Genomic DNA, 50277 nt, shown 5'->3' on the forward strand with positions numbered 1-50277 from the left:
TTCGATCATCGCCGCCGACGGCAACGCGGTACAAAAAGGCGGCAAAACCGGCCCCAATCTGTTCGGTGTCATCGGTCGCCCGATTGGCAGCTACCCGGATTTCAAATACGGCACAGGCCTGCTGGCATTGAACGCCAAGGGAGATGTCTGGGACGAAGCCAAACTCGCCGCCTATATCACCAACCCGACCGCATGGGTGAAAGAGGAATCCGGCGATCCGGCGCTCACCGCTAAAATGGCCTTCAAAATGGCTAGCGGAGCCGATGATATGGCGGCGTATCTGGCGACGATGAAGTAACAGGGGCCGCTCCACCTCAAATCCAGCGGATTTCAAGCGGCAACTGTCCCAACATCCCCTATAACGCTTGCAGAATCCCGCCATTCGCCCTAAAAACGCCAATGATTGCAGGGTCGGGCACACACCACGGCCCTGTCGTTATTGCAGCCAAGACCGGCGGAGCCAACCGCATGGCCAGTGACATATCGAAAAAAGGACCCAAACTACATGAATTCCAAAGCTATGGACGAATTTGAAGCACTTTTGAAAGAAAGCTTCGAAATTGACACCCCCGAAGAGGGAACGGTTGTCAAAGGCAAGGTTATCGCAATCGAAGCGGGCCAGGCCATTATTGATGTCGGCTACAAGATGGAAGGCCGCATCGACCTGAAAGAATTCGCAAATCCGGGTGAGCTGCCGAATATCAACGTCGGCGACACCGTGGAAGTCTACCTCGACCGCGTGGAAAATGCCCGCGGCGAAGCCCAAATCTCGCGCGAGAAAGCCCGTCGCGAAGAAGCTTGGGACCGTCTTGAGAAAGCCTATGCGACCGAAACCCGCGTTGATGGCGCGATCTTTGGCCGTGTCAAAGGCGGCTTCACGGTGGATCTGGGCGGCGCTGTCGCCTTCCTGCCGGGTTCGCAAGTGGACGTTCGTCCGGTTCGTGATGCTGGCCCGCTGATGGGCATGAAGCAGCCGTTCCAGATCCTGAAAATGGATCGCCGCCGTGGCAATATCGTGGTGTCGCGTCGCGCCATCCTTGAAGAGTCGCGTGCAGAACAGCGTGCCGAAGTCATCGGCAACCTCACTGAGGGGCAAACCATCGACGGCGTTGTGAAAAACATCACCGAATACGGTGCGTTCGTCGATCTGGGCGGCGTTGACGGCCTGCTGCACGTCACCGATATGGCTTGGCGTCGTGTCAACCACCCGTCGGAAATCCTCGCGATTGGTGAGACGATCAAGGTGCAGGTCATCAAGATCAACAAAGAAACCCACCGCATTTCGCTGGGCATGAAGCAGCTGCAATCCGATCCGTGGGATGCTGTTGAGAAACTCTATGCCATCGGCACCGTGCACAAAGGCCGCGTCACCAACATCACCGATTACGGCGCCTTTGTGGAGCTGGAAGCCGGTGTTGAAGGCCTCGTCCACGTCTCGGAAATGTCTTGGACCAAGAAAAACGTCCACCCCGGCAAGATCGTTTCGACCTCGCAGGAAGTGGAAGTTATGGTTCTGGAAATCGACAGCACCAAACGCCGCGTGTCCTTGGGCCTCAAACAGACCCAGCGCAACCCGTGGGAAGTGTTTGCCGAAACCCATCCGATCGGCACCAACATCGAAGGCGAAGTCAAGAACATCACCGAATTCGGTCTGTTCGTGGGTCTCGACAACGACATCGACGGCATGGTTCACCTCTCTGACCTGTCATGGGATCAGCGCGGCGAAGACGCCATTGCGAATTACCGCAAGGGCGACACCGTCACCGCGTCTGTTACCGAAGTTGACGTCGAGAAAGAGCGTATCTCGCTGTCGATCAAAGCCTTGGGCGAAGACACCTTCACCGATGCGGTTGATGGCGTGAAACGTGGCGGTATCATCACCGTCGTGGTGACCGCGATTGAAGAAGGCGGCGTTGAGGTTGAATACAACGGCGCGAAAAGCTTCATCCGTCGTTCCGACCTGTCGCGGGAACGCGCCGATCAACGCCCCGAGCGTTTCAGCGTTGGCGACAAGATCGACGTGCGCGTCACCAACATCGACCCGAAGACCCGCCGCATGGGTCTGTCGATCAAAGCGCGTGAGATCGCTGAAGAGAAAGAAGCTGTCGAGCAGTATGGTTCGTCCGATTCGGGCGCCAGCTTGGGCGACATCCTCGGTGCCGCTCTGAAGGGCGACAAGAACTGATCTGACCTCACGGTTGGTGAAAAGGGGCCCCGCAGCAATGCGGGGCCCTTTGCTTTGGCACCTTTAGCTTGCAATTTTGTTTGTGCCTTTGGAAATTATGCCTATAGTCCAATGCGTAACAGGTTGGCACGGCCGAGAATCCCAAAACCGGGGCGCGGCACCACTAGGGGGATATCGCGGATGATACGGTCTGAACTGATCCAAAAAATCGCGGATGAAAATCCGCACCTGACGCAGCGCCATGTTGAACGCATCGTCAACACGGTGTTTGAAGAAATCATCGAAGCCCTCGCCAAAGGCGACCGGGTCGAATTGCGCGGCTTTGGCGCGTTTTCGGTGAAAGCCCGCGATGCCCGCGTGGGGCGCAATCCGCGCACCGGTGAGGCTGTCAGCGTCGAGGATAAGAAGGTTCCGTTCTTCAAAACCGGCAAACTGCTGCGCGATCGTCTCAACGCCAAATAAGCCGCATTGCGCATCGGCGCGATCGCCCCAATAGTGGGTCAGCACCTGCAAAAAGGCGGTCCGATGTTTCGTTACCTGCGTTATCTGATTTTGGCAGCCGTGGGCCTTGCCCTGCTGATAGTGGCCTTGGCCAACCGCACCCCTGTTTTGCTGAAAGCCGTGCCCGATGACTTTGCCGCCTTTCTGGGCGTGACCTGGCAGATGCAGCTTCCGGTTTTCGTCGTGCTGTTCGGTGGCATCGTGATTGGCGTGCTGGTGGGCTTTTTGTGGGAATGGGCGCGCGAGCATAAGCATCGTGCGACCGCTTCGACCAAAACCCGCGAAGTCACCAAGCTGGAACGCGAACTCGCCAATATGCGCGACGCCACCTCGGTTCCGCAACAAGATGAGATCATCGCCCTGCTCAACCGCCCGAAAGCCAAGTAATGCCAAAGTTTGACCATGCCTGATATTCGCGTCAAAATCTGCGGCCTGCGCAGCTTAGGCGACGTGGCCGCCGTGGCCGCGACCAAAGCCGCCTATGCGGGCTTCGTGTTCTTCCCAAAATCCCCGCGCCATCTGACCATCCCGCAAGCCCGCGCCCTCACCCTTGCCGCCCCCGTGGGTCTGGCGAAAGTCGCCCTTTTGGTTGATGCCGACGACGCCCTGCTTGATGCGATCACGGAGGCGATGCCGCTCGACATGCTGCAACTCCACGGCCACGAAACTCCCGAGCGTGTCGCCGAAATCCGCGCCCGTTACGGCCTGCCGGTGATGAAAGCCGTCGGCGTCACCGATGAAGGCGATCTTGCGGCAGTCTTCGAATACTCCCTCGCCGCCGATCAAATTCTGGTCGATGCCAAACCGCCGAAGACCTCCGCCCTCCCCGGCGGCAATGGCCTGTCGTTTGATTGGAGGCTGGTCGCCCAACGCCGCTGGCTGAAACCCTGGATGCTCGCAGGCGGCCTCTCCCCGCAGAACGTCGCCGAAGCAATCCGGCTGACCAACGCCCGCCAAGTCGATGTCTCCTCTGGCGTGGAATCCAGCCATGGCGTCAAAGACCCGAGCAAAATCAGCGCCTTCGTCCAAGCCGCCACCCAAGACGGCCCGCCCATCCTGCGCTAGTGCCGCCTCAAAAACGCACAACCAAAAGCATTTTCTCTTTTCTAAATACTCCCGCCGGAGGCTTCCGACAGATCCACCACGGCCAAAGCCAGTAATTTCACATTGGCCCAAATACTCCCGCCGGAGGCTCCCCCGCCTCCACAGCCCAAAGCCCAGCAATTTCATCTGTTCTAAAATATCCCCGCCGGAGGCTCCCGCCATGCCCGCCTACATCACGCTCGGCGCGAATGACCCCGCGCAATCGCACGCCTTCTACGATGCCGTGCTAAAGACCATCGGCTGGTCCGCCCATGCCGATTTCCCCGGTGGCTGGAAATGTTACTCAGATGGCGGGCTTGGAGAAGGGTTCAAATTCTGGGTCTGCCCGCCCTTCAACAATGAGCCCGCCACCCCCGGCAATGGTCAAATGCTCTGCCTCCCCGCGCGCAGCCGCGCCGAGGTCGATGGCTTCCACGCCGCAGCCATGGCCCATGGTGCGAAAGACGAAGGCGCCCCCGGCATCCGCGAGATTTACAGCCCAACATGGTATGCAGCCTATCTGCGCGACCCCTCTGGCAACAAACTCGCGGTGATGTTCGAGGGTTAAACAAACCCGAACGCGCAGGGTTAAGCCCGTGATCCAGCGAAGGCGATTAGCGGTCCCGAGTCGGCACCGGCCTCAAAATGCCTTGAAGGTCATCGTCGTCAAAGTCCGCACGATCCCCGCAATATCAAATAACTTCTCTGACAAATAATGCCCGACATCGGCATCCTCGGGGATATATATCTTCGCGATCAAATCATATTCACCGCTGGTCGAATATAACTCTGAAACCACCTCGCGATCATAAATCGCAGTGGCGACCTCATAGGTTTTGCCGGGGGTGCAGCGAAATTGAACGAACACGCAGATCATCGAAACCTCATCCTTTTCCCCCACCCTAGCGCAGCCAAAGCCAGAGTCTAGTCATCGCCCTGCGTGGTCAACGTCAGCGGCACCGTCGCGGGTCGCAGATCCTCGACCGTCAGCGCCTGCAACGGTCGCGCAAGCCTGGGTCGCACCACCCACATCAAGCGATGCTGCGCCCGCGTGATCGCGACGTAAGCCAGCCGTTTCCACAGCGGCACCCCCGCCTCGGATCGCCCCGCCGCCGCCGCCGCATACAAATCCGGCGCGAACACCTGCACGGTTTCCCATTGCGAGCCCTGCGCCTTATGGATCGTCACTGCCGCGCCATGCAGGAAAGCTGCCCCCATCGTGGCCGCAGAGGCAATGAACGGCTCATCCTCATCCGGGCGCTCAATCTTGATGATCGACGCGGCGGAAACCTGCGGGTCTTCCGCCCCCACCACGTGAATCTTCGCAAACCCGGCGCGGTTGCCCGGGCCAAGATAGATCACCTGCGCGCCCTTGATCAGCCCGCGCGCTTCCAGATCAATCCGCTTCTTGCGGTGCTTGAGCGGCAGTTCAATGCCATCACAAATCAGCGGCTCTCCGGGCAACAACTGATCATCCGGCGCGCCATGTGCGGCGCGAAACGCAGTGATCAGACGGATACGGGTGGCATTGCGCCAAACCAGAACCGGGCTGCGCGCCATGAGGTCAGCATCGACCCGCTCGGCCCAGACCACGCGGCTATCCTTTTTCGAGGCGGCTTCCACCATCCGCTCAAATTCGTCAAACCCAAGGTTCGGATCGCCCAACGCATGCGCCAGATCCAAGATCGGATTGTCCTGCGCCTGTCGGTGGATGCGGCTGAGCACCAGCTTGCGGCCCTCGCCCAGACGGTCAAACACCATCTCGCCCGACAGGCCGACCGGAGCCAACTGGGCGGGATCGCCGAACAGCACGAGGGTCGAGAAAATCTCGCGCAGATCGCTTAGCGCGCGTTCATCCAGCATCGAGGATTCATCGACAAAGCCAATATCCAGCGGTTCTTCGCGCCGCTTCCAGCCCTTGATGAAATCGCTGCCCCGCAAGCCAGCCGCAGCCAGCGCGCCGGGGATCGAGGCGACATTTTGGTAGAATGCATGGGCGCGGTCGAGCGCGAGTTCAGTCAGCCCTTCAACCACCGGGCGCGGGCCTTGGCCTGTCAGCCATTCGGCGATTTTCTCATACTGTGGGTCATAGACAGGGGTGTAAAGTATGCGGTGCATCGTGGTCGCGGGAACCCCGCGCATCCGCAGCACCGAGGCCGCTTTGTTGGTCGGGGCCAAAATTGCCAAACTGCGGCGTTCTTTGCGCTTTTTCGGCTCGTAATCGCCGGACACCAGATCAACGCCCGCCGCGACCAAGGCTTTATATAGGCTGGCGAGCAGCATGGTTTTGCCCGAGCCCGCCTTGCCGACCACCGCCAGAACCGATGATTTATCCTCGGGCCGGGGTTCCAGCCCGCCCTTGTCCAGATCAACGCCCATGCTGAACAATTCCGCCGAAACGCGGTCATAGGCTTCGGCCTGATCATCGGAAAAGGTCAGCTTCACGGGAGCGAGTTCGGTCATGCTGCGACCATATCCAAGGTTGCCGCCAAGGGCCAGACCCGAAGCCCAAACCTGAAACCAAGTGCCGTTTCTCGGGGCATCGAGCCCCTTGAAACGGCGCTGCCGGGGATGCGGTCTGGGATGTGGTTTCGGCTGAAGCTTTGGGAGGGGGGCCAGCCCCCCGCTGACGCTGCCCCCAGGATATTTATGCCAATGTGAAATCGCTATTGCGCAGCATCGCTTGCCAATGCGCCCAGAAATTTGGCGCGGCGATGCTTCCCCGCTGGGAATGACTTGTGGAAAACAGCAAAGTAATTGCCATTTTCCACCATATGTAGTGTCTATACCTCGGCCTTGAGCAAACCTGCCGTGCCCCTTAACGGTTCAGGCTGGCGTCGAGTGTGTCTTCAAAAGTGCGCAGACCCGTGCGCGTGGCTTGCACCAGCACCGACATATTGCCCGGTTTGTGCTTGTTATTGCGCATCAGCATATGCGCCGCCGGGATTTCCGCCCATGGGAAGACTTCCGACATGCAGGGGTCAAGCCGCCGCTCAATCATCAATTTGTTCGCCGCAGCCGCCTGTTTCAGATGCGCGAAATGGCTGCCTTGCAGGCGCTTTTGGTGCATCCACATGTAGCGCACATCGAAAGTGCAGTTGAAGCCCGAAGTGCCGGCGCAGATCACCACCATGCCGCCCTTTTTGCACACCAGCGAACTGACCGGGAAGGTCGCCTCGCCCGGATGTTCAAACACCATATCAACGCTGACGCCTTTGCCGGTGATGTCCCAGATCGCCTTGCCAAAACGCCGGGCTTCCTTCAGCCAATCGTTATATTCCGGCGTGTTGACCGTCGGCAGTTGGCCCCAGCATTTGAAATCCTTGCGGTTGATCACACCTTTCGCGCCCAAACCCATGACAAATTCGCGCTTGTCTTCTTCCGAGATCACGCCAATCGCATTGGCCCCTGCGGTGTTGATCAACTGGATCGCATACGATCCAAGCCCGCCGGATGCCCCCCAGACCAGCACATTCTGCCCCGGTTTCAGATCATGCGGCTCGTGTCCGAACAGCATCCGGTAAGCGGTGGCAAGGGTCAGGGTGTAGCAGGCGGATTCCTCCCAAGTCAGATGCTTGGGGCGTGGCATCAACTGCTGGGCTTGCACGCGGGTGAATTGCGCGAAGCTGCCGTCGGGCGTCTCGTAGCCCCAGATCCGCTGGCTGGGCGAGAACATTGGATCGCCACCATTACATTCCTCGTCATCGCCGTCATCCTGGTTGCAATGCACCACAACCTCGTCGCCAACCTTCCAGCGTTTCACCTTTTCACCCACCGCCCAGACGATGCCCGAGGCATCCGAGCCCGCAACATGGAACGGTTGTTTGTGGCCATCAAACGGGCTGATCGGCTGGCCGAGGGAAGCCCAAACGCCGTTGTAATTGACGCCTGCTGCCATGACCAGAACCAGCACCTCGTTGCTGTCCAGCTTCCAGGTATCGACCACCTCAACCTGCATGGCGGTGTCTGCCTCGCCATGGCGTTCGCGCCGGATCGACCACGCATACATTTTCGCCGGAACATGGCCGAGGGGGGGCATTTCGCCAATCTCATAAAGGTCCTTCACCGGAGCCTCATAGGGGGTGATTGCCGTGCTGATATCCAACGCCATGCTTGCCTCCAACAAATGCCGCGCCGCAGAATCGGGGCGGGTTGCGGCATTGATAGCGGGCCATTGCGCAACTTTGCAATAGTCTTGATGGATATTTTGTAATTTTATGTCTGCCGCATTGCGGCAATTCTACGGCGCAGTCTCCAACCTCTGCACCACCGGAGCGGCATAAAATCCGATCAAGGCGGCAGAGCCTTGGGTGATTTGCAGGTTTGCGTCGATCAAACCCCGGTTGATCAGCGGCGTCAGGCCCTCGGTCAAGATGGCCTCCAGCCCCTGCGGCGGCAGTTTTTGCACAGCGCCTTGCACGGAAAGCCGCGCCTGCAACGCGGTCACCGCCGCCGTCAGCGCCGCACGATCCAGCGGTTTTTCCAGCAACGCCGCCGCAACCAAAGGCACTGGCAGCACCGGCACCACCTTGGTGATTTCGGCCATCAAGTAAGCCCCCAACTCCTCGGTCGGCCGATGCGGAGCCTCGGCCAGAAAGGCGCGCAAAGACACCGGCGGGCCGAACCCTGCTGCTGTGGTGCCGAAGCCCTTGAAGCGGCCACGGAATTTGCGCCACAGATTGCGCAGCAGAAATCCGATGATCGCCAACGGCTTGCCGCGAAACCTGCGCGTGCCCGCCTGCGCCGCTTGGGTCAAAATCCGGTCTTCCAGCACCCGGTCATAGGCCAGACCAACGGGCACGAACACCACATCGCGCCCGCCGGGCTCGTAGGCCGAGACGATGTAGGACAGCAGCCCCATCTTTGCTGGCCCCACCCGACCGTCCAACGAAAGCCCGCCCTCGGGGAAAATCGCCTGCGTTGTGCCCTCGGCGGTCGCCATCTGCACATAGCGCGCCAAAACCCGGCGATAGAGCGTGTTGCGGCTGCCGCGCCTTATGAAATACGCCCCCATCGAGCGGATCAGCGCGCTGAGCGGCCAAATCCGCGCCCATTCCCCCACCGCATAGGAAATCGCCGAGCGGTTTGCCACCAGCCAGGTGATCAGCACGTAATCCATGTTAGAGCGATGATTCATCACGAAAATCACCGTGGCTTTCGGGTCGATATGCGCCAAAGCCGCGTCGACCTTGCCAATCCGCACCCGATATGCCAGCCGAGACAATCGGCGCGCCAAGCGGGTAGCGACGCCGAAATACAGCGTCGCCGAAAACCCCGGCACGATCTCACGGGCATAGCGGCGGGCTTCTTCAAACGCCACCGATCCGGGCACGCCGGTTTCGGCGGCATGATCGGCCACCGCCTCTAACACACGGGGATCATAAGACAATCGCACGATCATATCCTGCCTGCGCGCCAGTTTGAAAAACTCAATCGGGCGATCCAGACGACGGTTCAGCCGTGAAAGCGCCTTCTCGGCGCGTTTGCGGAAAAACCAGCGCACCGAGGGGAACAGAAAATGCGAGGCAAAAGTGATCGCCGCAAAAGCAAGGATCAGCAGCAGCAGCCAAAAAGGCACGGCGACGGGGTCTGTCATGCCACAATACTGGCAGCCCGCCGCCGTCTTGAAAAGCGCCGTCTTTCAAAGTCAAATTTGCCTCAAATGCCGTCAGACCGCATAAATTCACTCGGTGTAATAGTAATCCCCGGTCTCGCAGACATTAACGCGGGCCTTTTGCAGCACAGTGCCATCGGCAAACACCGCTTTGAAATCAAACTCGCAATAGCCCTGCGCATTGTCGAAATGCAGCTTCATCGCGGCCCCATTCGCCAGTGTCGATGATCCCATCACATCGCTGCCCCAGCGCGAGGCCCCCGAATTGGTCGATTGAAACCGCACCAAAGTCAGCCCGGTGTCGTTGTGAATCCGCACCGTCCGGTCATAGGCGGCGGCTTCTAGGGTGGTGGCAGCCAAAGCGAGGGCAGCAAGGCTCAGGCGCAGGGTGATGTTCATGGTATCCTCAGGGTTTGGGTTGGCCGGGATGGCATGGGCTTAGGTGTGCCGGAACTGCGCTGCGTTTTCCAATGACAAGGGCTGTCATGTTTGAACGCGTGCAGATTTCCCGGCCCTTCGCCGCAACGCAGCGAATTGACACTTGCGTGAAATTGCGCTTAGTGCTGCACTGGCGCAAGAATATTTCCGATGCGATTCAGGAGGCCGAGATGGCGCGCAAAGAAACCCCGTGGTTGTTCCGCACCTATGCTGGCCATTCCACCGCCGCCGCCTCGAACGCGCTCTATCGCAGCAATCTGGCGAAAGGCCAGACCGGGCTTTCGGTGGCTTTCGATCTGCCGACCCAAACCGGCTATGATTCCGATCACGAACTGGCGCGCGGCGAGGTCGGCAAGGTCGGCGTTCCGGTCAACCATCTGGGCGACATGCGCGCGTTGTTCAAAGATATCCCCCTAGAACAGATGAATACGTCGATGACGATCAACGCCACAGCGCCTTGGCTGCTGGCGCTGTATATCGCAGTCGCCGAAGAACAAGGCGCCGATGTTGCCGCCCTGCAAGGCACCGTGCAGAACGACATTATCAAGGAATACCTGTCGCGCGGCACCTATATTGCGCCGCCGAAACCCAGCCTGCGGATGATCACCGATGTGGCCGCCTACACCCAAAAGCACCTGCCAAAGTGGAACCCGATGAACATCTGTTCCTATCATTTGCAGGAAGCGGGGGCGACGCCGGAACAGGAACTTGCCTTTGCGCTCGCCACCGCCTGCGCCGTGCTGGATGATCTGAAAGGTAAAGTATCAGCCGCTGATTTCCCCAATATGGTCGGCAGAATATCGTTTTTTGTCAACGCCGGCATCCGCTTCGTCACCGAGCTGTGCAAAATGCGCGCCTTCGTTGATCTCTGGGATGAGATTTGCCTGACCCGCTACGGCATCCTTGAGCCCAAATACCGCCGCTTCCGCTACGGCGTGCAGGTCAACTCTTTGGGCCTGACCGAGCAGCAGCCGGAAAACAATGTCTACCGCATCCTGATCGAAATGCTCGCCGTCACTCTGTCAAAAAACGCCCGCGCCCGTGCCGTGCAACTACCCGCCTGGAACGAGGCTTTGGGCCTGCCGCGCCCGTGGGATCAGCAATGGTCTTTGCGGATGCAGCAAATCCTCGCTTACGAGACGGACCTTTTGGAATACGATGATCTGTTTGACGGCAATCCGGCGATTGACCGCAAGGTTACCGCGCTGAAAGACGGCGCGCGGGCGGAATTGGCGCAGATTGACGCGATGGGCGGGGCTGTCGCCGCCATTGACTATATGAAGGGCCGTCTGGTCGAAGCGAACGCCGAGCGCATCGCCAAGATTGAATCGAAAGAAACCACGGTGGTCGGCGTCAACGCTTGGGTAGAAACCACCCCCAGCCCGCTGACGGCGGGTGATGGCTCGATCATGCTGTCTGATCCGAAAGCCGAGGCTGATCAGATCGCCCGCCTGGCCGCATGGCGCGCAAACCGTGACGAAGCCGCCGTGCAAGCCGCTCTCACCGCACTCCGAGCCGCCGCAGCTTCCGGCGCAAATATCATGCCCGCCTCGATCGCCGCCGCAAAAGCCGGGGCCACCACCGGCGAATGGGGCCTGATGGTGCGCGTAGCTTTCGGCGAATACCGCGCGCCGACCGGCGTATCCCGCAACCCGTCGAACCGCACCGAAGGGCTGGAGCCGATCCGTGAGGCTGTGCAAATCCTGTCTGCCAAACTTGGCCGTCCACTGAAGTTTCTGGTGGGAAAACCGGGGCTTGACGGCCATTCCAACGGTGCTGAACAAATCGCCGCCCGCGCCCGCGATTGCGGCATGGATATCCATTACCAAGGCATCCGTCTGACCCCCGCCGAAATCGTCGCCTCTGCGGTCGATCAAAACGCCCATGTCATCGGCCTGTCGATCCTGTCGGGCAGCCACCTGCCGCTGATCCGCGACACGTTGCAAAAAATGCGCGAGGCGGGGTTGTCGGGCGTCCCGCTTGTTGTCGGTGGCATCATCCCGGAAGATGATGCACGCGCCCTGCGCGCGATGGGTGTTGCCGCCGTTTACACCCCGAAAGACTTCGAGTTGAACCGCATCATGCTCGATATCGTCGGTCTGGTCGACAAAACCACGCTGGCGGCTGAATGACGAAGCGTCGTCAATCCGCGCTGAAATTGCGCTAGATCAAATCTGCCCCCGTCCATCCATGCCATGTCTCTGACGACACAGGAGATGCCCATGTTTGACCGGATCAAGGCACTGAAGCACCGCTGGCAAGATCTGAAAGAGATCGCACAGCTTAACCAACGCGCGTTGGACGATCTGGGCATGACCCGCGATCAGATTGAGGCCTTCGCGCGGATGCCGCAGGATGTCCCCGACCGCGTTGTGGCGATGGCGCAGATTTTCGGGCTGACCGAAGCGCAGGTCCGCGCCGATCACGACCGCTACCACGAATTGCTTTACACCTGCGGCCAGTGCAAAGACCGCAAAAATTGCAGCAAGGTGCTGGAACGTGGTGCGCTGGCGAAACCCGCGGATGCCGCGTTTTGCCTGAACAAAGCCAGCTTCGCGGCCGGGCTCGGCTAAGGCTTCTCTGGCTTAAGACTTCTGTGGCCCAAGGCTTCCCCTGCCCCGCAAAACGTCATAGCTTCGCCGAAAACGGAGAATGCGATGACCTTCCATATCGGTGCCAAACCTGGGCAGATTGCCGAAACCGTTCTGCTGCCGGGCGATCCCTACCGCGCCCGCTGGGCAGCACAGAACTACCTTGAAAACCCTGTTTTGGTGAACGAGGTGCGTGGCATGTTGGGTTATACCGGCACATGGCGCGGCCACCGCGTTACCATCCATGGCTCGGGGATGGGGATGCCGTCGCTGTCGATCTATGCCAATGAATTGATGAAAGATTATGGCGCACAAACCCTGATCCGCATCGGCTCGGCAGGGGCTTTGCAAACCCATGTCAAGCTCCGCGACGTGGTTCTGGCGCAGACCGCCAGCACCTGCGGCAGCCCGTCGCAAAGCCTGTTCCGCGAGTTGAATTTCGCCCCCTGTGCCGATTTTACCCTGCTGACGGCAGCGCATAAAGCCGCGCTGAATATCGGCGTGCCGGTGCATGTCGGCGGGATTTTCTCGTCGGACACCTTCTATGATGAGCGCCCCGATCTGTCGGATCAGTTGCAGCGCCACGGCACGCTTTGCGTCGAGATGGAGGCCGCCGAACTCTATATGCTCGCCGCCCGCTACACCCGTCGCGCCCTCGCCGTGCTGACGATTTCCGACCATATCCTGACCCATGAAGCCCTACCCGCCGACCAGCGCGAAACCAGTTTCGGCGCGATGGTCGAAGTGGCGTTGGAGGCGGCTTTCAGCTAAACCCGCGCCCCTGCCACCTGCAAAAACCGCGCGGCGCGCTGCACCGCAGAACCGGGTCGCATTGGCCGCGCCGACCACAACCGCAAGCCCCCCGGCAGAGTAACGCGCTGCTGAAACGGCGCCACCAATGCCCCCGCCGCCAGATGCGAGGCGACCAAAGCCTGATGCGCCATCAGCACACCCGCCCCGCCCGCAGCCTCCTCCACCGCCAGCGCATAGAGCGAAAACACCGGTACACGCGGGGTGAAATTCTGCCCCGGCATTGCGGCATCTGCCCAGATTTTCCAGTCTTGCGCCCAACTTGCATCGGTCAAACACGTCACCCCGGCCAGATCTTCGGGGCGCTGCAACTTTGCCGCAAGTGACGGAGAACACACCGGAAATATCACATCCGGTGCGATGATCTGATCGCCCTCACCGTAAAACAGGCTGAGATCATAGGGCAATCGCTTCAGGTTCGGCGGGGCCTCCATCGCGGTGATCGAGATTTCAATCTCGGGAGCCGCAGTGCGCAAAGCAGGCAGGCGCGGTGACAGCCAAAGCTGCGCAATCGACGGCAAAGTCGCGATATGCACCACGCGGGGTGCTGCTTCGGCGCGCAAAACCTGCACCGCCGCCCCCAGCGCATCGAAGGCCAAAGTAAATTCGGGCAACGCCCGCGCCCCAGCCGCCGTCAACGCCACCCCGCGCCCAGCACGCTGAAACAACCGCGATCCCAACGCCGCCTCCAGCGCCTTCACATGCGCCGTCACTGCCCCCGCCGTCACGCCCAACTCGGTCGCAGCCAGCGCAAAACTGCCCAGCCGCGCCGCCGCCTCAAAAGCACGCAACGCCGACAGGGCCAAATCTTTCGGGCGGGGTGGTGCAACAGCCATGTTACCTCAATTTTTTCTAAGCTTAGTTTTTTATACCATAGTTTTTCTAACCCTAGTTTTCCGCAATTCTGATTTGCCCGCAAGCCCCCGCTCTGGTCTGCTGCCATAAAAGGAGATCACCATGCCCCATCTTGCCCGCCGCTCTTGGGTTCCCGCCGCCTGCGAAGCCCTGATCCAACGCCTTGCCAGTGACGCCACCGCGCCCTCGGCGCAGGTCGCGAACCGGATTGAAACGCTGATCCAAACCAATGCGCAAATCCATAATCAGGATTGCTTCAACCTCAATCCCGCCACCAACATCATGAATCCCCGCGCCGAAGCCGCCCTGTCGCGCGGCCTCGGCAGCCGCCCGTCCCTGGGCTATCCGGGCGATAAATATGAAATGGGGCTGGAGGCGATTGAGGAGATCGAGGTCATCGCCGCAGAACTCGCCGCCGAGATTTTTCAAGCCAAATACGCCGAAATCCGCGTTGGCTCTGGCGCTTTGGCCAATCTTTACGGCTTCATGGCGCTGACCAAACCCGGCGATGTGATCATCGCACCCCCCGCCACCATTGGCGGCCATGTCACCCATCACGCCGCCGGCTGTGCTGGGCTTTACGGGCTGATCACCCATCCCGCCCCGATCAATGCCGATGGCTATACCATTGATCTTGAACAGCTTCGCAGCCTCGCCCACCGCGTGAAACCCAAGCTGATCACCGTCGGAGGCAGCCTTAATCTGTTCCCGCATCCGGTCGCGGAAATTCGCGCCATTGCCGATGAGGTTGGCGCGAAACTGCTGTTTGACGCCGCCCATCAATGCGGCATCATCGCGGGCGGGCTTTGGGCCAACCCGCTGCACCAAGGCGCGCATCTGATGACGATGAGCACCTGTAAATCACTTGGCGGCCCGGCAGGCGGGCTGATCGTAACCAATGACGCCGCGATTGCCGAGCGCCTCGATCACATCGCCTACCCCGGCATGACGGCGAATTTTGACGCCGCGAAATCCGCCGCCCTCGCGTTGTCGCTGCTGGATTGGCGCGACTATGGCCACGCTTACGCGCAAGCAATGGTCGATCTGGCGCAGGCGCTCGCCAAAGAACTCACAGCGGTCGGCCTGCCGATCTTTGCCGCAGATAAAGGCAGCACCCAAAGCCATCAATTCGCCATTGAGGCGGCGGGCTTTGGCGGTGGCCAAACCGCCTCGAAAACCCTGCGCAAAGCCGGTTTCCTCGCCTGCGGCATTGGCTTGCCGATTGCTGATGTTGCAAACGATCTCAACGGCTTGCGCATCGGTACGCCAGAGCTTGTCCGTCGCGGCGTCACCCCGCAACATGCCCAGGCGCTTGCCGCCCTGATTGCCGAAGCCCTGCGCTCCAACGCACCCGAAACGCTCGCCCCCCGCACCGCTGCGCTGCGGCAAAACTTCCAAGGCCTGCACTACATGCACCCTTGACCTAACCGATTCGTGGGCGTCTATTGCGATCCCCTCAGCAGGAGACGCCCATGAAAACCCGCAAACTCGGCCAAAACGGCCCGACTATATCCGCCATTGGCCTGGGTGCTATGTCCTTCGGCGGCATCTTTGGCGACACGAATGAGGCCGAAAGCCTGCACTGCCTTGATGCGATGCTGGACCAAGGCATTGATTTTATTGACACCGCTAATATCTACGGCATGGGGATTTCGGAAACCATCATTGGCAAGTGGCTGACAACCCGCCGCCCGAATGTCACCATCGCCACCAAAGCCAGCTTCGTTTCGGGCCCGCCGCGCCGCATCGACAATTCGGAACGCCATCTGCGCGCCGAGCTGGAGGCCTCGCTGAAGCGGCTGAACCGCGACCATGTCGAGCTGTTCTACATCCACCGCCGCGAGCACGCCCGCCCTTTGGCCGAGGTGGTAGGCACCCTGTCGCGGCTGATCGAGGAAGGTAAAATCGGCGGCTACGGCATGTCAGAAATCGCCCCCGACACATTGCGCGCTGCCCATAAAATCCATCCCTGCAGGGCGGTGCAAAATGAATATTCTCTGTGGAGCCGCCAGCCCGAACTGGGCATGATTCAAGCCTGCAAGGCGCTTGGCGTCGCCTTTATCCCGTTCTCACCGCTGGCGCGCGGTATGTTGGGCGACATTCCCCTCGCCAAACCCACCGACGGCTTTCGCAGCCAGAACCCGCGCTTCATCGAACCGAACTTCAGCGAAAATACCAAGACGATCAATGCTTTCCGCAGCTTCTGTGCGGCGCGCGGCTGGACCACCGCTGCCGCGGCTTTGGCATGGATCTTGGCGAAAGGCGAGCATCTGATCCCGATCCCCGGCACCCGCAAGGCGGAAAACCTTGGCCAATGGGCGCAGGCCACCGAGATCACCTTTACGCCCGAAGATCACGCCGAAATCGACCGCCTCCTGCCCCCCGGTTTCGCTGCGGGCGACCGTTATGGTGATCATCAACTGCTGGCGATTGAGCGCTATTGCTAAAACTAAGCTAAAATCGTCACCGTCAAGGATCATCCTCTGCGCAGAACTAGCCGCAGGGGGTTTGGGGGGCGGAAGCCCCCCGACTTACACCGTCACAGCCGCACCATGGCTGCGATCATAGCCATTCGACACCGCCGTGTGCCAGCCTTCGGGCAAAGCCAAAGGCCTAAACACCTCCACCAGCAACGGAAAACATGCTGCCTGATCCGAGGAATGTTCAGACGAGCAATCGCCTCCGGGGCACGCCGACAAGCCACCAATCAAATCCATCGCGGCGAAAAATTCAATGAAATCCCCCGGTCGCACCGGGCTGGCTTTCATGAAATACTGCCCGGTGTCGCGGGTGAAGCCGGTACACATGAACACGTTCAGCACGTCATGCACATGCGCCTCGGCTTGCCCCAGCGGCAATCCGGTGCGTTCGGCCAAAGCCCGCGTCAGATTGGAATGGCAGCAATGATGATACTGCCCGCCCGACAGCAAATTGCTGGTGTAAGGGTCGCAGCGGGTGCCGATCACGTCATGTACGCTGCCGCCAAACGCATCGAAGCCGTACCAGTCCAACGTATCCTCGGTGATCAAAGCCATCTCGCGCAGATAAGGCAGCGCCGACCACATCCGATCGCCCGCCGACAGATGCGTACCGTGCAAGGCGCGGGTTTTGCCCGAGAAAAACCGCTCGGTCAGATCATCGGCGTTCCACAGATTGAGATCACCGACCTGCGGGCCTTCAACGCTGGTGATGCGAAAGAAATGCCCGGCGGGCACGTCAAAACACCGCGCCTCACGTGCGGGCACCAGCACTTCGGCCACCCGTTTCCACCCGACCCTTGCAGCAAGATAGGGTGCCAGATCCGGGCGCGGCAGGCTTGAGACAGGGTAGCAAATCACCGGCTTCACCGCTTTGCGCGCCTCTGCATCGGTGGGGGCGGCATGGTCTGGCTGGTCTGGTTTCATCGCTTTCTCCCAAATTGTGTCGGCACGCCAAATCCCCCGGCTTACGCCGCGCGCAAACATTGCCTTGGCGCGCAACCCACCCCGGGATCACAGACCGCACCACAGGCCGCGCAGTGATAGCTGCTGTGGCCTGCCCGCCGATCCAACCGCCAGCGGCAGTCGCGCGTTAGCGTCGAGTTGCGGCGTGCTGCCCAAGCGTAGACAAACACCGACACCAGCAGAACCAGCAATAACAACGGCATAGGGCTTCCTTTTCATCACTCCCAGCATGGCCTAAGCCGTCGCACCCTGCAAGAAGCTCGGCTCTGCCCGCAAACGGTGGCTTGGGAAGGGGACGGCGCCACCCGCAACTGCCGCGCCCGCGAAAACTCGGCCGGCATCCGCAGCACCGCATATTGCCGTCCATCTTCATCATTGCGGTACGTATCGCCCAAGCGCGACACCTCATAGCCGATCTGGCGCAAAGCCCGCATCAGCGTCAGTGACGACAGGCAAATCAGCTCCTCACCACCTTGCGCGCGGGTGATTTCCACCAAACCATCCACAATCAAGGTCAGACATTCAGTGCGCTCTGCCGCCGTCGTCAGCGCATCCGAGATCACCAACCGGGTACATTCCCAGACATTTGGCGTCGCAATTTCCACCGACATGACATGCGACGGGATGTGCGGCAGCTTGCCGGAATAGGCGTCGCGCAGCATATAAGTATGCGCGCCCCAAGTGGCCGTGGTGGCCATAGCGCGCGCGCCGCCCACAACCTGGCCGTGTCTTAAAACCAGCGAATAATGCGCGACCGGGGTGTCATATTGATCCATTTCCACCTTGGCATTATGCGGCACATCCCAGCCGAGTTGGTCGACAAACACCTGCTTACGCAATGCAAGAAAATCGTAAAACGCCGAGCCATAACGATGGAAATCGGAAAAATCGAAGCGGATATTGTCCATAGGGTACTCCTAAACATGCTGAATCGTTTCTGATACAGCGACAATACCCCGGAAGTTGTATTTGCCGACAGTCCGCAAATTTAGCGCGACTGTCGGAATGGTTAAAATTTGCTGGATTATCAGTGGCGCTTAAAGAATCCGCCGCGCGGCGGCGATCGAAGCCGCTTGGGATTGTGTCCGCGCGCCCAACTTACGCTTGACGTTATTCAGCCGGGCTTTAACAGCGCTTTCCGAAATTCCCAGACGCGCGGCGATTTGTTTCAGCCGCAAGCCCTCGGATTGCAGTTTCAGCGCCTCAACCTCGGCATTTGTCAGGCTTTTCTCATCCTCCGGGCCCGCGTGCAGCTGCTGCATGATTCGCAGCAGCCCCTCCATCTCGGAATCTTCAAAGTCGCGGTCATCGCGGAAAAACAGCCCATAGCTGCGTCTGCCCTTGTCGCGTGGCGTCATCACCGACACCGCAGCACCGTGGCCCAAGCCGAACACTGCGGCATGGGCGCGCACCTGATGCGGGTCGGTCGCGGCCATTTCCGAGAATCGGATGCCACCTACATTGCCATAGACCCAGCGCATCGCCGGGTCCTGCACAACTAGCCCATGGGTTGTGTAAAACTCCACCCATATGTCAGGCAGATTGTTCATCTCCTCCTCAGGAAATGAGAACCCAACCCGCAAAGCGACATAAGAACCCGCCGGGGCTATATGTTCGATCTGATTTTTCATTGCCTGCAGAAGTGTCATATGCTCAAAACAGTTGTCGAGGACTCTACCACGTCATAGCCTCGCCGCGTGGATATTGCCCGGATAAAGTGTAATTCGCAACCTCTAGCATCCAAAGGGTGAGTGATCGTGAACGATATGACTAAGGTAGACTCCGTTTCAGATCGGTTGACCCGGCTGCGGGCGCTCTGTGACAGTGGTTTTGCTCTGGCGGCCCATATTCGGTACACGCGCCCGACGATCTTGTACAGAACCTATGATCAGGCGTGGATTGACCATTACAGCGAGCGCGGCTTCATGCTCAGTGACCCGGTCGTGCATTGGGGGCTGACCCGTACAGGTGCTGTCAACTGGGCGGACCTCACCGATCAAGACCCGCAATGCGTCATTCGTGATGCGCTGGCGCATGGGCTGCACAATGGCTGGACCTATGCGGTCGGGCCGCAAACCTCGCGCACCATCGCCGGCATGACCAAAACCGGGCCGGATTTCACCGCACCCGAGCGCGCCGAGATTTCCCAGATCGTCGATGATCTGCATGATCTGACCGAGGGCTTTGAAAGCTTTTCCACGGAAACCCAAGCTGCTTTGCTGGCGATTGCCGACAGGTAAACCCGCCTAATCGCCAAAGCGAATCCGCGCCGCCAACCCCACCCCTGCTTCGGGCGGCAGGTAAAGATTGACCTGCCGATACGGTGCCCGCCCCGAGATCAGCATCTGCCGGTTCGCCAGCGCCTCGGCCAACTGCTTTTGCAGCGTGACGGGCCAGTTGCCACCACAGACCGCCAGCAAGCTGCGCAGGTCTTCATTCTCTTTCTCGGTTAACACCGTCACCGCCCGCCAACCATTGCCCCAATCCATATCCGGCGTGCCGGTCTGCAGCGTCCGGGCGGAATGACAGGCGCGCGCTGATCCAACGCCACGATGGCATAGGTGCAATCAAAGCCGTTCAGATTGCTCTGCACCACGCCTTCCGAGAATCGCCTGCTGGCTACAGGTTCGGCAATCGGGGTCAGCCCAGAAAAGAAATCCTGCGCCTAGGCATCGGTTGAACGGCACTGCCCCGGTGTCCAGATGCAGGGGAAGACACGCGCGCGTTCGCGTAGCAGCGGCAGGCCGATGATCAGCCCCAAACCACAGGCCAGCACCATCGCAAAAAGGCGCGCCATACGGGCACGCCGTTTGTAATTATCAAACGCCGACGAAGCCCTTACACCACCCGATCGACCATCATCTTCTTGATCTCGGCAATCGCCTTGGCCGGGTTCAACCCCTTCGGGCAGGTCTTGGTGCAGTTCATAATGGTATGGCAGCGATAGAGCTTGAACGGGTCTTCCAGATCATCAAGCCGCGCGCCCGTCGCCTCATCACGGCTGTCGATGATCCAGCGGTAGGCGTGCAGCAAGGCCGCTGGCCCCAGATATTTGTCGCCATTCCACCAGTAGCTTGGGCAAGACGTGCTGCAACAAGCGCACATCACACATTCATAAACCCCGTCCAGTTTCGCGCGGTCGTCAATCGACTGCCGCCATTCCTTTGCGGGTTTGTTGGTCTTGGTTTCCAGCCACGGCATGATGCTGGCATGCTGGGCGTAGAAATGCGTGAGGTCGGGGATCAGATCCTTCACCACCGGCATATGCGGCAGCGGATAGATTTTCACATCGCCGCGCACCTCGTCCAAGCCGTAGATACAGGCCAAGGTGTTGATGCCGTCGATGTTCATCGCACAAGACCCACAAATCCCCTCGCGGCAGGAACGGCGGAAGGTCAGCGTCGGGTCGATCTCATTCTTGATCTTGATCAGCGCATCCAGCACCATCGGGCCGCAAGTGTCCATATCGACGAAATAGGTGTCAACGCGTGGATTTTCACCATCATCCGGGGTCCAGCGATAAATCTGGAACTTGCGCACGTTCGCACCCGCAGGCTTCGGCCAGGTCTTGCCGGTGCGGATTTTCGAGTTTTTCGGCAGGGTGAATTGAACCATCTGACAGACCTTTTCTTAACTTCCGCGTCAATACCGGCTGGCGGGAATGCTGCTATAGGGACGCGTCGGCATCTCACCCGAGCGGTGATAGACGCAATTTTGGTAAACCTGATCAGGGTCTTTGCCTTGCAGGTAATCATTGCTGAAGGTGATCTCGCCGAAGGTATGGCTGCGACCATCCGAGCCGATCCCCACCCCTACCTCGCCGCGCGGATGCTCGGCCAGACGGGCGCGCTCAAAACACTCGCGCTCGGCCTGCGCAACCGGAATTGGTCCGCAGGCGATCAGCGGCAACAGGGCGAGCAGAGCTAGGGTCGGGCGCACCACTTACCCTTTCAACGGCGGCACGCCATTGCGTGCGAAACAGGCCGCGGCAGTGGGCCTTGTGGCAAGGTTACGGATATTCTGCACCGTCAACGTGCCCGCCTCAACGCCCACATCCCGCGCCAAAGCCTGGATTTCATCCGTCCCTGCGGCATCAAGCACGCATTGCGTCGCAGCCTCCGCCATATTGCCCGGCAATTCCCGCGCCATCACCGGGCGCACCACCGTCTCCGCCGTCCGCCGCATCGCCTTATCCGCCAAAACCTGCGGATAGCAGGCGGCAAGCAGACCAAACGCCACCAGCGCGCTCAGCGCGTTAAATCGGCAAACAGGCATAGCCATCTCCTCCGGTAAAGGTATTGCGGCAAGCGCGGTGTCCGGTTGGTGCAGGTGGGGCCGCAGATTTAGGCACGGACACCCCAGAGGTATAGGTTTCAACGCTCATCGGGCCGCTGCTGCCTTGGGTTTCTACAACCACCCTTCTGCCGCCCACACCAGAAGCCGCCGAAGCCTTCGCTTTCACGCAAGCATTGATCGCCGCCAGTTCTTTCGGCGTGCCGGGAATATCGCCCTGCACACCGGATGCATGCAGCGCCGCCGCCCGCGCGGTAAAGCCTGACTCGGCGCTGCATTGCTCCACCACCGTCACCGACGGCTGCGACGCGGCACCAGTGTCGACGCATCCCGCCAGAGCCAACATGATCAGCAGCGCTGCGCCACGCATCAGAACTTCCTTTCAGCCGGAGCGATCTTCTTCAACGAAATCCCGCCATCGGCTTCACTGGTCAGCGGCGCTGTATGCACCGGGCGATAGTCTAGCCGCACGGAATTTCCGTCAACCCAAGCCAGCGTGTGCTTGCGCCAATCGGCGTCATTGCGCGTGGCGTAATCTTCATGCGCATGGGCACCCCGGCTTTCGGTGCGGGCGTGCGCGCCGTAGATGGTGGCGAGGGCATTTGGCATAAGGTTCTGAAGTTCCAGCGTTTCCATCAGATCAGAGTTCCACACCATCGAGCGGTCTGTCACCTTGATATCGCCCATCTTGCCCGCAATCGCGGTCATCTTCGCAACCCCTTCGCCAAGGGTCTTGTCGGTGCGGAACACCGCCGCATCGGCCTGCATGGTCTTTTGCATCTCCAACCGCAGATCGGCGGTCGGCACCGCGCCATTGGCCTGCCGCGTTGCATCAAACCGCCCCAAAGCGCGGTCAACCTCGGCCCGGTTCACATCCGCCGCGCGTTCCTTCGGGTTCACAATCTCGCCCGCGCGGATCGCCGCCGCCCGGCCAAACACCACGAGGTCAATCAAGCTGTTCGAGCCCAAACGGTTCGCGCCATGCACCGAAGCACAGCCCGCCTCGCCCACCGCCATCAGCCCCGGCACCGTGGCATCGGGATTGTCATGCGTCGGGTTCAGCACTTCACCGTGATAATTCGTCGGAATCCCGCCCATGTTGTAATGCACCGTCGGCAGCACCGGGATCGGCTCTTTCAGCAGATCGACGCCCGCAAAAATCCGCGCGCTTTCCGAAATCCCCGGCAGACGCAAAGCTAGGGTTTCTGGCGGCAAATGGTTCAGGTTCAAGTGGATGTGGTCTTTGTTCGGCCCCACCCCCCGGCCTTCGCGAATTTCAATCGTCATGCAGCGCGACACATAATCCCGCGGCGCAAGGTCTTTATAATGCGGCGCATAACGCTCCATGAACCGCTCGCCTTCCGAGTTGGTCAGATAGCCGCCCTCGCCGCGCGCGCCTTCGGTGATCAGGCAGCCCGAGCCGTAAATCCCGGTCGGGTGAAACTGCACGAATTCCATATCCTGCAACGGCAACCCGGCGCGGGCGACCATGCCACCGCCATCGCCGGTGCAGGTATGCGCCGAAGTCGCGCTGAAATACGCCCGCCCGTAACCACCCGTTGCCAAAACCGTCATCTTGGCGTTGAACACATGGATCGTGCCATCGTCCAATTTCCACGCCACCACACCGGTGCAGCGACCCTCGGTCATGATCAGATCAATCGCGAAATATTCGATAAAGAACTCGGCATTGTTCTTCAGGCTCTGCCCATAGAGCGTGTGCAAAATCGCGTGGCCTGTGCGGTCGGCGGCGGCGCAAGTGCGCTGCACCGGCGGGCCTTCACCGTATTCGGTGGTATGGCCGCCAAACGGGCGCTGGTAAATCTTGCCTTCCTCGGTGCGCGAGAATGGAACCCCGTAATGCTCCAGCTCGTAAACCGCTTTCGGGGCCTCGCGCGCCAGATATTCCATCGCATCGGTGTCGCCCAGCCAATCGCTGCCCTTCACCGTGTCATACATATGCCATTGCCAAGAATCCGGGCCCATATTGCCCAAGCTGGCAGCGATCCCGCCCTGTGCCGCCACGGTATGCGAGCGGGTCGGGAACACTTTGGTCACGCAAGCGGTGCGCAACCCCTGCTCGGCCATGCCCAAAGTCGCGCGCAAACCCGCACCACCAGCACCCACCACGACCACATCATAGTCATGCACTTCATACGGATAAGCAGTCATATCAGCCCCTTAAAGCGCAATGCGCACAAGGGCATACAGCCCCGTCGCCGCAATCACGGTGGAAAGCGAGATCACAAACATGATCGACAGTTTGCGCGCGGTGCCATGCACATAATCTTCAATCATCATCGTGGCCCCCATCGCGAAATGCCGCATCCCCACCACCAAAACCAAAGCCGTCAGGATCGAAGTAAACGGGCGCGCAAACGTCGCCCGCACCGCCTCGTAATCCTGGCCCAGCGCATGACCCACGATATAAACCCAAGTCGGAACAAGGAAAGCCAGTGCGACCGATGAGAGGGTCATCGACCAATGATGCGCCGTGCCAGTGTGGGAAGCCCCACGACCGATTGCCCGTTTGCGCGCGGTAAGATAACGCATATTCAGCCCCTTACACGATCAGAATGGTGATGATAGTAAACAGGAACGACCCCGCGATGATGCCCCAGCCCAGCTTTTCAGCAATGGCAATCTCTAGCCCGTGGCCTGCATCGAAATAGAGATGCCGCAGGCCAGACAGATAGTGATACCACACCGCCCAAGCCGAACAGGTGAACACCAGATCGCCAAACCAACTTGTCGCCACACGGTTCGCCACTGCGAAGTATTCGGGCGATACCGCCGCCGCAAACAGCCACCACACCGCCAGCATCACACCGACGATCAGCCCGTTGCCGGTGATCCGGGTCAGGATCGAGGTCACCGAGGTCAGTTGTACGCGATAGTAGGGGCCGATCATAAACGGCGAAAGTGGGCGTTCGACGACCCGTTTGTTCTCGGCCATAACGGTTGCCTTCCTCTGATCTTTCTTGATCCGCATCAGGACTGCCCAAGAAGTTTCACCTGGCGGCTGCGCGGCTTTGTTCTTCAATAGCGCTTATATCACGCATGTCACCCCAAACCACGCTGCAACTGCACAATGTTTTCGCTATCAGGCGCAGTTTTTTGGCTTTGTGATCACATGGAAAAATCGCGTGATCACAAAGTCCGTCAATCTGGCGAGGCTTCCCACATCGCTTGCAGGTTCTGGGCATATTCGTTGCAGATCGTAATAGTTTGCTCGCTGGGGCTGTAAAAAGCGTTCGCCTCGCCACAATCGGTCACCACTACGCTCACCTGCAGCGGCAGGCCGTAGCGCGCGTTGATGCCTGCAACCTCTTCGGCGATCAGATCGGCAAGCGGTTGGCCTTCTTGCCCCGGCTGCATCACCAGCCCGACATTATCACCCCCCGGAGTCGCATCCGCCAGCACCGCATCCCAAGACCCCGCCGCCGCCTGCCATTCATCCGGGCAGCGCTCTGCCCGTTCTGGCGGCAGACCCAATTCATCTGCAAGACCCTGCCGCGCCTCGGGGTTGGCACCGTAGAACAGACAAACCACCGAATAATAGCGCTGCATATCCATGCTGTGTTCGTCGGAATACGACGGCTCCTCACCGCCCGCTGCGCGCTGATCGGCCTGCAAAGCATAGGCCGTGGCATCGCTGGCAAGGATATTCGCCGCAGCCTCCTCCTCCCAGATGTCATTCATCAAGATCACCGACAGATGATCCGCCGCGTCTTCTTCCTTGCCCAAAACCGGCAGTTGCAGCACGTCGATCATCGCGTGGCCCAATTCGTGATAGAAGGTCGCGATCACCTCATTGGCGATGAAGGCGGATTCTTCCTCATCCTCGGGAAACTGAAACACCGTCTGCGCCGTGGCACTTGCAGCCGCTGCACATAGCAAGGCCGCCCATAGAAATTGCCGCATGATCCCCCCGATTTTTCGCCAACCTGCCACGGTCCGCCCATTCAGGCAACCGCCAGCAGACAAACGCTAAACCGGCATCAGCGCCCAATAGTCCAAATCAAGCAGCACCTCGGGCAGATACTTGCCATCCGCACCGCGCAAAGCCCCCGCCGCCCCGCGCGTCGCCACCAGTCGCAGCCGGATCGCGCCGACTTCCTTGGCATCGGTTTCGACCCTATCCAACACTTCCGACCATGCCCGCACCGTATCGCCCGCAAAGCACGGATTGGCATGGACACCGCCGTTCAGTGCCACCAACATCTGCGCATTGGCCAACCCATTGAACGACAAAGCCCGCGCCAAAGAAATCACATGCCCGCCATAGATCAACCGCTTGCCATCCGGGCGCTGGGTGGCGTCAAAATGCACCTTGGCGGTGTTCTGCCACAGCCTTGTGGCCAGCATATGCTCGGCTTCCTCGATGGTGACGCCGTCAACATGGTCAATCACCTCGCCCACCGTATAATCGCGCATCCGGTGCGGCTCGCCAGCCAGCGCAAAATTATAGCCGCTAAAATCAAGTCCCTGCGGGATCACCAGTGCCGCAGGCTCCACCACCGATGCCAGCTTTGGCACCACCGTCACCGGGGCCGCTGCGCCAAAATCGCGCTTTTTCACCATAACCCAACGGACATATTCCAGCACCGTCTCATCATGCTGGTTCAGCCCGACAGTGCGCACATACACCACGCCCGATTGCCCGTTGGAATTTTCCTTAACCCCGATCACCGTGCTTTCCGAGCGCAAAGTATCCCCCGGCCACACCGGCCGCAGCCAGCGCCCCTCGGCATAGCCAAGGTTTGCAATCGCATTCAGCGACACATCCGGCACGGTCTTGCCGAACACCACATGGAAGCCGATCAGATCATCCAAGGGGCTGAACGGCAGACCACACTCCTGGGCAAAAATATCGCTGGAATACAAAGCATGCCGCGCCGGGTAGAGCGCATGATAGAGCGCGCGCTCCCCCATCTTCACCGTCCGCGGCACCGCATGCACGATCACATCGCCCAGCCGGTAATCCTCAAAGAACCGCCCCGCATTGGTCTTGATCACATCAATCTCCCCGGCAGAGTGCGTGATTTCACGCACCGCGCCTTATGCCTCGCCCAAGGGGGGTAGGGCGGGGTTCACCCCGCCGCACCCGCAAGCCCTAAGCCTCACCCAGCTTTATCCCGGGGTCATAGGCCCCCGGCACATCCTTCACCACCGCCTGCCCGCAGCGCATCACGGCCCGGCTGGCGTCAAACCCGTAAGTCGGCCCGCCATGCAGCACCCAACCCTTGCTCAGCGCCAAGCTCACCTTGTGGCAAAACGCAGACGTGTCGTCGTCAGACAAAAACCGATACAGCTGCATCAGGAATAGGTGCCCATAAACACCGGATGCCCCAGCCATGCGTGGATCAGCGCAATCACCCCCAGCAGCAGCACAGTGCCGACCAAATTCATCGCATCGCCCTTGATGCCGCGCCCATTTGTCGGGGCCACCCAAGCCTCGGCGCGGTTGATCAGCACCATCTCGGCCAGCGCCCAAAGCGCCATGCCGCCAAACAGCACCAGTGACGCCTGATCGCCGTTGACCAGCAAATGCGCCCCCGCCCAAATCACCACGCCCCACAGCATCGGATGCCGGATTTTCGGATACAAAACGCCCTTGGTCCCGCCGACCCCGAACAGATACAAAGACACCAACATCAAACTGTTATTGGCATGCCCCATCCCCGGCAGCGGCGTGTAAACCGAAACCCACTCCGCTGCGCGGTAGCCTACGACCATCAGCACGATGCCCGCCAGCGACAAGACCGTGACCAAAAGTTTGCCCTTGTCGCCCATCCCGGCCCGCATATTCGGTGCGAAACGTTTGAAAAAATGCGCGCCCATCCATAGCGCCAGTCCCAAAATCAGCCAGATCATCGCCAAAACCTCATGCAGACAGCGCGGCTATCATCTGGGCCTTCCCTAGAACCGCCTGTGCGGTGACGATATGCAGGTTTTCAACAATCTTTCCATCCACAACCGCCACGCCCTGCCCCGCCGCCGTGGCCGCAGTGAACGCCGCAATCTGACGGCGGGCGAGGTCCAACTCGGCCACCGACGGCGCAAAAGCCGCATTGGCAATCTCAAGCTGCGCCGGGTGGATCAGGGTTTTGCCGTCAAAGCCCATGTCGCGGCCCTGCACAGATTCCGCGCGCAGCCCCGCCTCATCCTTGAACGCATTATAGACGCCATCGACAATCACCCGGCCATAGGCCTTGGCCGCCAGCAGACACAAGCCCAACCCTGCCTGCAGCGGCAACCGATCCGCCCGATACCGAGCGCCCAATTCCTTGCCCAGATCATTGGTGCCCATCACCATGCCGGCCAGCTTCGGATGTGCGGCAATCTCGGCCGCGTTCAACATGCCCAGCGCGGTTTCCATCATCGCCCACAATGGCTTGGCCGTCACAGCCTCAGCCGCGTCCAGATCCGCCGCCCGGTTCACCTTGGGGATCAGCACAGCCTCCACCCCGGGATGCGCCGCAAACACCGCCAAATCTTCGACCCCCCATGGGGTATCCAACCCGTTGATCCGCACAATGCGCGCCCGATGGCCATAGCCGCCCTCAGCCAAAGCCTGCGCCAAAACCTCCCGCGCGAGCGCCTTCTCCTCCGGGGCCACCGCATCCTCCAGATCGAAGATGATCGCATCCGCCGCAAGGCTGCGCGCCTTCTCCAGTGCCCGCGCTTTCGAGCCCGGAATATACAGCACAGATCGGAACGGGCGGCCCGACGGGATGGGGGTCATGATTCTCTCCAGCAACAATATTGCGCCAAAAGGCCCTATTTCGCCACTTTCAGCAAGTCCAGAAATGCCGCAGTGCAGAAAAAGCCGCGCGCGGCCTTAACACTTTCCTCGCATCTTCCGCGCAGCCTAAGCCCTAACCCCAACCGGAGACCACAATGGAAAAGACCTTCTTCGCTTTGTCGCTTGGCTTCGCAGGCCTGATCCTCGCCGCCCACGCAGCCCAAGCCGCCCCGGCTCAGAGGGCCTTATACCCGTCCCAGATCAGCTTGATCGACACCAGCAACAGCGCCCAGGTCACCAGCTGAAAAAACAACCGCTCCGGCAACCATTTCACCAGCCGCACTCCGACAAAAACCGAAATCGCCGCAATCGGCATCAGCACCAACACCTTCTCAAGGCTGGCCAAATTGATCTGCCCCAACATGTAATACGGGATCAGCTTGATCGCATTGATATAGGCAAACGCAATCGTCGAAGTGCCCGCAAACACCGCTTTGTTTAGGCCCAACGGCATGGTGTAAACCTGATAGGGTGGCCCGCCGGAATGGCTGACGAAACTGGTGAACCCGGTCACAGCCCCCCAGAAAATGCCCGGTGCCAGCTTGGCCCGCGCAGGCTCGATGATCATCTGCCGCTTGATCAACAGGTTCAGCGCGAACACCACACCGATTACCCCGATCAGCACTGTCACCCAAGCCTCTGACACCAAAGTTGCGGTGAAATAGCCAATCGCCACCCCCAAAGTCGCCGCTGGCAGCAAAATCGCCAGCACGCGGGCGTTAAACGCATGGCGATAGGCGTAAAGCCCGAACATGTCGGACACCACATACAGCGGCAACAGCAGCCCCGCCGCCGTCACCGGAGAAATCCCCGGCACCAGAGCCAACACCGGCACAGACAGCATCCCCACCACCGGCAAACCGCCCTTGCCCATGCCGACAAACACCGAGGCAAACACCGCCAGCGCCCAAAACGCAAATCCATCCATCATGGCTCTTTCCCCTGCCTGCGGAATCACCCATGATCACCGCGTTGCCGATCCCGGCGGCCGTGAATCGCAAGCTTATCGCCGAAGCCAAAGCTGCCAGCGCCCGTTTAGCGCAAACAGTCAAGGCAGGCCAGCAGCTTAGCCTGCCGCAGTGCAGCAGCTTGCATTCAAAGGCCAAACGGGTTTAGCATACCACAGTATACAAACCCTTCGGAGACTCAAATGGCACGCCCAAAAATCGCGCTGATCGGCGCAGGTCAGATCGGTGGCACGCTCGCCCATCTCGCCGCCATCAAAGAACTTGGCGACATCATTCTGTTTGATATTGCCGAGGGCACCCCGCAAGGCAAAGCGCTGGATATCGCGCAATCCGGCCCCTCGGCAGGCTTTGATGCCAGCCTCAAGGGTGCCAATTCCTACGCCGATATCGCCGGAGCCGACGTCTGCATCGTCACCGCAGGCGTGCCCCGCAAACCGGGGATGAGCCGCGATGACCTGCTGGGCATCAACCTGAAAGTGATGAAAGCGGTTGGCGAAGGCCTGAAAGCTCATGCCCCGAACGCCTTCGTGATCTGCATCACCAACCCGCTTGATGCGATGGTCTGGGCGTTGCGCGAATTCTCCGGCCTGCCGCATCACATGGTCGTCGGCATGGCGGGCGTGCTGGATAGCGCCCGCTTCCGACACTTCCTGAGCGTTGAATTCGGCGTCTCGATGCGCGACGTCACCGCCTTTGTGCTGGGCGGCCACGGCGACACCATGGTGCCCTTGGCGCGCTATTCGACCGTCGGCGGCATCCCGCTGCCCGATCTGGTCGCGATGGGCTGGACCACGCAAGAGAAACTCGACGGCATCATCCAGCGCACCCGCGACGGCGGCGCGGAAATCGTCGGCCTGCTGAAAACCGGCTCCGCCTTCTACGCCCCGGCGACCTCCGCCATCGAGATGGCCGAAGCCTACCTGAAAGACCAAAAGCGCCTGCTGCCCTGCGCCGCCTACGTTGACGGAGCGTTGGGCCTAACCGGCATGTATGTCGGCGTCCCCACCGTGATCGGCGCAGGCGGGATTGAGCGTATCGTGGACATCAAGATGACCGCCGACGAGCAAGCGATGTTCGAGAAATCGGTGGATGCGGTGAAGGGCCTTGTCGCCGCCTGCAAAGCGATTGATCCGTCGCTGGCGTAAGCCATAGTCGGCACGGTAGGCTGCGTAATTTCACGCAGCACCCTCAAATGCGCGCCTTGAAAAGGGCGCGCATTTTGCGTTCTCCCGGTATCCTGCCTATTCGAGTATACCGCAAGTCCCACATTTTTTTCCGACACACACCCGCAATAAGCCCCGTAAAATCGCCTCATCTCTCCGTCAAAAACGCGCAACCACGCATTCAAAGTTCCGGTTGTGAATGTTTCTGCGCTTCGTTCGACCAAACAAAATCAAGTTCATGGCCGCCCGCGCCGGCTTTCTGAATGCTGCTTACGAAATGCGCTCCGTCCGAACCAATGACCGGCACAGCTCGGCGATCCTTGAAGACCACTTGGCTTGGTTTCGAGAAAACCTTGCCATCCCGACAAAGTTTACCCGGTCAAATTCAAAGGGGGCATGGCGCAGCGATGTCGCGAAGGGCCCGAGTTGGTTTAAGGCGGATGCGCTTGAAATGCTTGCACATGCGCATGATCTTACCGCAATGTTGATGGAAAACGGCTATCCGATTGCAATCTTGCGCACCGAACGCATCGGCTATGTGATTTATGAAGATGCACATCAGGCCGTTGCAGAACCCTTTGCCGACACCCCGATATGACCGCCCAATATTTCAAATTTCTCTCCCCGTTCACATTGGCCCAAATACTCCACGGGGGAAGGCTATTGGCCCTGTGCCAATAGCCGTGGGGGTGTGAAACCCCCATCTTCCCCACTCAATCCTTAACAAACCCTTAATTCAACCACCCCAACCCATTGATTCTAAACACACTAAAAAGGTCCCGAGTTGGGACCACCCCGAAATCCCCTTGACACGCCATGCCCCCTCCGCACAACTCCCCTCAAACCCCCGGAGGCCAGTATGACCGATTTCCACGCCGAACTTGAATCCCGCCTGATCCGCTATGCCAGCCTCGACAGCCAATCGAGCGACACGTCGGAAACCTCGCCCTCCACCGAAATCCAGCTGACCATCCTGCGGCTGCTGGAGACCGAGCTCAAAGAAATCGGCGCGTCGGACGTGCAACTCACCCCCTACGGCACCGTCCTCGCCACCATCCCCGGCACCGTCCCCGGCCCGACCGTCGGCCTGCTCGCCCATATCGACACCGCCCCACAATTCAACGCCACCGGCGTCAAACCCCGGGTGATCCGCGGCTACAACGGCGGTGCTGTCAGCTTCCCCGACGACCCGAGCCTCAGCCTTACCCCAGATCACAACCCCTACCTCGGCACCAAACAAGGCCACGACATCATCACCGCCTCGGGTCTCACCCTGCTGGGGGCCGACGATAAAGCTGGCGTCGCGATCCTGATGACCGCCGCCCGCCACCTGCTCGCCAACCCCGAGATCCCGCACCCCACCCTGCGCCTGGCCTTCACCCCCGATGAGGAAATCGGTCGCGGCGTCCATTCCAGCCTACCCAAAGATCTTGCCGCCGACTTCGCCTACACCTTCGACGGAGGGGCAGTGGGCGAGATCGAGTATGAGTCGTTCTCCGCCGATGCGGCAGTCGTCACCATCAAAGGCGTGTCGATCCATCCCGGCCTGGCCAAGGATAAACTCGTCAACGCCATCCACCTCGCCGCGAAGATCATCCAGACCCTGCCGCATGCCACGCTCACCCCGGAAACCACCTCCGACCGCGACGGTTTCATCCACGCCACCGATATGAGCGGCGGCTCCTCGGAAATGATCCTCAAATTCATCCTGCGCGACTTTGAACGCGATGGCCTCGCCGCCAAAGGCGCGCTGCTGCAACAGGTCTGCGCTGCCGTCGCCGCCACCGAACCGCGCGCTGAAATCACCTGTGTGATCAAGCCGCAATACCGCAACATGCGCTATTGGCTGGAAAAAGACATGACCCCGGTTGAGCTTGCCCGCAACGCCGCCCGCAGTCTGGGGATCGAGCCGGTCTCTGTGCCGATCCGCGGCGGCACCGATGGCTCGCGCCTAACCGAGATGGGTGTGCCCTGCCCCAATCTGTTCACCGGGATGCAGGATATTCATGGCCCGCTGGAGTGGATTTCGGTGCAGGATATGGGCCAAGCCACAGCGTTCTGCCTCGCTCTTGTGCAAGAAGCGGCTAAGCCTAAACCTTAATTCAGGTTTTCATCCTCTGCGCGGAAATATCTCACGGGTCCGGGGGTGGGGGTACGGGGGCCGGGTCCGGGGGTGGGAAACCCCCGGCGTTTGTGGCAAGAAACCCCATGGCCCAGCACATCTCGCCCTATCATGCCCCGGATTTCTACGCTGATGCCCTTGCAAAAGGCCGTCACCGCGACATCGTTGGCGGACGCTGGGAGGAGACGGGCAAAATCCAGATGGAACTTCTGCGCGGGGCAGGGTTGCAACCGGAGCACCGTTTGCTCGACATCGGCGCGGGGTCGCTGCGGCTGGGCTGCAAGGCGGTGCAATACCTGACCCCCGGCCACTATTGGGCGACCGATCTGTCCGGCGCGCTGCTCAAACGCGGTTACGAGACGGAAATTGCGGATAGATCCCGTCTCTCGCCGAGCCATCTGATTGAGGACAGCAATTTCAACTTCCCAAGTGTGCCCGACACCATCACCCATGCCATCGCCTTTGCGGTGTTCACCCATCTGCCTGCCAATCACCTGCGCCGCGCGCTGATCCAAATCCGCGCCCGCTTTCCGGCCTTGCAAAAGCTGATGTTCACCACCTTCCTCGCCCCCGATGCCAGCGCCAGCCTGCTTGCGGTCAAACAACCCGATGGCGTGGTGACGCACGATACCCGCGCGCCCTATCATATGCTGGCCGAGGACGTGCTGCAGCTGACCCGCGCCTCGGGCTTCGCGGTGGATCAACACCAAACCCGTTTGCCGCGCGGGCAGGTGTTGTTCGTGGCCACCCCGGTCTAGGGTCTGGAATCCCGCAGTTGCCATCGCAGACCGCCCGGCGCACCCTGCGCCAAATCCGAGTGGAGATTGCCATGCGTATTCTGCTTGCCCTGCTGCTGTGCATGACCACCCCGCTGCACGCCGAAACCCTTTCCGCCGAGATTGGCAGCAAGGGGCTGCGCACCACCGAGACGCGGCTGGCTGCTCTGCCTGCGCCGACAGATGCCGACCGTTTTGCGCTTGGCGGCGTGCGGTTTCTGGGCGCTGTCGAGGCCGCGTTGCAACTGCGTTACGCAGCAGGAATGACCGACCGCACCGGGATGCTGCCGTTCCTGCGTCTGCCGCTGGCGGATAACCCCCGCCACGCCGCCTTCCAGCCTGCGATGATTGCCGATCTGTTCCGCACCATGGATGGTAAGCTGGAGCAGGCCCGCGCACCACTGGCCGAGATCGCCGAACACTCTGATTTCACACTAGAGATCAACTTTGCCGATCTGTGGTTTGACATCAATGCCAACCACACCCGCGACATTGGCGAGGATGCGATGGCGGTGCTGGGCCCGATGCTGCTGGGTTGGCAATGGGACAGCCGCGACCCCGCCACCCCCGCCCCGGTGGTGCAATTCGACGCCGCGGATGCAGCTTGGCTTTCGGCCTACACACATTTGTTGCAGGGTGTGGCCGATCTGGTTCTGGCCTATGATCCGACCGAGCCGATCACCCGCATCATCGCCGCCCGCGACAAGATGGTCAGCCTTGGTGGCACCGCGCCCAGCTTTCTCGGCGATGCCAGTGGCGGACTGGACGAGGTCGATCTGATCGCCATCCTGATCGCCACGCTGCAACAAGCCCCCGATGCCGCCCGGATGACCAGTGCGCATCAGCATTTCCTAGCGATGATCGCCGACAACCGCCGCTTCTGGGCCGAAGTGGCGCAGGAGACCGATAACGCCGCCGAATGGCTGCCGAATGACAAACAGCAATCAGCCTTGGGCGTGACCCTGCCGCCGGGCACCGGAGCGGTGTGGCTGTCGGTGCTGGGCGATGCCGAAGGGCTGCTGAACGGCAGCAAACTCGCGCCCTATTGGCGGCAAGAGGGGGCGGCGGGCGTGAATATCGCCAAGGTCTTTACCGATCCGCGCCCCGCCGATCTGGCAGGCTGGATTCAAGGCTGGGCTGCCGTGCCCTATCTGGAAAAGGGCCCCGTTGTCAGTGCACAAAACTGGAGCGCGTTTGAGCAGATGATGGGTGGCGAAGCGATGATGCTGTCGTTCTATCTGAACTGAAGCGGTTTGCGTTCTATCTGCCCGCCCAGGATTTTTTTCTGACCGACCAGCCTTTCGCGGATTTGCACTTTTCCCAGCGGGGAAACGATTGTGTCACCTTGCTATCCTAGCCACAACATATTGTGGTCTAACTGTACAACTGAAACTTTGGTGACGTATTTGGCCACTAACAGCGTTGTGCAGGCTTGGTCCGATAACCGCTTTCGTTATTTTTTCACACTGAACACTAGGACAAATCCGGCGCATATTGCCGCAAAAATCCAGCATAGCGCTGGCGCAAACTGGCATCAAACGCCGCCTCTGACAGATCCGGCGCAAGGCCCGCTGCGGCCAAAACCGGGCGTGGATCAAAGCCTGTCTCGTCCAAAGCACCGAAGCGCCGCAACTGCCTGATCTGATCAGGCTCCAACTCTTTCAGCACCGCCACCAAGGCCGCGCGCATCTCTGGCTCTGCCATCGCCTCACACATCGACAAAAACTGCGTGGTACGCGCCTCGCCGTGGCGGTTGCTGGCGTAACTCGGCGGCTCATTGGCCCGGCGCAGCAATTTCAGGGTGAAATGCAACCGCGTCAGCCCATCAAAATGCAACATCCGCGTGGTCAAAATCGGCCGATGCACTGGCTTGCCTGTCGGCGCGTGCAGCCCCATTTCCATGCCAGCCCCGACCCGTACCAACGCTTTACCCGCCTTGTGCCCGGTCAAGCCAAAGTGGAAAAAATCCTGCATCTCGCCGTAAACCGTAGCACCATTGCGACTATATTCCGGCACCTCGTGGCGAAAAATACCCGAAAAAATCGTCTCCCCCACAGCGCCCTTGGGATAGACCCGCTCGGCGACCAGCAAGCGCATATACATCGCCCGCGCCGGGGCCGTTTCAAGTTCCGCGCGCAAAGCATTGCCATCGCGAATAAATTCGTCACCGTCGCAATGCAGCAGCCAATCGGCATCGCAGGCCGCATAAACCCGCCGCGCATTCTGCACCTGCCGATTGGTGTGCTGCCCGGGACGCGCCCCCCGCTTGGACGTGGCCCAATACGCCGCATCACAAACAGTCACCTCACAGCCCGGCAGCTTTGTCAGCATCGCTTGGGCTTCTGGGTCGGGCTTATCCAGGAACAGATGCACTTTACAGGCGCCCTGAGCGAGATGATGCGCAGCGAAAGCCGCCACCAGCGCGCTAGGCTCATCCACGGTTGTAACCACTGCCCAAGTTGGTTTCATTGAACTGTTGCCATCCCGATTTACACCTGTGCGTGAACAATGCCGGGCGTTAGCGCCAACGGCAAGCCCTGAAAAACTTAAGGAATCCCTTCATGTGATCACAATTTTTTTGCGTGTGATCACAAATGTCGGTTTTCTGCCGATACCCTCTAATTCGGGTTTTCCTAATGCCCATATTTATGCCACACCGCCTGCAAATCAAAGCTGATGGGACAAATCCATGAACATCCATGAATACCAAGCCAAGGCGCTGCTGCGCAGCTACGGCATTCCGGTATCTGATGGCCGCGCCGTGACCAAGGCCGAAGAAGCCAAGTCTGCGGCGGGCGAACTCGATGGCCCTTTGTGGGTGGTCAAGGCGCAAATCCACGCAGGGGGCCGTGGCAAGGGCCATTTCAAGGAAGCCGAGGCTGGCGAAAAAGGCGGCGTGCGTCTGGCGCGTTCGGTGGGTGAGGCGGCGGAATTTGCCCGCCAGATGCTGGGCCGCACTTTGGTGACAGTGCAGACCGGGCCTGCTGGCAAACAGGTCAACCGCATCTATATCGAAGACGGCAGCGACATTGCGCGTGAACTTTACCTCGCCATGCTGATTGACCGCCAAAGCAGCCGGATTTCCTTTGTGGTGTCCACCGAAGGCGGCATGTCGATTGAAGACGTGGCGCATAACACGCCCGACAAGATCATCTCGTTCGACGTCGATCCGGCCACTGGCTATTCCGATTTCCACGGCCGCCGCGTCGCTTTCGCGCTGGGGCTGGAGGGTAACCAAGTCAAGCAATGCGTTGGCATCGTGAAGAACCTGTATCGTCTGTTCGTCGAAAAAGATATGGATATGCTGGAGATCAACCCGCTGGTGGTGATGACCGATGGCAATCTGAAATTGCTTGACGCGAAGATGAGCTTTGACGGCAACGCGATGTATCGCCACCCCGATATTGCTGCGCTTCGGGATGAGACGGAGGAAGACCCGAAGGAACTCGCGGCCAGCAAGTTTGATCTGAACTACATCGCCTTGGATGGCGAGATCGGCTGTATGGTCAACGGCGCGGGTCTGGCGATGGCGACGATGGACATCATCAAACTGTACGGGGCCGAGCCTGCCAACTTTCTTGACGTTGGTGGCGGTGCCACGAAAGAAAAAGTCACCGAAGCGTTCAAGATCATCACCTCTGACCCGCAGGTCAAAGGCATTCTCGTTAACATTTTCGGCGGCATCATGCGCTGCGACATCATCGCCGAAGGCGTGATTGCAGCGGTGAAAGAAGTTGGGCTGAAAGTGCCCTTGGTGGTGCGGTTGGAAGGCACCAATGTGGAACTCGGCAAAGACATCATCCGCAACTCGGGCCTGAACGTGATCGCTGCGGATAATTTGAGCGATGCCGCACAGAAGATCGTGAAAGCCGTCAAAGGATAAACCGTAGGGCGGGGTTCACCCCGCCTGCGCTGCAACCAATGGCGGGGTGAACCCCGCCCTACGGAGAAAAACCATGGCCGTTCTTGTAAACTCTAACACTCGCGTCATCTGCCAAGGCTTCACTGGCAGCCAAGGCACGTTCCACTCCGAACAGGCCATTGCTTACGGCACCAAGATGGTCGGCGGTGTCACGCCCGGCAAGGGCGGCTCCAGCCACCTGAACCTGCCGGTGTTTGATAGCGTGCATGAGGCCCGCGCGGTGACGGGTGCGAATGCGAGCGTGATCTATGTGCCGCCGCCGTTTGCGGCAGACAGCATCCTTGAGGCGATTGATGCCGAGATGGAATTGATCGTTTGCATCACCGAAGGCATCCCGGTGCTGGATATGATGAAGGTCAAGCGCGCGCTGATCAATTCAAAATCCCGTCTGATCGGGCCGAACTGCCCCGGTGTGATGACCCCCGGCGAATGCAAGATCGGCATCATGCCGGGCAGCATTTTCTCGCGCGGTTCGGTCGGGGTTGTGTCGCGCTCTGGCACGCTGACCTATGAGGCTGTCAAGCAGACCACCGATGTGGGCTTGGGCCAGAGCTCGGCTGTCGGCATTGGGGGCGATCCGATCAAAGGTTCGGAACATATTGATATCCTTGAGATGTTCCTCGCCGACCCCGACACCCATTCGATCATCATGATCGGTGAAATCGGCGGCGCTGCGGAAGAAGACGCAGCGCAGTTTTTGGCGGATGAGAAGAAACGCGGCCGTTGGAAACCCACCGCTGGCTTTATCGCCGGCCGCACCGCCCCGGCTGGCCGCCGCATGGGCCATGCCGGTGCCATCGTGGCAGGCGGCAAGGGCGACGCACAATCGAAGATCGAGGCGATGAAAATGGCCGGCATCATCGTGGCCGACAGCCCGGCGACTTTGGGCGAGGCCGTGCTGCAAGCGATTGGCAAGTAAGGGACTGGGATGCTGCGCGCTGTGTTTTTTTTGGTGATCCTGTTTGGTGCGGGCATAGGCTATTTGGTCTTTGCCAGCATGGCCGATCCGACGGCGTTTGGCGGCAAGCAGTTCACCGCAGAAGAGCGCGCACAGGGGCTGCATTGTCAGGTCATGCAGCAAGGCTACGATCGACCTGTGCAAACCGCCCTGCAAGCGCGTATCGGCAGCCATGACGGCGAGGACAAAGTGCGTTTGATCGATGTAATCCTGGGGCCGTTACAGCCGGACGGCAGCCACAAGATGACGCTGAACTACAGCCTGGACCGCATTGGTCAGATTTCGGAAGTGCACAGGGCCACCGGCACCATGAACAACGCCGATTGCAGTTTCACCATTGCCACCCTCGAACGCTAAGACGGGACAAAAGATGACAAGCCAATATAGCGGGCAAAACCCACGCCAGAGGAGTTAGCTTTGGGACCGGCACAGGCCATCAGGACTGGTTTTGCCAAGTCTTTCCAATTCTCGGGGCGAGCCTCTCGCCCTGAGTTCTGGTGGTTTGCGCCTTTTGGCTTCGTACCGCCTTTGATCGGCGGCCTGCAAATGTCTTGGTTCAACATGGACTTTTGGGGCATTTGGCGGGTCGCTGTCTTAATTATGCTGAGCCTGCCGCTACTGGCCGCCATGTCGCGCCGTCTTCAAGATGTTGGCGAGTCAGGCCAGGATGCGCTTCATCCTTTCATGCCGTTTGTCATGCTATGGGTGGGTTATCAGGCGGTTTACTGGTTCATCGTCGGCGCAGTCGCTGTACTGGGCGGCATAGCGTTGCTCGTTGCATGGATCGCGCTTGTGCTGTTCATCCCGCTCTATCTGTTTGCTATCATCGTCTCACTAAATTTGGCGGCCACCGTCATCGGGACGATGCTCATCTCCTCCATGCCCGGTTCCAACCACTACGGTCCCAATCCCCTTGAGGTAACCCCATGACCGAACAATCCCCCAACAGCCAATTCCACGCCTCCAGCTTTCTGCAAGGCGCGAATGCGGATTATATTGACCAACTGGCCGCAAGTTACGCCGCCGATCCGGCTTCGGTCGATGCGCAATGGGCGGACTTTTTCCGCTCGCTGTCCGAGCCTGAGATGGACGCCAAGCGGCAGGCCACTGGCCCGTCGTGGGCCCGCGCCGATTGGCCGCCGACGCCTTCGGATGATACGACCGGGGCGATGACGGGCGAATGGCCTGCGGCAGCGGAGCCGAAGGGTGCGGGCAAGAAGATCACCGAGAAAGCGGAGGAAAAGGGCGTTTCGCTGTCGGACGCTCAGGTGCAGCGTGCGGTGCTGGATAGCATCCGCGCCATCATGATCATCCGCGCCTACCGTATTCGCGGCCACCTTGCTGCCGATCTTGATCCGCTGGGCATGACCGACCGCGGCAACCACCCCGAACTCGATCCAGCGTCCTATGGTTTTGAAGAAGCCGATATGGATCGCCCGATCTTCATCGACAACGTGCTGGGGCTGGACGTGGCCTCGATGCGGCAGATCATCGACATCGTGAAGCGCACCTATTGCGGCACGTTTGCGTTGCAGTTCATGCATATTTCCGACCCAGCGCAGGCGGCTTGGCTGAAAGAGCGGATTGAGGGTTACGGCAAGGAAATCGCCTTCACCCGTGAGGGCCGCAAGGCGATCCTGAACAAGCTGGTTGAGGCCGAGGGCTATGAGAAGTTCCTCCATGTCAAATACATGGGCACCAAGCGCTTTGGTCTGGACGGCGCCGAGGCGCTGATCCCGGCGATGGAGGCGATCATCAAGCGCGGCGGTGCGATGGGGGTGCGTGAGGTGATTTTCGGGATGCCACACCGGGGCCGCCTGAACGTGCTGTCGAACGTGCTGCAAAAACCCTACCGCGCGATTTTCAACGAATTTCAGGGCGGCAGCTATAAGCCCGAAGATGTTGATGGCTCGGGCGATGTGAAATATCACCTTGGTGCCTCAAGCGACCGCACCTTTGACGGCAACACGGTCCATTTGTCGCTGACCGCCAACCCAAGCCACCTGGAGGCCGTGAACCCGGTGGTGCTGGGCAAGGTCCGCGCTAAGCAGGACCACTTTGGCGATACCGAGCGCAGCCAAGTGCTGCCCGTATTGCTGCACGGCGACGCGGCCTTCGCGGGTCAGGGCGTTATCGCGGAATGCTTTGGTCTGTCGGGTCTGAAGGGCCACCGCACTGGCGGGACCATCCATATCATCGTCAACAACCAGATCGGTTTCACCACCGCCCCGGCCTACAGCCGCTCCAGCCCCTACCCCACCGACATTGCGCTGATGGTGGAAGCGCCGATCTTCCATGTCAACGGCGACGACCCGGAAGCCGTTGTACATGCCGCGAAAGTCGCCACCGAATTCCGCCAGACCTTCCACAAGGATGTGGTGCTCGACATCTTCTGCTACCGCCGCTTTGGTCACAACGAAGGCGATGAGCCGATGTTCACCAACCCGGCAATGTACACCACGATCCGCAAGCAAAAAACCACGTTGCAGCTGTATACCGACCGTCTGGTGGCCGATGGGCTGATCCCGGAAGGTGAGATTGAGGATATGAAGGCGGCGTTCCAGGCCCGTCTGAATGAGGAATTTGAGGTCGGCAAAGACTATAAGCCCAACAAGGCCGATTGGCTGGATGGTCGCTGGAAGTCGATGAAAACCAAAGACCTCGACAATTATCAGCGCGGCGATACCTGGATCAAGCCCGAGACATTGGCCGAAGTTGGCGCGGCTTTGACCCGCATCCCTGAAGGTTTTGACATTCACAAAACCGTCGCGCGGCAGTTGGAAGCCAAGAAAAAGATGTTTGAGACCGGCACCGGTTTCGATTGGGCCACGGCAGAGGCTTTGGCCTTTGGGTCCTTGCAAGTCGAAGGTTTCCCGGTGCGGCTATCGGGGCAGGATTGCACCCGTGGCACCTTCAGCCAGCGTCATTCGGCTTTTGTCGATCAGACCACCGAGGAACGCCATTACCCGCTGAACCACATTCGTCCCGGTCAGGCGCGGTATGAAGTGATCGATTCCATGCTTTCGGAATATGCAGTTTTGGGGTTTGAATACGGCTATTCGCTGTCCGAACCCAATGCGCTGACGATGTGGGAAGCGCAGTTTGGTGATTTCGCCAATGGCGCGCAGATCATGTTCGACCAGTTCATCAACTCGGGTGAAAGCAAATGGCTGCGGATGTCCGGCCTCGTCTGTCTGCTGCCGCATGGTTATGAAGGCCAAGGGCCGGAACACTCCTCGGCCCGGTTGGAGCGGTTCTTGCAGATGTCGGCGCATGACAACTGGATCGTGGCAAACTGCACCACGCCCTCGAACTATTTCCACATCCTGCGCCGCCAGATGCACCGTGACTTCCGCAAGCCGTTGATTCTGATGACGCCAAAAAGTCTGCTACGTCACCCGATGGCAATCTCGGATGCGTCGGATTTCACCGAAGGCAGCTACTTCCACCGCGTGCTGTGGGATGATGCGCAAAAGGGCCATTCGGAAACCAAGCTGAACGCCGATGATGGCATCAAGCGCGTCGTGCTGTGTTCCGGCAAGGTCTACTACGACCTTTTGGCCGAACGAGATGCGCGCGGGCTGACCGACACCTATTTGCTACGGGTCGAACAGCTTTATCCGGTGCCGAAGCAATCGCTGACCGCTGAACTTTCGCGGTTCAAGGGCGCGGAATGGGTCTGGTGCCAGGAAGAACCGAAGAACATGGGCGCTTGGTCGCACATTGAGCCTGAACTAGAGGCGCTTTTGACCAATATCGGTGCAACCAACACCCGGCCCCGCTATGCTGGCCGCGCGGCTTCGGCCTCGCCTGCCACGGGTCTGGCATCGAAACACAAATACGAACAGCAAACCTTGGTGAATGAGGCGCTTGGCGGCCCGTCGCCCACCACCGCCCGCGCAGGAGAATAAGATGACCGATGTAATGGTGCCCTCACTGGGCGAAAGCGTCTCGGAAGCCACTGTATCGACTTGGTTCAAAAAGCCGGGCGATGTGGTGAAACTGGACGAGATGTTGTGCGAGTTGGAGACGGATAAAGTGTCCGTCGAAGTGCCGTCCCCGGTGGCAGGCGTGCTGGCCGAAATCCTTGCCCCCGAAGGCACCACCGTCGCCGCCAATGCGCGGTTGGCGATTGTGACCGAAGGGGCCGCTGGCACGGCAACCGCAGCCCCGATCCCCGCGAAAGCTGAGGAGCCGAAATCGGTCGCAGCTGCCACCGTAGGATCGCCCGGTGCTGGCCCCGAAGTGCTGACGCCGCGCGACGTTGAAAACGCGCCTTCCGCCAAGAAAGCCATGGCCGAAGCGGGTCTGTCGGCCGATCAGGTCCAAGGCACGGGCCGCGATGGCCGGGTGATGAAGGAAGACGTGGCGCGCACAGCCAGCGCCGCCCCGATCACCGCTGCCCCTGCAGTAGCCGCGATTCCACGCGCTCCGGTGCCCGCCGATGATGCCGCCCGCGAGGAACGCGTCAAGATGACCCGGCTGCGCGCCACCATCGCGCGCCGCTTGAAAGACGCGCAGAATACCGCCGCGATGCTGACCACCTATAACGAGGTGGATATGTCCGGCATCATGTCTTTGCGCAATGAATACAAAGACATCTTTGAGAAAAAGCACGGCGTCAAACTCGGCTTCATGTCGTTCTTCGTCAAAGCCTGCACCCATGCTTTGAAAGAAATCCCGGAAGTGAACGCCGAGATTGACGGTCAAGACGTGGTTTACAAAAACTACGTCCATATGGGCGTCGCGGTTGGCACACCGAACGGCCTTGTGGTGCCGGTGGTGCGCGATGCCGACCAGATGGGCTTTGCCGCGATTGAGAAGAAAATCTCGGAACTCGGCCTGCGCGCCCGCGATGGCAAGCTGTCGATGGCTGAGATGCAGGGCGGTTCGTTCACCATCTCGAACGGCGGCGTCTACGGCTCGCTGATGTCCTCGCCAATCCTGAACCCGCCGCAATCGGGGATTCTGGGGATGCACAAAATCCAGGATCGCCCGGTCGTGGTCGCAGGTCAAATCGTGATCCGCCCGATGATGTATCTGGCTTTGTCCTACGATCACCGGGTTGTGGACGGTAAGGGCGCGGTGACGTTCCTTGTGCGGGTGAAGGAAGCGCTTGAGGATCCGCGTCGGTTGTTGATGGATTTGTGATAGGTAGAGTCACGATGCACAAAGCTGGTAAGAAATCGGCTGAAAGTTTGTCGGCTTTTCTGGGAAATGTTCTCGGAATCGGCTGTTTTGCTTTTATGTCGTTTCTTGCCACAAGCGCTTCAGCTCTTTTCGTCTCAGACTATGCGAAATGGAAAACCATGGACGCGTCTGATCGTGCGACCTACGCAAAGGGAATGTTTGACACATTTATGATTGCATATCCGGCAGACGATGACATTGCGCGGGCATTTGGCCTAGACAACTGTGCGGCGGACCTAAAACTGAGTGGCGAAAAAATTGCCGAATTTGTGGACGACTACTACGAGACGACCCCCAAAGAGCGCGATATGCCTCCATTCGTCGTTGTTAACACTGTAGTAGTGCTGGGATTGTGCCGACAACACATCAATTCGGAGCGCAAGTCCCGTGGACTGACGCCGTTGGTCTCGGCACCTTAAAGTTTGTTGAGGATACCCGATGCCCCCCGCTCCCCCCTCCCCCCGCACCAAACGCGCCGTTGTGGTGTGTATGCGCAATGAGTCGGTGTTTTTGTTGGAGTGGGTGGCCTATCACCTGAGCATCGGCTTTGACCGCATCTTCGTTGTCACCAACAACTGCCAAGACGGCACTGATCTGATGGCGGATCGGCTGGCGGAGTTGGAACCCGTCATCCATATCCGCAATGAAGTCGCCCCCGGTGAGGCCCCGCAAGTTGTCGGCCTCGCCCGCGCCTTGCAGCACCCGGCGATGGCGGATGTGGAATGGCTGTTGCACATCGACGCCGATGAATTTCTCAACATCACCACCGGGGCGGGCATGGTGGGCGACCTGCTGCAAGCCATTGGCCGCTGCGATACCGTCGCCATCGCATGGCGGTTTATTGCCAGTGTCGGGCGGAAAATCTGGCAGGGTGGCAGCCTTCTGGCCGAGCAAACCCAATGCTCGGCGCAGATTGAGGAACAGTTGGTGTTCCACAAATCCCTGTTTCGCCCCAACCGATTTGCCCGCGCCATCGACCATATGCCGAAAGATCCGCTCGACCCCGATGTGATCGTGCGCAACAGCGCGGGCGGCAAAATCCCCAATCGAGGGCTATCACACCCGACTGCCGCGAATTACAGGGGCATCAAGGACAGTGATCTGACGTGGCAAAACGCCGACATTCACCATTATTTCGTGCGCTCGGAAGATGTGTTCCTGCTGAAAAACATGCGCGGCGACGGCATGGCGAAGCAACACGCCAACCATGTGCTCGGCTCAAAGATGTGGACCATTGCCGAGCGTGCCACCGGAGAAGACCGCTCGATCCAGCGCCATCTGCCAAGCGTGACCGCGCGTCTGGCCGCCTATGACGCCGATCCGCAGTTGCACGATTTGCACAAAACTGCACTGGCTTGGCTGGCGGATCAGCGCGACACTCACCTGACGCCCGAGAACCGCAAGCTGTGGGATCAGCGCCGTAAACGTCCAAAGAAGGAAGCGCCCTAATGACAGCCGAACTTACCGCCCTCGCGCTCGCAGGTCTTTTGCAAGGCGTGCAATTCGCGCTGTTCGCCATCCCGGCCAATCTGCAACTTGGCACAGGCTACACTTCTAGCCCGCGCGACCGCCCGCCATCGCGGCAGTTGTCGGTGCAAGCGGGTCGTATGCAACGCGCGCTGAACAACCATTTCGAGGGGTTGATCCTTTTCACCCTTGCTGTCGTGGTTGTCACCTTAGGCAACCAATCAACAGCCGTGACGCAATACGCCGCCTATACCTACCTCGCCGCCCGCGTGCTTTATGTGCCTGCCTATGCCTTTGGGCTGCGGCCTTGGCGCTCGGCAATCTGGGCGGTGGGCTTTTTCGCCAGCCTCACCATGATCGTGGCGGCTTTGATCTGACACACGCAGGCCTGTACAAAGTCTGTACCAAGCCCATTCGCAAACCCTACGAAGGAAAAACCAATGGCAAGTTTTGACGCAATCATCATCGGTGCTGGCCCCGGCGGCTATGTTTGCGCCATCCGCGCCGCGCAACTGGGCCTGAACGTGGCGGTGGTTGAGGGTCGAGACACCCTTGGCGGCACCTGCCTGAACATCGGCTGCATCCCGTCGAAAGCCTTGCTGCATGCGACGCATAGCTTGCATGAAGTCCATGAGAACTTTGAGAAAATGGGTTTGATGGGGGGGGCGCCGACGGTCGATTGGCTGAAAATGCAGGCCTATAAAACCGATGTGGTGAACGGCAACACCAAGGGCATCGAGTTTCTGTTCAAGAAGAACAAGATCACCTGGCTGAAAGGCTGGGCGACGATCCCAAGCCCCGGCAAAGTGCAGATCGGCGACGAGGTGCATGACGCCAAAAATATCGTGATTGCAACGGGGTCCGAGCCATCCAGCTTGCCCGGTGTCACCGTGGATGAGACGATTGTGGTGACCTCGACCGGGGCTTTGACGCTGCCGTCGATCCCGAAAACCATGGTGGTGATCGGCGCAGGCGTGATCGGGCTGGAGATGGGCTCGGTCTATGCGCGGCTGGGCACCGAAGTCACTGTGGTCGAATATCTGGATGCGATCACCCCCGGCATGGACGCTGAAGTGGCGAAGTCTTTCCAACGGATTCTGACCAAGCAGGGCTTTAAGTTTATTCTGGGGGCCGCTGTGCAGGGTGTTGAAACCAAGAATGGCATGGCATCGGTCACTTATAAACTGCGCAAGAACGACACCGAGGCCAGTCTGGAAGCCGAGGTGGTTCTGGTCGCCACGGGCCGCAAACCCTATCTTAAAGGTCTGGGCCTTGAGGCGCTGGGGGTTGAAATACTGCCGCGTGGTCAGGTCAAGACGGACGCGCATTATGCGACCAATATCAGTGGCTTGTATGCGATTGGTGATGCGATTACCGGCCCGATGCTGGCGCATAAGGCCGAAGATGAAGGGATGGCTTTGGCCGAGATCATGGCTGGCAAAGCCGGCCATGTGAACTATGCGGTGATCCCCGGTGTGGTCTATACCTCGCCAGAAGTGGCGTCGGTGGGGGCCACCGAGGAACAACTGAAAGAACAGGGCCGCGCCTACAAGGTCGGCAAATTCCCCTTCATGGGCAATGCGCGCGCCAAAGCGGTGTTTCAGGCGGAGGGTTTCGTGAAAATGCTCGCGGATGCCGCCACTGACCGCATCTTGGGCTGCCATATCATCGGGCCGGGCGCGGGCGATCTGATCCACGAGGTTTGCGTCGCGATGGAGTTTGGCGCATCGGCCCAGGATCTGGCAATGACCTGCCACGCCCACCCGACCTACAGCGAGGCGGTGCGTGAAGCGGCGCTGGCTTGTGGGGACGGTGCGATCCACGCCTGACGGCTTGCGACTTACGTATATACCGGACATGATCAAGTTGAGCTCAAAATCTCATCTTGATTTGTATCTGGGGCGGCCATCGCGATGAGTTTCGAAACGATTTTTGACGTTACTAACGGTGGCTACAGAACATGGCATTTCGCAGTTGTGGGTTTTGTCGGTATATTTTGCGGCATCTTAGCTGTTAAACCCACACTTTGGCCCAAGCGACTGCCAGCGCTTACAATTTCGTCACTCAACAGAGTTTTTAGCTATTTCGTTCTCATCTTCTCAATGTTTTGGACGATACTTGCGTTCTCAATCACCTATTCCCACCACATCTCGGCGGTTGCTGCAATGAGCAGTGGCCAGGTTCAGATTGTCGAAGGCAGGATCAGCAATTTTATCGCCGAGACGAACAAAAACAAGCAAGAGAGTTTTCAGGTAAACGGCATCCATTTTAGGTATTCCCGTTCCTTGGTGACAGAGGGCTATCGCGGCACCGCGGCGCAGGGTGACGTGCTGAAAAATGGACTGAACGTTCGAATTGCTTATTGGGATGGTCTTATCTTACGCTTAGAGATTGCCCCATAAGGCAAGCGCGATCACAACGCAGAATATAAATTGCCAGCGTGACGCGCGGAAAACCTCTGTTCCAAAAGACTTTTCGCAGAAAAATCGCCCTAACTCGCCAGATGCCGCAAGCCCTGCGTGACATCCGTGCGCACCGCTAGCCGTAGCCCCGGTTCATCCCCCGCCCGCAACGCCGCCAAGATCATCCGGTGGTGCTGCGGCATGTCGCGGCGGCGCAGCTTTTGGTAAAGCGCGCGCATTGTCGGCCCCAGTTGCAGCCAGACCGTCTCGCACAAAGCCAGCATCGCCGGGGTCTGGGCGCGCAGGTAAAGTGTGCGGTGAAACTCCAGATTGGTGCGCACATAGCCCACCGCATCCTGGTTCATCACCGCTTCCTGGTTCAGCGCATTGATCGCAGCGAGGCGGTCGATCAGGGCGAAATGGGCGCGGGGCAAGGCGCGCGAAGCCATTTCAGGCTCCAACATCGCCCGGATCGCCGCCAGTTCCTCTATGCGTTCCGGTGTCAGCTCTGGTGTCGAAATCCGCCCCGAGGATGACATCGTAAACGCTCCCTCGGCCACCAACCGCCGCGCCGCCTCGCGCGCCGGGGTCATCGAGACGCCAAATTGTTCGGCAATGCCGCGCAGGGTCATCGCCTGACCGGGTGCCAGTTCGCCATGCAAAACCTGCTGGCGTAAACTGCGATAGACACGCTCATGGGCGGCAGCATTGGGGTCGGCCAGTCGCGGCGGGATGGGATAGGGTGAGATCATGCCCTAGCCAAGCACCCAGAGCGTGCTGTGGTCAAGCGCCATCAAGATCGCCGCCGTCAAACCGAATCGCCTGTAGCGCCCCACCTTCGCGCTTCAACCACGCGCGTTCGGCCTGCCATCCGGGGAAAAGTCGCTGCACCACAGCCCAGAACCGATCCGAATGGTTCAGCTCCAGCATATGCGCAACCTCATGCGCGGCCACATAATCCAGCACGCGCGGCGGCGCCATGATCAGCCGCCATGAATACATCAAGGCGCCATCCGAAGTGCAAGAGCCCCAGCGTGAGCTTGTATCGCGCAGGGTAATTTGCGTCACCTTGCGCCCGATCAGCCCCGCATAGTGATCCGATGCCGCCACCAGCCGGTTGCGCGCCTGTACCCGCAGAAAGGCCGAGACCCGCGCCGCCGCCCGATCAGGATCGCCCGGCACGATCAGCACATCGCCCTCCACCCGTACCGACCGCCCCGCCCCGCTTTCCAGCCGCAACGGCTGGCCTTCAAACGGCAGCACCGAGCCTATACCAACGCCGACCACCTGCGGCATCCGCGCCACCGCCGCCCGGATCCAACCCTCTTGCGCGCGGGCAAAGGCCATCGCCTCGGCCTCCCGTGCCCGCGTCGGCAAAGACAGCGTCACCGCGCCATTCGCCTGCGATACCCGCAAGGAAAACCGCCGCGCGCGGGCATTCCGGCGCAGGGTGATCTGGATTGCAGGGGGGCCGGGAAGCAGGAACATCATACCTCTGGACATGCACCTAAAGCATACCTATCTGCACCCACGGCTGCAACCGCTGCAACAGCGACAAAAGCCTTTGACAGTGGCGCGGCCTTGTGGCAAGCGACTGCATTCCGAATTGACAGCCCGCAAGGGCCAGCCTGAACAAAGGGAAAACCATGCCACTGGCAGAATGGGGCACCAAGCGCGTGTGCCCAACCACCGGCAAGCGCTTTTACGACTTGAACCGCAGCCCGATCGTTAGCCCCTATACGGGCGAGGTCGTGGACATCGAATCGGCACGCCGCAAAATGGCCGCCGCCGTGATCGCGCGCGTGCAGCCTGAAAAAGACGATGATGCCGTACTGGTCGATGATCTGGAAGCCGATGATGATCTGCTGGTTGCAGGCGTCGCCGATGATGCGGAACTCGATGATGAGCTGTTGGAAGATGACGCCGACGACACCGTGTCGCTGGACGATCTGACAGATGTGGCCGGCGACGAGGAAGACGTTTAAGCTGGTATAAGGGGCGCGCAGCACCGTATTTTTCCTCTTGCACCGCTGCGCGCCCTACCCTAAACAACGGCCAAGAAGGTGACCACGACGCGCCCAACGTCGTGCCAAAGATGGGGTCATAGCTCAGATGGGAGAGCGCTTGAATGGCATTCAAGAGGTCGACGGTTCGATCCCGTCTGGCTCCACCAATCTTCCTAAGTTTTTTCAATGACTTAGAAAGGGGCTGGCTTAGAAGATAAGTCGAGCCAACTGCGTGAATCATCACCGAGTCATCACCGAACCAAAAAGCTGCGTAGCCTTCGGTTATCGCTGCAAGGCTTGGTCGGATGCCTGTTTGTTGAATCGGCAGGCTGTAAGCGGCGCTTTTTACCCTTGTTCACGAGAGCATGCGACCACCAAGGCGGCTTTGGGCAGTCCACCCGTTTACCGTCAAGACCAAAAGCTGTTCGCTCTTTTGAATCGTCGCGGGTTGGACTCGCTTAGCAGGTGCAGCGGTCAAGCTACGGCCCGGCGCTGACCCGAAGGCACGTCCTTTCCCTTTGCCATAGACTTCGCAGGCCGCTACACCTCTAGTTAAATGCAACCAAAGGCTTATCCCCTTTGATCCGGCGGCACATGATGTAGTGCGACGCGGCTTGCCAACTTAAAATGTTCTGGTATTGTTCTACTCATGCCAGCCAGATGGAAAAATGACAAACCTATG

56 protein-coding genes, 1 tRNA gene and 1 pseudogene (1 of these 58 cut by a window edge) are annotated in these 50277 nt (G+C 59.7%); 31 read left to right on the forward strand and 27 right to left on the reverse strand.

Annotated elements, in window-relative coordinates:
* The 6 genes from ACP7AP_RS11835 to ACP7AP_RS11860 form a co-directional block, all read left to right on the forward strand.
* Nucleotides 1-298, forward strand: partial view of a c-type cytochrome gene (locus tag ACP7AP_RS11835; protein WP_426034413.1) — the 3' portion only. The gene continues 113 nt to the left of window position 1, outside the view; only the last 298 of its 411 coding nucleotides appear in the window; the start codon falls outside the window, past its left edge; its stop codon occupies nt 296-298.
* Nucleotides 299-520: 222 nt separating this feature from the next.
* Nucleotides 521-2185 (forward strand): 30S ribosomal protein S1, encoded by a 1665-nt coding sequence (gene rpsA, locus ACP7AP_RS11840; RefSeq protein WP_426034463.1) that lies wholly within the window; start codon nt 521-523, stop codon nt 2183-2185.
* Nucleotides 2186-2365: 180 nt separating this feature from the next.
* Entirely contained in the window at nt 2366-2647 is a 282-nt protein-coding gene (gene ihfB / locus ACP7AP_RS11845; protein WP_054007070.1) for an integration host factor subunit beta, read from the forward strand.
* Between the two features lie 63 nt (nt 2648-2710).
* Nucleotides 2711-3073 (forward strand): lipopolysaccharide assembly protein LapA domain-containing protein, encoded by a 363-nt coding sequence (locus tag ACP7AP_RS11850; protein ID WP_426034414.1) that lies wholly within the window; start codon nt 2711-2713, stop codon nt 3071-3073.
* Between the two features lie 15 nt (nt 3074-3088).
* Nucleotides 3089-3751, forward strand: a complete 663-nt coding sequence (locus ACP7AP_RS11855; RefSeq protein ID WP_426034415.1) for a phosphoribosylanthranilate isomerase — start codon at nt 3089-3091, stop codon at nt 3749-3751.
* 199 nt (nt 3752-3950) lie between these two features.
* Nucleotides 3951-4337, forward strand: coding sequence for a VOC family protein (locus tag ACP7AP_RS11860; protein ID WP_426034416.1), 387 nt, complete (start codon nt 3951-3953; stop codon nt 4335-4337).
* Nucleotides 4338-4409: 72 nt separating this feature from the next.
* Here the strand turns inward: ACP7AP_RS11860 and ACP7AP_RS11865 are convergent, their stop codons facing one another.
* The 5 genes from ACP7AP_RS11865 to ACP7AP_RS11885 form a co-directional block, all read right to left on the reverse strand.
* Entirely contained in the window at nt 4410-4646 is a 237-nt protein-coding gene (locus tag ACP7AP_RS11865; protein WP_426034417.1) for an Lrp/AsnC family transcriptional regulator, read from the reverse strand.
* 47 nt (nt 4647-4693) lie between these two features.
* Nucleotides 4694-6232, reverse strand: coding sequence for an AAA family ATPase (locus ACP7AP_RS11870; RefSeq protein WP_426034418.1), 1539 nt, complete (start codon nt 6230-6232; stop codon nt 4694-4696).
* Nucleotides 6233-6587: 355 nt separating this feature from the next.
* Nucleotides 6588-7880: a crotonyl-CoA carboxylase/reductase gene (gene ccrA / locus ACP7AP_RS11875; protein WP_426034419.1), complete on the reverse strand. Its 1293-nt coding sequence runs from the start codon at nt 7878-7880 to the stop codon at nt 6588-6590.
* A 129-nt stretch (nt 7881-8009) separates the two neighbouring features.
* Complete coding sequence (locus tag ACP7AP_RS11880; RefSeq protein WP_426034420.1) at nt 8010-9365, reverse strand: 1-acyl-sn-glycerol-3-phosphate acyltransferase; 1356 nt, start codon at nt 9363-9365, stop codon at nt 8010-8012.
* 87 nt (nt 9366-9452) lie between these two features.
* On the reverse strand, nt 9453-9782 hold the full coding sequence (locus tag ACP7AP_RS11885; RefSeq protein WP_426034421.1) for a hypothetical protein: 330 nt from the start codon (nt 9780-9782) through the stop codon (nt 9453-9455).
* A 209-nt stretch (nt 9783-9991) separates the two neighbouring features.
* Here ACP7AP_RS11885 and ACP7AP_RS11890 point away from each other — a divergent pair, with 209 nt between their 5' ends.
* The 3 genes from ACP7AP_RS11890 (at nt 9992) to deoD (ending at nt 13183) form a co-directional block, all read left to right on the forward strand.
* Entirely contained in the window at nt 9992-11953 is a 1962-nt protein-coding gene (locus ACP7AP_RS11890; protein WP_426034464.1) for a methylmalonyl-CoA mutase family protein, read from the forward strand.
* A 90-nt stretch (nt 11954-12043) separates the two neighbouring features.
* The gene (locus ACP7AP_RS11895) at nt 12044-12394 is read left to right on the forward strand and encodes a DUF6455 family protein (protein WP_426034422.1); all 351 of its coding nucleotides are present in this window, start codon (nt 12044-12046) and stop codon (nt 12392-12394) included.
* Nucleotides 12395-12478: 84 nt separating this feature from the next.
* Nucleotides 12479-13183, forward strand: coding sequence for a purine-nucleoside phosphorylase (deoD, locus tag ACP7AP_RS11900; RefSeq protein WP_426034423.1), 705 nt, complete (start codon nt 12479-12481; stop codon nt 13181-13183).
* Here the strand turns inward: deoD and ACP7AP_RS11905 are convergent.
* Nucleotides 13180-14058 carry a LysR family transcriptional regulator gene (locus ACP7AP_RS11905; RefSeq protein ID WP_426034424.1) on the reverse strand — a complete coding sequence of 293 codons (879 nt, stop codon included), beginning with the start codon at nt 14056-14058 and terminating at the stop codon, nt 13180-13182. The two genes, deoD and ACP7AP_RS11905, sit on opposite strands and share 4 nt — an antisense overlap.
* Nucleotides 14059-14179: 121 nt before the next feature.
* On the opposite strand from ACP7AP_RS11905, the gene glyA reads away from it, so the two are divergent.
* Both glyA and ACP7AP_RS11915 read left to right on the forward strand, forming a co-directional pair.
* Complete coding sequence (glyA, locus tag ACP7AP_RS11910; protein WP_426034425.1) at nt 14180-15499, forward strand: serine hydroxymethyltransferase; 1320 nt, start codon at nt 14180-14182, stop codon at nt 15497-15499.
* Nucleotides 15500-15549: 50 nt separating this feature from the next.
* Nucleotides 15550-16524, forward strand: coding sequence for an aldo/keto reductase (locus ACP7AP_RS11915; RefSeq protein WP_426034426.1), 975 nt, complete (start codon nt 15550-15552; stop codon nt 16522-16524).
* Between the two features lie 84 nt (nt 16525-16608).
* Here the strand turns inward: ACP7AP_RS11915 and ACP7AP_RS11920 are convergent, their stop codons facing one another.
* The 3 genes from ACP7AP_RS11920 to ACP7AP_RS11930 all read right to left on the reverse strand — a co-directional run bounded on the left by ACP7AP_RS11920 (nt 16609) and on the right by ACP7AP_RS11930 (nt 19070).
* Nucleotides 16609-17481 carry an urea carboxylase-associated family protein gene (locus tag ACP7AP_RS11920; RefSeq protein ID WP_426034427.1) on the reverse strand — a complete coding sequence of 291 codons (873 nt, stop codon included), beginning with the start codon at nt 17479-17481 and terminating at the stop codon, nt 16609-16611.
* A gap of 257 nt (nt 17482-17738) precedes the next feature.
* Nucleotides 17739-18428 carry an acyl-homoserine-lactone synthase gene (locus ACP7AP_RS11925; RefSeq protein ID WP_426034428.1) on the reverse strand — a complete coding sequence of 230 codons (690 nt, stop codon included), beginning with the start codon at nt 18426-18428 and terminating at the stop codon, nt 17739-17741.
* A gap of 129 nt (nt 18429-18557) precedes the next feature.
* Nucleotides 18558-19070 (reverse strand): helix-turn-helix transcriptional regulator, encoded by a 513-nt coding sequence (locus ACP7AP_RS11930; protein WP_426034429.1) that lies wholly within the window; start codon nt 19068-19070, stop codon nt 18558-18560.
* A gap of 216 nt (nt 19071-19286) precedes the next feature.
* Here ACP7AP_RS11930 and ACP7AP_RS11935 point away from each other — a divergent pair, with 216 nt between their 5' ends.
* Nucleotides 19287-19760, forward strand: coding sequence for an autoinducer binding domain-containing protein (locus ACP7AP_RS11935; protein WP_426034465.1), 474 nt, complete (start codon nt 19287-19289; stop codon nt 19758-19760).
* Between the two features lie 6 nt (nt 19761-19766).
* On the opposite strand, the gene ACP7AP_RS11940 is transcribed toward ACP7AP_RS11935, so the two are convergent.
* The 15 genes from ACP7AP_RS11940 to ACP7AP_RS12010 form a co-directional block, all read right to left on the reverse strand.
* Complete coding sequence (locus ACP7AP_RS11940; RefSeq protein WP_426034430.1) at nt 19767-20087, reverse strand: hypothetical protein; 321 nt, start codon at nt 20085-20087, stop codon at nt 19767-19769.
* 98 nt (nt 20088-20185) lie between these two features.
* A complete protein-coding gene (locus tag ACP7AP_RS11945; RefSeq protein WP_426034431.1) occupies nt 20186-20317 on the reverse strand; it encodes a hypothetical protein in 132 nt (43 codons plus the stop codon).
* 41 nt (nt 20318-20358) lie between these two features.
* On the reverse strand, nt 20359-21135 hold the full coding sequence (locus ACP7AP_RS11950) for a succinate dehydrogenase iron-sulfur subunit (RefSeq protein WP_426034432.1): 777 nt from the start codon (nt 21133-21135) through the stop codon (nt 20359-20361).
* A gap of 27 nt (nt 21136-21162) precedes the next feature.
* Nucleotides 21163-21459, reverse strand: coding sequence for a hypothetical protein (locus ACP7AP_RS11955; RefSeq protein ID WP_426034433.1), 297 nt, complete (start codon nt 21457-21459; stop codon nt 21163-21165).
* Nucleotides 21460-21462: 3 nt separating this feature from the next.
* Entirely contained in the window at nt 21463-21795 is a 333-nt protein-coding gene (locus tag ACP7AP_RS11960; protein ID WP_426034434.1) for a hypothetical protein, read from the reverse strand.
* Nucleotides 21776-22183, reverse strand: a complete 408-nt coding sequence (locus tag ACP7AP_RS11965; protein ID WP_426034435.1) for a hypothetical protein — start codon at nt 22181-22183, stop codon at nt 21776-21778. The genes ACP7AP_RS11960 and ACP7AP_RS11965 overlap by 20 nt, the downstream gene beginning before the upstream one ends.
* The gene (gene sdhA / locus ACP7AP_RS11970; RefSeq protein WP_426034436.1) at nt 22183-23985 is read right to left on the reverse strand and encodes a succinate dehydrogenase flavoprotein subunit; all 1803 of its coding nucleotides are present in this window, start codon (nt 23983-23985) and stop codon (nt 22183-22185) included. The genes ACP7AP_RS11965 and sdhA overlap by 1 nt, the downstream gene beginning before the upstream one ends.
* Before the next feature lie 9 nt (nt 23986-23994).
* Nucleotides 23995-24366: a succinate dehydrogenase, hydrophobic membrane anchor protein gene (sdhD, locus tag ACP7AP_RS11975; protein WP_426034437.1), complete on the reverse strand. Its 372-nt coding sequence runs from the start codon at nt 24364-24366 to the stop codon at nt 23995-23997.
* A 10-nt stretch (nt 24367-24376) separates the two neighbouring features.
* Entirely contained in the window at nt 24377-24769 is a 393-nt protein-coding gene (sdhC, locus tag ACP7AP_RS11980; protein ID WP_426034438.1) for a succinate dehydrogenase, cytochrome b556 subunit, read from the reverse strand.
* A gap of 206 nt (nt 24770-24975) precedes the next feature.
* Nucleotides 24976-25737, reverse strand: a complete 762-nt coding sequence (locus tag ACP7AP_RS11985) for a DUF4344 domain-containing metallopeptidase (RefSeq protein ID WP_426034439.1) — start codon at nt 25735-25737, stop codon at nt 24976-24978.
* Between the two features lie 66 nt (nt 25738-25803).
* Nucleotides 25804-26832: a MaoC family dehydratase gene (locus ACP7AP_RS11990; RefSeq protein ID WP_426034466.1), complete on the reverse strand. Its 1029-nt coding sequence runs from the start codon at nt 26830-26832 to the stop codon at nt 25804-25806.
* A 97-nt stretch (nt 26833-26929) separates the two neighbouring features.
* Complete coding sequence (locus ACP7AP_RS11995; RefSeq protein ID WP_426034440.1) at nt 26930-27133, reverse strand: DUF1737 domain-containing protein; 204 nt, start codon at nt 27131-27133, stop codon at nt 26930-26932.
* Nucleotides 27133-27690, reverse strand: a complete 558-nt coding sequence (locus ACP7AP_RS12000) for an NnrU family protein (protein ID WP_426034441.1) — start codon at nt 27688-27690, stop codon at nt 27133-27135. The genes ACP7AP_RS11995 and ACP7AP_RS12000 overlap by 1 nt, the downstream gene beginning before the upstream one ends.
* 10 nt (nt 27691-27700) lie before the next feature.
* Nucleotides 27701-28561 carry an HpcH/HpaI aldolase/citrate lyase family protein gene (locus ACP7AP_RS12005; protein ID WP_426034442.1) on the reverse strand — a complete coding sequence of 287 codons (861 nt, stop codon included), beginning with the start codon at nt 28559-28561 and terminating at the stop codon, nt 27701-27703.
* A gap of 235 nt (nt 28562-28796) precedes the next feature.
* Nucleotides 28797-29549 (reverse strand): sulfite exporter TauE/SafE family protein, encoded by a 753-nt coding sequence (locus ACP7AP_RS12010; protein WP_426034467.1) that lies wholly within the window; start codon nt 29547-29549, stop codon nt 28797-28799.
* Nucleotides 29550-29581: 32 nt separating this feature from the next.
* Between ACP7AP_RS12010 and ACP7AP_RS12015 the strand changes: the two genes are divergently transcribed.
* The 6 genes from ACP7AP_RS12015 to ACP7AP_RS12040 all read left to right on the forward strand — a co-directional run bounded on the left by ACP7AP_RS12015 (nt 29582) and on the right by ACP7AP_RS12040 (nt 34897).
* Nucleotides 29582-29737 carry a hypothetical protein gene (locus tag ACP7AP_RS12015; RefSeq protein WP_426034443.1) on the forward strand — a complete coding sequence of 52 codons (156 nt, stop codon included), beginning with the start codon at nt 29582-29584 and terminating at the stop codon, nt 29735-29737.
* A gap of 34 nt (nt 29738-29771) precedes the next feature.
* Nucleotides 29772-30734, forward strand: a complete 963-nt coding sequence (mdh, locus tag ACP7AP_RS12020) for a malate dehydrogenase (protein ID WP_426034444.1) — start codon at nt 29772-29774, stop codon at nt 30732-30734.
* Nucleotides 30735-30951: 217 nt separating this feature from the next.
* Nucleotides 30952-31350: a hypothetical protein gene (locus ACP7AP_RS12025; protein WP_426034445.1), complete on the forward strand. Its 399-nt coding sequence runs from the start codon at nt 30952-30954 to the stop codon at nt 31348-31350.
* A 261-nt stretch (nt 31351-31611) separates the two neighbouring features.
* Complete coding sequence (gene pepT, locus ACP7AP_RS12030) at nt 31612-32853, forward strand: peptidase T (protein ID WP_426034446.1); 1242 nt, start codon at nt 31612-31614, stop codon at nt 32851-32853.
* Nucleotides 32854-32960: 107 nt separating this feature from the next.
* Entirely contained in the window at nt 32961-33632 is a 672-nt protein-coding gene (locus tag ACP7AP_RS12035; RefSeq protein ID WP_426034447.1) for a class I SAM-dependent methyltransferase, read from the forward strand.
* 71 nt (nt 33633-33703) lie between these two features.
* Nucleotides 33704-34897 (forward strand): hypothetical protein, encoded by a 1194-nt coding sequence (locus ACP7AP_RS12040; protein WP_426034448.1) that lies wholly within the window; start codon nt 33704-33706, stop codon nt 34895-34897.
* Nucleotides 34898-35123: 226 nt separating this feature from the next.
* On the opposite strand, the gene ACP7AP_RS12045 is transcribed toward ACP7AP_RS12040, so the two are convergent.
* Nucleotides 35124-36089 carry a glycosyltransferase family 2 protein gene (locus tag ACP7AP_RS12045; protein ID WP_426034449.1) on the reverse strand — a complete coding sequence of 322 codons (966 nt, stop codon included), beginning with the start codon at nt 36087-36089 and terminating at the stop codon, nt 35124-35126.
* A 250-nt stretch (nt 36090-36339) separates the two neighbouring features.
* Between ACP7AP_RS12045 and sucC the strand changes: the two genes are divergently transcribed.
* From sucC to ACP7AP_RS12100, 11 genes and pseudogenes are all read left to right on the forward strand, one after another.
* Nucleotides 36340-37533, forward strand: a complete 1194-nt coding sequence (sucC, locus tag ACP7AP_RS12050) for an ADP-forming succinate--CoA ligase subunit beta (RefSeq protein WP_426034450.1) — start codon at nt 36340-36342, stop codon at nt 37531-37533.
* 73 nt (nt 37534-37606) lie between these two features.
* Nucleotides 37607-38491: a succinate--CoA ligase subunit alpha gene (sucD, locus tag ACP7AP_RS12055; RefSeq protein WP_426034451.1), complete on the forward strand. Its 885-nt coding sequence runs from the start codon at nt 37607-37609 to the stop codon at nt 38489-38491.
* Between the two features lie 9 nt (nt 38492-38500).
* Nucleotides 38501-38887, forward strand: coding sequence for a hypothetical protein (locus ACP7AP_RS12060; RefSeq protein ID WP_426034452.1), 387 nt, complete (start codon nt 38501-38503; stop codon nt 38885-38887).
* Between the two features lie 60 nt (nt 38888-38947).
* Nucleotides 38948-39460 carry a DUF805 domain-containing protein gene (locus ACP7AP_RS12065; protein WP_426034453.1) on the forward strand — a complete coding sequence of 171 codons (513 nt, stop codon included), beginning with the start codon at nt 38948-38950 and terminating at the stop codon, nt 39458-39460.
* Nucleotides 39457-42441: a 2-oxoglutarate dehydrogenase E1 component gene (locus tag ACP7AP_RS12070; RefSeq protein WP_426034454.1), complete on the forward strand. Its 2985-nt coding sequence runs from the start codon at nt 39457-39459 to the stop codon at nt 42439-42441. Before ACP7AP_RS12065 ends, ACP7AP_RS12070 begins: the two co-directional genes overlap by 4 nt.
* A pseudogene (gene odhB, locus ACP7AP_RS12075) lies at nt 42428-43681 on the forward strand (2-oxoglutarate dehydrogenase complex dihydrolipoyllysine-residue succinyltransferase); the annotation flags it as partial. The gene ACP7AP_RS12070 and the pseudogene odhB, both read left to right, overlap by 14 nt.
* Before the next feature lie 14 nt (nt 43682-43695).
* On the forward strand, nt 43696-44139 hold the full coding sequence (locus ACP7AP_RS12080) for a hypothetical protein (RefSeq protein ID WP_426034455.1): 444 nt from the start codon (nt 43696-43698) through the stop codon (nt 44137-44139).
* Between the two features lie 19 nt (nt 44140-44158).
* Entirely contained in the window at nt 44159-45169 is a 1011-nt protein-coding gene (locus ACP7AP_RS12085) for a glycosyltransferase family 2 protein (protein ID WP_426034456.1), read from the forward strand.
* Nucleotides 45169-45564, forward strand: coding sequence for an MAPEG family protein (locus tag ACP7AP_RS12090; protein ID WP_426034457.1), 396 nt, complete (start codon nt 45169-45171; stop codon nt 45562-45564). Before ACP7AP_RS12085 ends, ACP7AP_RS12090 begins: the two co-directional genes overlap by 1 nt.
* A gap of 63 nt (nt 45565-45627) precedes the next feature.
* Nucleotides 45628-47016, forward strand: a complete 1389-nt coding sequence (gene lpdA, locus ACP7AP_RS12095) for a dihydrolipoyl dehydrogenase (protein WP_426034458.1) — start codon at nt 45628-45630, stop codon at nt 47014-47016.
* 84 nt (nt 47017-47100) lie between these two features.
* A complete protein-coding gene (locus ACP7AP_RS12100; protein ID WP_426034459.1) occupies nt 47101-47589 on the forward strand; it encodes a hypothetical protein in 489 nt (162 codons plus the stop codon).
* An 89-nt stretch (nt 47590-47678) separates the two neighbouring features.
* On the opposite strand, the gene ACP7AP_RS12105 is transcribed toward ACP7AP_RS12100, so the two are convergent.
* A complete protein-coding gene (locus ACP7AP_RS12105; protein WP_054007020.1) occupies nt 47679-48341 on the reverse strand; it encodes a GntR family transcriptional regulator in 663 nt (220 codons plus the stop codon).
* 31 nt (nt 48342-48372) lie between these two features.
* Nucleotides 48373-49077, reverse strand: coding sequence for a M48 family metallopeptidase (locus tag ACP7AP_RS12110; protein ID WP_426034460.1), 705 nt, complete (start codon nt 49075-49077; stop codon nt 48373-48375).
* 158 nt (nt 49078-49235) lie between these two features.
* On the opposite strand from ACP7AP_RS12110, the gene ACP7AP_RS12115 reads away from it, so the two are divergent.
* Together ACP7AP_RS12115 and ACP7AP_RS12120 are read left to right on the forward strand one after the other, a co-directional pair.
* Nucleotides 49236-49574: a TIGR02300 family protein gene (locus ACP7AP_RS12115; RefSeq protein WP_054007019.1), complete on the forward strand. Its 339-nt coding sequence runs from the start codon at nt 49236-49238 to the stop codon at nt 49572-49574.
* A gap of 112 nt (nt 49575-49686) precedes the next feature.
* Nucleotides 49687-49762 (forward strand) — tRNA-Ala (locus tag ACP7AP_RS12120).
* Nucleotides 49763-50277 lie beyond the last annotated feature (515 nt).

This window comes from Cypionkella sp. TWP1-2-1b2, from assembly GCF_049896245.1.
GTDB lineage: Bacteria > Pseudomonadota > Alphaproteobacteria > Rhodobacterales > Rhodobacteraceae > Cypionkella.

What these genes read in the sequence shown, in the direction of transcription:
- ACP7AP_RS12000 (WP_426034441.1), bottom strand. Translation starts at nt 27,690, where the DNA reads ATGATCTGGCTGATTTTGGGACTGGCGCTATGGATGGGCGCGCATTTT.
- ccrA (WP_426034419.1), bottom strand. Translation starts at nt 7,880, where the DNA reads ATGGCGTTGGATATCAGCACGGCAATCACCCCCTATGAGGCTCCGGTG.
- ACP7AP_RS11950 (WP_426034432.1), bottom strand. Translation starts at nt 21,135, where the DNA reads ATGGTTCAATTCACCCTGCCGAAAAACTCGAAAATCCGCACCGGCAAG.
- ACP7AP_RS12080 (WP_426034455.1), top strand. Translation starts at nt 43,696, where the DNA reads ATGCACAAAGCTGGTAAGAAATCGGCTGAAAGTTTGTCGGCTTTTCTG.
- ACP7AP_RS11960 (WP_426034434.1), bottom strand. Translation starts at nt 21,795, where the DNA reads ATGCCTGTTTGCCGATTTAACGCGCTGAGCGCGCTGGTGGCGTTTGGT.
- ACP7AP_RS12115 (WP_054007019.1), top strand. Translation starts at nt 49,236, where the DNA reads ATGCCACTGGCAGAATGGGGCACCAAGCGCGTGTGCCCAACCACCGGC.
- ACP7AP_RS12090 (WP_426034457.1), top strand. Translation starts at nt 45,169, where the DNA reads ATGACAGCCGAACTTACCGCCCTCGCGCTCGCAGGTCTTTTGCAAGGC.
- ACP7AP_RS12010 (WP_426034467.1), bottom strand. Translation starts at nt 29,549, where the DNA reads ATGGATGGATTTGCGTTTTGGGCGCTGGCGGTGTTTGCCTCGGTGTTT.
- rpsA (WP_426034463.1), top strand. Translation starts at nt 521, where the DNA reads ATGGACGAATTTGAAGCACTTTTGAAAGAAAGCTTCGAAATTGACACC.
- ACP7AP_RS12015 (WP_426034443.1), top strand. Translation starts at nt 29,582, where the DNA reads ATGATCACCGCGTTGCCGATCCCGGCGGCCGTGAATCGCAAGCTTATC.
- ACP7AP_RS11890 (WP_426034464.1), top strand. Translation starts at nt 9,992, where the DNA reads ATGGCGCGCAAAGAAACCCCGTGGTTGTTCCGCACCTATGCTGGCCAT.
- ACP7AP_RS12105 (WP_054007020.1), bottom strand. Translation starts at nt 48,341, where the DNA reads ATGATCTCACCCTATCCCATCCCGCCGCGACTGGCCGACCCCAATGCT.
- mdh (WP_426034444.1), top strand. Translation starts at nt 29,772, where the DNA reads ATGGCACGCCCAAAAATCGCGCTGATCGGCGCAGGTCAGATCGGTGGC.
- ACP7AP_RS12085 (WP_426034456.1), top strand. Translation starts at nt 44,159, where the DNA reads ATGCCCCCCGCTCCCCCCTCCCCCCGCACCAAACGCGCCGTTGTGGTG.
- ACP7AP_RS12110 (WP_426034460.1), bottom strand. Translation starts at nt 49,077, where the DNA reads ATGTTCCTGCTTCCCGGCCCCCCTGCAATCCAGATCACCCTGCGCCGG.
- ACP7AP_RS12100 (WP_426034459.1), top strand. Translation starts at nt 47,101, where the DNA reads ATGAGTTTCGAAACGATTTTTGACGTTACTAACGGTGGCTACAGAACA.
- deoD (WP_426034423.1), top strand. Translation starts at nt 12,479, where the DNA reads ATGACCTTCCATATCGGTGCCAAACCTGGGCAGATTGCCGAAACCGTT.
- ACP7AP_RS11995 (WP_426034440.1), bottom strand. Translation starts at nt 27,133, where the DNA reads ATGCAGCTGTATCGGTTTTTGTCTGACGACGACACGTCTGCGTTTTGC.
- ACP7AP_RS11930 (WP_426034429.1), bottom strand. Translation starts at nt 19,070, where the DNA reads ATGAACAATCTGCCTGACATATGGGTGGAGTTTTACACAACCCATGGG.
- ACP7AP_RS11895 (WP_426034422.1), top strand. Translation starts at nt 12,044, where the DNA reads ATGTTTGACCGGATCAAGGCACTGAAGCACCGCTGGCAAGATCTGAAA.
- ACP7AP_RS11880 (WP_426034420.1), bottom strand. Translation starts at nt 9,365, where the DNA reads ATGACAGACCCCGTCGCCGTGCCTTTTTGGCTGCTGCTGCTGATCCTT.
- sdhC (WP_426034438.1), bottom strand. Translation starts at nt 24,769, where the DNA reads ATGGCCGAGAACAAACGGGTCGTCGAACGCCCACTTTCGCCGTTTATG.
- ACP7AP_RS11870 (WP_426034418.1), bottom strand. Translation starts at nt 6,232, where the DNA reads ATGACCGAACTCGCTCCCGTGAAGCTGACCTTTTCCGATGATCAGGCC.
- ACP7AP_RS11945 (WP_426034431.1), bottom strand. Translation starts at nt 20,317, where the DNA reads ATGGCGCGCCTTTTTGCGATGGTGCTGGCCTGTGGTTTGGGGCTGATC.
- ACP7AP_RS12060 (WP_426034452.1), top strand. Translation starts at nt 38,501, where the DNA reads ATGCTGCGCGCTGTGTTTTTTTTGGTGATCCTGTTTGGTGCGGGCATA.
- sucD (WP_426034451.1), top strand. Translation starts at nt 37,607, where the DNA reads ATGGCCGTTCTTGTAAACTCTAACACTCGCGTCATCTGCCAAGGCTTC.
- ACP7AP_RS12070 (WP_426034454.1), top strand. Translation starts at nt 39,457, where the DNA reads ATGACCGAACAATCCCCCAACAGCCAATTCCACGCCTCCAGCTTTCTG.
- ACP7AP_RS11935 (WP_426034465.1), top strand. Translation starts at nt 19,287, where the DNA reads ATGACTAAGGTAGACTCCGTTTCAGATCGGTTGACCCGGCTGCGGGCG.
- ACP7AP_RS11925 (WP_426034428.1), bottom strand. Translation starts at nt 18,428, where the DNA reads ATGGACAATATCCGCTTCGATTTTTCCGATTTCCATCGTTATGGCTCG.
- ACP7AP_RS11855 (WP_426034415.1), top strand. Translation starts at nt 3,089, where the DNA reads ATGCCTGATATTCGCGTCAAAATCTGCGGCCTGCGCAGCTTAGGCGAC.
- ACP7AP_RS11885 (WP_426034421.1), bottom strand. Translation starts at nt 9,782, where the DNA reads ATGAACATCACCCTGCGCCTGAGCCTTGCTGCCCTCGCTTTGGCTGCC.
- sdhA (WP_426034436.1), bottom strand. Translation starts at nt 23,985, where the DNA reads ATGACTGCTTATCCGTATGAAGTGCATGACTATGATGTGGTCGTGGTG.
- sucC (WP_426034450.1), top strand. Translation starts at nt 36,340, where the DNA reads ATGAACATCCATGAATACCAAGCCAAGGCGCTGCTGCGCAGCTACGGC.
- ACP7AP_RS11920 (WP_426034427.1), bottom strand. Translation starts at nt 17,481, where the DNA reads ATGAAACCAGACCAGCCAGACCATGCCGCCCCCACCGATGCAGAGGCG.
- ACP7AP_RS11905 (WP_426034424.1), bottom strand. Translation starts at nt 14,058, where the DNA reads ATGGCTGTTGCACCACCCCGCCCGAAAGATTTGGCCCTGTCGGCGTTG.
- pepT (WP_426034446.1), top strand. Translation starts at nt 31,612, where the DNA reads ATGACCGATTTCCACGCCGAACTTGAATCCCGCCTGATCCGCTATGCC.
- ACP7AP_RS11915 (WP_426034426.1), top strand. Translation starts at nt 15,550, where the DNA reads ATGAAAACCCGCAAACTCGGCCAAAACGGCCCGACTATATCCGCCATT.
- ihfB (WP_054007070.1), top strand. Translation starts at nt 2,366, where the DNA reads ATGATACGGTCTGAACTGATCCAAAAAATCGCGGATGAAAATCCGCAC.
- ACP7AP_RS11985 (WP_426034439.1), bottom strand. Translation starts at nt 25,737, where the DNA reads ATGCGGCAATTTCTATGGGCGGCCTTGCTATGTGCAGCGGCTGCAAGT.
- ACP7AP_RS12005 (WP_426034442.1), bottom strand. Translation starts at nt 28,561, where the DNA reads ATGACCCCCATCCCGTCGGGCCGCCCGTTCCGATCTGTGCTGTATATT.
- lpdA (WP_426034458.1), top strand. Translation starts at nt 45,628, where the DNA reads ATGGCAAGTTTTGACGCAATCATCATCGGTGCTGGCCCCGGCGGCTAT.
- ACP7AP_RS11860 (WP_426034416.1), top strand. Translation starts at nt 3,951, where the DNA reads ATGCCCGCCTACATCACGCTCGGCGCGAATGACCCCGCGCAATCGCAC.
- sdhD (WP_426034437.1), bottom strand. Translation starts at nt 24,366, where the DNA reads ATGCGTTATCTTACCGCGCGCAAACGGGCAATCGGTCGTGGGGCTTCC.
- ACP7AP_RS11865 (WP_426034417.1), bottom strand. Translation starts at nt 4,646, where the DNA reads ATGATCTGCGTGTTCGTTCAATTTCGCTGCACCCCCGGCAAAACCTAT.
- ACP7AP_RS12040 (WP_426034448.1), top strand. Translation starts at nt 33,704, where the DNA reads ATGCGTATTCTGCTTGCCCTGCTGCTGTGCATGACCACCCCGCTGCAC.
- ACP7AP_RS12035 (WP_426034447.1), top strand. Translation starts at nt 32,961, where the DNA reads ATGGCCCAGCACATCTCGCCCTATCATGCCCCGGATTTCTACGCTGAT.
- ACP7AP_RS11850 (WP_426034414.1), top strand. Translation starts at nt 2,711, where the DNA reads ATGTTTCGTTACCTGCGTTATCTGATTTTGGCAGCCGTGGGCCTTGCC.
- ACP7AP_RS12025 (WP_426034445.1), top strand. Translation starts at nt 30,952, where the DNA reads ATGTTTCTGCGCTTCGTTCGACCAAACAAAATCAAGTTCATGGCCGCC.
- glyA (WP_426034425.1), top strand. Translation starts at nt 14,180, where the DNA reads ATGCCCCATCTTGCCCGCCGCTCTTGGGTTCCCGCCGCCTGCGAAGCC.
- ACP7AP_RS11965 (WP_426034435.1), bottom strand. Translation starts at nt 22,183, where the DNA reads ATGCGTGGCGCAGCGCTGCTGATCATGTTGGCTCTGGCGGGATGCGTC.